The organism is Catenulispora sp. MAP12-49 (genome assembly GCF_041262705.1).
Taxonomy (GTDB): Bacteria; Actinomycetota; Actinomycetes; order Streptomycetales; family Catenulisporaceae; genus Catenulispora.
The window spans coordinates 1-56733 of the sequence record NZ_JBGCCP010000042.1 but is presented as its reverse complement, the minus strand read 5'-3'; the positions used below and the strand labels follow the sequence as shown (position 1 = coordinate 56733).

Sequence of the window (56733 nt, the reverse complement as noted above, 5' to 3'; positions counted from 1 at the left end):
GCGCCGACATCTCGGCGATGTTGCGGAAGATCCGCCCGAGGTGGTGCTCGTCGGGGAACAGGTCCTGCTGCATCGGCAGGAACACCCCGCCGGAGTCGACCAGGTAGATCGAGGGCAGCCCGTTCTCCCGCGCGATGTCCTGGGCCCGCAGGTGTTTGCGGACGGTGAGAGGGAAGTAGGTGCCGCCCTTGACCGTGGCGTCGTTGGCCACGACCATCGCCGGCCGGCCGGCGACCACGCCGATGCCGGCCACCAGGGCGGCCGAGGGCACCGGCTGCTCGTAGACGCCGTGTCCGGCCAGTTGCCCGATCTCCTGGAACGGCGTGCCGGCGTCCAGCAGGCCGGCCACCCGCCGGCGGGCGGTGAGTTTGCCGCGGTCGGCGTGCCGCTGCCGGGACCGGGCGTCGCCGCCGGCGATCGCGGAGGCCCGGGCGTCGGCCACCACGCGGCGCTTGGCGTCGAAGTCCTGGACGTTGCGCAAGTAGCCTTCGGAGCGCGGGTCGAGGCGGGAGCGCAGGATGGTGGTCACCGGCGGTCGGCTCTGGCCGTGACTCCGGCCACGTCCCCGGCCGCGTCCCCAGCACCGGCACCGGCACCGGCCGGGACGAGCTCGTCGCGCAGCTCCTTCAGCAGCCCGGCGAAGGTCTCGATCTCGGTGCGGGTCATGTTCGCGCGCAGCATCAGGCGCAGACCGGCCCGGCCGCGGCCGATGATCGGGAAGAAGATCGGGGAGGCGTAGAAGCCCTGCTCCAGCAGGCGCTGAGCCAGCTGGACCGTCGCGTCCTCCTTGCCGACCTCGACGAACCGGATCGGCAGCCCGTCGTGGCTCTGCCCGGTCTGGACCAGGCCGTCGAACAGGTCGATGTTGTCCTGGAGCCGCTTTTGCAGCCCGGCGAACTCCTCGGTCGCGTGCAGCGCCACCGAGGCCTTGATCGCCCCGAGCCCGGCGGTGTTGACCCGCTGGGACCACATCAGCGGGCCGTTGCGCAGCGCCAGGTTCTTGCGTTCGTCAGAGCCCTGCGGTCCCAGGAATATCGCGCCGCCGGAGGCGCCGAAGCCCTTGTTGAGCGAGGCGATGATGATGGTGCGGTCGGTGATCCGGCCGCCGAGCTCCTCCAGGACCAGGCCCCGGCCCTGCTGTCCGAGCGTGGAGATGCCGTGCGCCTCGTCGAAGTACAGGAACAGGCCGTACTTCTCCTGCAGCCGCAGCAGTTCCTTGACCGGGGCCTGGCCGCCGGTGCTGTAGACCCCGTCGGCGACGTAGGCGACCTTGGGGTGCTCCTTGCACAGCTGCTCCAGTGCCTCCAGGTCGTTGTGCGCGATGGTGACGATCTGTGCCTCGTCGGCGGCGGCGGCCTTCAGCGCGTTGAGGCAGAAGTGCGCGTTCTTGTCGAAGACCATCACCGGCGGGACGTCCTCGGTGAACAGGCCGGAGGCCAGCAGCGGCAGGCTGGCCCAGGCCGCGACCGCGCACGAGGCGGTGGTCACCGCTTCCACGTCGAAGTGCTCTGACAGCGCCCGTTCGGCGTCCTCTAAGGCGGCGAAGCGTATTCGCATCCGGGAGGTGGAGGTGTTCAGCGATCCCTCGGACAGCACCGCGTCGGCGGCGGCCTGGACCAGCCGGGGATCGGTGTCCAGGCCGAGGTAGGAGTAGGAGGACATGTTCACGAACTCGTGGCCGTCGTCGGCGCGGCGGTGCCGGCCGTCCCCCAGGCCCGCGACGACGAGCCCGAACAGGCCGGCCCGGTCGGTGACGTCCCAGAAGTCCCCGCTGATGCTCGCGAGCTTCTTGATGTTCATATACGTATGCATGGGAAGCAGTCCTCAGAGGTAGGAGTGGAAGCCGCGCCCGGATTTGCGGCCGAGGATGCCCGACTCGACCATCCGGGACAGCAGCGGCGGCGGGGCGTGCAGCGGCTGGCGGGACTCGGCGTGCAGGGCCTCGGCGATGGCGGCGACCACGTCCAGGCCGATGAAGTCGGCGAGCTTGAGCGGGCCCATGGGGTGCGCGCAGCCCGACACCATGGCCTGGTCGACCGCCTCGGCCGAGGAGTACCCGGACTCGACCATCCGGATCGCGGCCAGCAGATAGGGGATCAGCAGGGCGTTGACGACGAAGCCGCTGCGGTCGGCGACGGTCACCGGCTTCTTGCCCAGCCCGGTGACGAAGTCCTCGACGCGCTCGCGCACGGCCTCGGCGGTCAGCAGGGTCGGGACCAGCTCGACCAGCTCCATCACCGCCACCGGGTTGAAGAAGTGCACGCCCAGCACCCGCTCGGGATGCTCCACCACCCCGGCCAGCCGGGTGACGGACAACGCCGAGGTGGTCGAGGCCAGGACCGCGTCGGGGTCGAGCACCTTGTCCAGGGTGGAGAAGACGTTCTGTTTGACGCCCTCGTCCTCGGCCACGGCCTCCACCACGAACTCGCGGTCGGCCAGCGCGCCGAGGTCGGCGGTGACGGCGATGGCGGCCAGCGCCGCGTCGCGCTCGTCCGGCGTGAGTCTGCCCTTGGCCACCCGGCGGTCCAGGGAAGCGGCTATGCGCACCGGCGCCGCGGTCAGCGAGGACGGCCGGGAGACCGCCAGCCGGACGTCCAGACCGTGCAGGGCGAACAGCTCGGCGATGCCGGCGCCCATGGTGCCGGAGCCGACGACACCGACCTGGAATATCCCCGCGCTCACCGGGTCACCTCGAGCTGCCGCTCCGACGTGTCCTGATCCTGGCTCGCGCTCGCGGCCGCGTGTTCGGCCCGCCGCTCGGTTTCCCGTTTGGCCTCTTGCTCGGCCTCTTGCTCGGCCGCACGAGCGGCGTCGCGCTTGGCGACCTCCTCGCGCACGATCGGGATGACGTACCGCCCGAAGTCGATCGCGTCGCCGAGCAGGTCGTAGCCGCGGGCCGAGAGGATCTCCACGCCGAGGTCGTAGTAGTCCAGCAGCGCCTGGGCGACCGTCTCGGGGGTGCCGACCAGCGCGTTGGAGTTGCCCGCTCCCCCGGTGACGGCGGCGGTGCGGGTCCACAGCGCGCGGTCGAAGCGCTCGCCGCGCCCGGCGATCTCGATCAGCCGCTGCGACCCGGTGTTCTGCGGCGCCTGGCCGCGCAGCCGCCGGCGCTTCAGCTGGTCCGGCCCGCCGGCGGCCTTGCGCTGCTCGATGCGCTCGACCACACGGTGCGCCTTCTCCCAGGCCAGTTCCTCGGTCGGCGCGATGATCGGCCGGAAGGCGGCCTGGATCCGGGGCACGTCGGTCCGCCCGGCCGCGGCCGCCGCGGCCTTCACCGCCGCGATCTGCTCGGCGGTCTGCTCCAGCGGCTCGCCCCACAGGCAGTAGATGTCGGCCTCGGCCCCGCCGGCCTGGTAGGCGGCCGGCGACGAGCCGCCGAAGGACACGGCCGGACGCGGTTGCTGGACCGGGAACACGTCGCTGACGAAGTCGGCGAAGTCGTAGTGCGCGCCCTGGTGGCTGAACGGCTCGTGCGAGGTCCAGGCCTGCTTCACGATGCCGATGTACTCCCGGGTGCGGGCGTAGCGCTCGTCCTTGGTCAGGAAGTCGCCCTCCCGGCCCTGCTCGGCGTCGTTGCCCCCGGTGATGAAGTGCACGGCGACGCGGCCGCCGCTGATCTGGTCGATGGTCGCGAAGACCTTGGCCGCGTACGTCGGGTACGACAAGTTCGGACGGTGTGCCAGCAGCAGCTGCAGGGTGTCCGTGCGGGCGGCGATGTAGGCGGCGCCGGCGGCCGGGTCGGGACTGCCGGAATGGTAGGCGAACAGCACCCGGTCCCAGCCCCACTCCTCGTGGGCGCGGGCCAGCCGCAGGGTGAAGTCCTTGTCGAAACTCGGGCCGGACCGCGAACGGGTCTCGGAGGAATCGCTGGTCGCGGCGATCCCGAGGAATTCCACGGGCATGACGGAAGCCCTTTCAAAGATATTGTCGCGGGGGAGCCTTAGGAGTTGGTCACCGGCAGGCCGGGCGGGTTCACCTGCGAGGTCTGCACCGCCTCGTTGCCGAGGTTCCAGGCCGCCAGCCACTTGGCGTAGTCGCCGTTCTGGATCAGATAGTTGACGGCGTCGGCGATCGGCTTGGCCAAGCCGCTGTCCTTCTTCGTGGTCGCGGCGATCAGGCCCTGCAACGAGGCGCCGGCGCCGGAATACTCCCCGGCAATGCGCGTGGGCGTCGGCGACTTCGCAGTCTGGGTCACCTGGTAGGCCACGCCCGGGTTGGCGCCGAGGAAGATGTCTATCTTCCCGGAGGTCAGCGCGAGCAGCGTCGAGTTGGCGTCCGGGTAGTACTTGACGGTCAGGTCCTTGCCCTCGGCGCGCAGCTTGGTCTGCCACTCCAGCAGGATCTTCTCCTGGTTGGTGCCCGAACCCACGGCGATCGTCTTGCCGGCCAGGGCGTGGTAGTCGCCGGTGAAGGACCAGGGGTTGCTCTTGAGGACCTCGAAGCCGAGGTTGTCCTCGCGGTAGCTGGCGAAGTCGTACTTCTCTTTGCGCTTCTCGGTGTCGGTGATGTTGGCGAACCCGACGGCGTCCTTGCCGCTGTCGATGGCCACGAACATGTTGTCCCAGGTGGCGTTGTCGAACGTGGGCTTGAGCCCGAGCACCCCGGCGACCAGCCGGGCCAGGTCCGGCTCGGAGCCGGTGAGGGTCTTCTGGTCGCTGCCGACGAAGAACAGCGGCGGCGTCCCGGCGGGCAGATCGCCGATGGCCACCCGCAACTGGCCGCCGTCCCGGATCGACGCCGGAAGCTCAGCACGGATCTGATCCTGCTGCACGACGCTCAGATCGACCGGGGTCGCGGCCCCGTTGGACAGCGAGCCGACGGGGACCACACTGGAGCCGGCGGCGGCCGGGGCGGCGGCGGGATGGTTCGAGGCGCTGCTGGCGCAGGCCGACAGCGACAGCCCGAGGGCGGCCGCGATCGCGGGCGCGAGCGGGCGGAGCGGTTTCTCGGACATTTTCACTGGCACGGTCCTCTCCTTGCGGAAGTCGCGGGGACGGTCGCGATGCTCAAATCGCGGCAATCCCCATGGGGTTCATAGAGTTTTTGACTGTTACGATCCACGCGTGCACATCTCAGCCAAAGCGGACTACGCCGTGCGCGTCATGCTGGAAATCGCCGCGCACGGCCCGGACCTGGTGAAGTCCACCGTCGCCATCGGGCACCAGGACCTGCCCCGCAAGTTCGTCGAGTCGATCCTGGTCGAACTGCGCCACGCCGAGCTGGTCCGCAGCCACCGCGGCGCCGAGGGCGGCTACACCCTGGGCCGCCCCGCCGCCGCGATCTCGATCGGCGAGATCGTCCGCGCCGTGGACGGCCCGCTGGCCGAGGTCCGCGGCATCCGCCCGCACGAGTGCGAGTACACCAACGCCGCCGAGAACCTGGCAGAGGTCTGGGTCGCCGCCCGCGCCGCGCTGCGCACCGTGCTCGACGAGACCAGCCTGGCCCACGTGCTGGCCGGCCGGCTGCCGGCCCACGTGCGGCGGATGACCGAGTCCCCCGGGGCGTGGCTGCCGCGCTGAGCGCGGCACACCGCCGCCTGCGATCCGGTCGCCGGCGCGCGACCGGCGGAACACCCGATGGTCCTCACAGGGATTCCTTTCGGAGTCGGCGGCCGAGCGCGGACAGCACTGAGCGCACCGAGAGCCGCCGGCCGGGGCGGCGCGAGGACCCGCCGGGCCCGGCCGCCTCGCGGTCGCTGGAAGCATCACGTTCGCCGGAAGCGTCGTGGTCGCCGGCAGGCGCGGGAGAGGGCAGCGCCAGCGGCGCCGGCACCTCGGGGACATCAGTCATGGCGATGCGCTTTCGATCGGGTCGGGCACACGGTGATCCGCGCCGCCCGTCGGGGAGCGTCGCGGATTCGCTGATCAGCTGGCCGGTGCGGGCGCCGGACACAGGGCGCTGTTGACCCGGAGCAGGTCGACGTGACGGCGCAGGATCCGCGGCTGGGAGTAGCCGGTCCGCATCGTGTCACCTCCCCTTCTCGCATCTGGGCACTATCTCCAAGTTAGACACTATCCCTATGGGGACAGTGGGTTTTGGTCCCAGGACTCAGCATGGCTCATAAGACCCCTGATCCGATATCCCTGTCTCACGTCTCGGACAGCACAGTCGGGCAGATCTGGGACGCGGACCTGACAGGCCGCCTCCGTCGCCGCATGACGAGAGGGCCCGCAAAATGGCACAGCGGCCACCAGACCCGACTGGCCGACCCGCACGGATTCCTGGCCGTGACCAGCCTGCACTGGCTGTCCGAGCAGCCGCAGCGGTCCGCCGCCTACACCGACCTGGCGACCTGGCGACCTGCCTGAGCTGTAAGGAGTCACGTCGGCTGTTCGAACACTTCCGCCAGCTCCCCACGAGCATGTGAACGCACCGAGAGGTGGCTACTCTCGAGACTGTGACTCTCGAGGAGCTTGAGGAACAGATCGCCCGGTTCGACGCCCTGCTGCGGCCGATCGCCCAGCGCCCGATCGATATGACAGATCCGGACTGGTCGACAAAGCTTCAGTCGGCACCGCCTCCGCTGGAGGAAGCGGGAATCCGGGACGAAGCACTGGCGACGGCACGGGCCGCGCTGCGAGAGTATGCGCGAGCCGACGACCAGCTCCGCGTCGCACTACGGGCGCTGTATGAGCGGTACCAGTCTTTCCGCTGGGCGGCGTTCGTGCCAACCGACGCCACAGAACAGGGCTTTCGCACGGCCCTGGTGCAGCTGTCGTTGCGGGATCAGGGCAGCGACACCCGTGATGAGCTTCTTGCCCTGTGGGAGGAGTGCCGGATCGCCCGCGAGGCCGGCATCGATGTCGGGCAGGCCCTCCGCGAGGTCGCGGCGATGTCCAGCGACATCGACAAGTACGGCATGGGTTCGATGCGTACCATCCTGCTGAAGACCGCCCAGGATAACTGATCCGGCACTTCTTCCCGCGTCAAGATGAAGATTTTTCCACGATTGGCGGGGAGATCCTGCAGGGCAATGGTTCGCCTGCAAGGCAGGGTGGATCAGGGTTATGATTCAGCCTCTAGCACCGCCCCTCTAGCGAAGATGTACCCCGACTCCGCAGTACGACAGCCTGCCACCCTTACTGCGTCCGCTTTCCGGCTCTACGAGGTGAACCAGGAATGCGCGCCGACGTTCATATTCATTGGCAGCAACGCACGCCCGACGGAACGGCTGTGAACAATCGTCCGCAAGCCGTGAGGGCATGCGATCCATCTCAAAGTCTTGTTCAAGGCTTATCCCGGTTGAGCAGCTCTCGGGCCTGATTACCCGCCGCGTAAATGCTTGCCTACTGATCAGTGCCTTTCGAGCGGATGCTCGCTGCGCCCGTGATCCGGATGCGGCACGTCACCGTGCCCCTGGCTCACGCTGTCGTCGTAGGGGGAAAACATGACTGAATCGAACCAACCTCATAGAAGCCGCCGTGTGGTCGGCGGTCGGTTTCTTCTGCGCCGGCTTCTCGGCACCGGCGGCATGGGACAAGTCTGGCTCGCCCACGACGAGGCATCGGGCACCGACGTCGCCCTCAAGGAGATGCGCCTGGACACGGTGAGATGCGAGGCCGACAGAAGATCGCATTTGAGCAGGGCGTGGCTGGAGGCGCTGCACGGACTGTCGGTGGCCAAGAGCTCGAACATCGTCAAGATCCTGGACGTCTTCGAGGAGGACGGCCGCCCGTGGATCGTCATGGAACTCGTCATCGGGAAGACGCTGGCGCAGGGGGTGGCCCAGTACGGACCGCTTCCACCGGTCCAGGTCGCGCACATCGGCGAGAAGGTTCTCCTGGCATTGACCGCCTGCCACGTGAAGGAGATCGTCCACCGGGACGTCAAACCCTCCAACATCCTGCTCGCCGACGACGGCCGGGTGTTGCTCACCGACTTCGGCATCGCTGCCGGCGGGGCCCACGACGTCATGATGGGAACCCTGACACCGAGCGGGATCGCACTCGGCACTCCGGAATTCATGGCACCCGAGCGGTTGAAGGGGCGTCCGGCGACCGCGGCCTCCGACCTGTTCTCCCTCGGAGCGACCTTGTACTTCGCGGTCGAGGGCCGCTCGCCGTTCCGACGTGACAGCTTCGCGGCGAGTTCAGCGGCAGTGCTGTTCGCCCCCGCCGGTGAACTCCAGCGCGGCCGCGCATTCGAACAGCTGCTGTCCGGCCTGCTGGAGAAAGACCCGGCCGACAGGACACAGACCGCGGATGCCTATGACCAGTTGATGCGCATCATCGCCTACAACGGGGCGATCCCCTTCGACGAAGGCGTACCACCGGCCTCCGGTCCGGCGGGAGTGGCGGCCCCTGTTCACCCGCCCCGCAGCACCGACCCACAGCCCGCCGAGCCGACACCCGGCCACCCTCCTTCCACCGGTGCACACCGGTCACGACCCACCAGGACGTGGCGCGCCCCCGCCGCCGCGGTGGCGGCAGCACGTACGGGTCCAGCCGTGGTGAAGCGCAAAGGGCGGGCCGGAGTCCATTCGAGACTGGTGTGGGACCCGGCCGGGCAGGACCGCAAGCTCGCCAGCACCACCCAGGAGCTGCGCGTCGGCCGCTACACGCTGGCCGGCGAGCTGCTGGCCGACCGGCAGGTCCCCGAGGACGTGCGCGACTACCGCTACCTGGTCCTGGCCCAGATCGCCGCCTCCAACGGCGTGGACACCGCCTGGCTGGCCGAGCAGCCCGACAGCCCCGAGGGGGCGCTGCTGCGGCTGCGCGCCAACGTCATCAGGGCCCTGAAAGCGCACCGCGCGAACCATCCCCGCACCGACGAGCTGATCGGACTGGCCAAGACGCTGTGCGTCCAGACCGCCGAGCGCTTCCCGCAGGACCCGCTGCCGTGGATCGCCCTGCTCCACCTGGCCCCGGCCGCACCGGACAACGTCCCAGGCTCGCCAGGGCTGCCGATCGACGGCCCGTGGCGGACGATGAACCAGCTGTGGCGGCGTGATCCGTGGAACCGCGAGGCCCACCACCGCCTGCTGGCCGCGGTCGGACCCAAGGGCGGCGGCTCGGTGGCCTCGGTGTCCGCGGTCGCACACTGGATCGCCAGCCAGGCACCGGCCGGGTCGGCACTGCTGGTCCTGCGGCTGGTGGCCTTCATCGAGGCGTTCCGCCAGCAACTGGAGCGCGACAGCCTCAACAAGATCCTGCTGAAGTACCGGAACTGGTCGACCGCGTACGCGGAACAGGAGATAGAACGCTGCTACACGCAGTGGTTCGCCCCGACCGGTGGGAACGGGGCGCTGCTGCCCGACCTGCACTACCTGGCGCACGCGTTGTGGGCCGGATTGCAGTGGCAGCCGGCCACCCACGTCTTCGACGCCATCGGCCCCTACGCGCTGACCACGCCGTGGTCTCTGCACGGCAACCCGGAGCAGGCACTCGTCATGGCCCGACAACAATGTATGTCGGAACTCTGAGCGGGGAGTCGCCCCCGACCTTGGCCGGGACGGATCAGCGGCCGGTCCGGGCCGGACATGCCGCCGCCGGACCGGCCGGCACCGCACCACCGCCGCACCGCCACCGCTCCACCGCCGCGTCCGCCCGAGGGGCATCCGACCCGCACCACCGCCTTGCCCCGGCTCCCGCCGGCGGCCTCGACGTCGGTCATCAACCTGCCCCCTCAGCTCAGCGGCTTGGATCCCGACACGACGAAGGAGTCGGCGGTCGCGTGGGTGAGGACGTACTTCTCGTAGCGGATGAGGAAGTCGTTGAAGCGGGGGTCCAGGAACACGTCTCCCAGCTGGCCCAGTCCCATCGCCGCCGGGACGTTGTATCCGTCCACGATGTACTTCCCGTCCTCCTCCGAGTAGGAGCCGCTGGTCGGCTTGGTGGACAGCGGGATGGGGATCGGTGAGGTGCTGATCAGGTAGCGGCCGTAGTCGTGGTTCACGACGCTGTAGGACAGCGTGCTGTCAGTGTCGTCCAGCGTGAGCGCGCCATAGAACTGCTGAGCCGGTCGGGTCTGGACGCAGTACTGGTCGTGTCCCGCGTTCTGGTCGCGCATCGGGACCGGGGTGTTGTCGGGTCCGGGCGCGAGGGTCTGCGTCGGGTTGTGCAGGGGGTTCGGCTGGCACTGGTCGAAGGGGCCGTAGTGCTTCTTCTCGTACGCGCTGTCGGGCCACAGGTATCTGATGCCGAGCTGCGTCTTTCCGGCGGACGTCGCCACGACCCACTGCTCTCCGGGGCCGTCCGCCATGGAGACGTTCGGCGCGTCCGCCAGCGTCACTGTCGCCGTCGGCATCAGCGTCATGAGCGTCTCGCCGGTCATGACGCACATGTCGACGGCCTGCTGCTGGGTGGTGGGCATCATGTTCGTACTCAGCGGTGCGAGGGACTTGGACCAGTCCTTGTCGCACTGGCGGACGGCCTCCTGGTGAGCCGCCGGGGTCGCGTTCAGCGGCTTGTCCTCGGCCACCCTGGGGAATGGAGGATGCGTGTACGTGGACGTGGGCTGCGTCGAAGCCGGAACGTTCTCGCGGCCGGCCGAGGAGCCGAAGCCGGGCAGGATGGCGTACGCCCCGACGCCGACGACGACCAGGGCCAGCGGCGAGACCGCCACGGCGATCCGGTCGCGGCGCCGCTTACGGCGCTTGAGCCGCGCGCCCTCGACCGCGCCGGTCACGATGTCGACCAACGGTGGTTCGTCACGCAGGGTGGTTTCGAAGATCGCGCGAATGGGCTCGGTCATCTCTCGTCATCCCTTCTCGGCAGCCGGCCGAACCGACGCGACAGCTTTCAGGTCGGCCTCCATCAGAGAAGGGCCAAGGATTTCCCGTAGCCGGGCCAAGGCCCGCGACGTCTGGCTCTTGACGTTGCCGGTCGAGCATCCGAGCGCGCGGGCCGTCGCCTCCACACTCAGGTCCTCCCAGAACCGCAGCACCAGCACGGCACGGCCGCCCGGAGCAAGCTGGTCCAGGGCGGACAACAACGTCATCCGCAGGTCCGGTTGCTCCGGCGGCCGTGAGGACGCATCGCGCTCGGCGTTCACGGTGAAGTCTCTGGCCCGCGCCCTATCCCGCTCGTACTTCTTGCGATCGCTGAGGTAGGCATGGATCAGCACTTTGTGGGCGTACGCATCTATCTCGTCAGCACGGCGTACGCGCTTCCAGTGCAGGCACAGGTTGAGCAGCGCGGTCTGCGCGAGGTCCTGTGCGTCGTTCCAGTCCCCACACAGCAGGAAGGCCAGACGCCGTAGACGGCCCTGCTGTGCCTGCGCAAAGGCTGTGAACTCATCCATTCCATCCATCCGCGTCCCGCAACTCCCGCTCAGTCGGCCCGACCCGGCGCACCCGATCGCGCCCCTGCCTGAGAATGTGACTGAGCCGACGGGTTCCAGGTTGCATCGGGTGGGCAAAACCGCGGATCTGCGACAGCCGTCCCCGGACGGCACGCCGTCATGCGACGATCCCGGCCTCGATCTCCGGAATCGGCATCTCTTCGAGCACTGTGATGGTGCAGGAATCGGCCCACTGCAGGTGATGGTGATCGCGGACCATCGCGAGCGCGTCGTCCATGGTGTCGGCCTGCAGGATCGTCATTCCGATGATGTCCGTCGGCGCCGCGGTGATGCCGGAGCCGGTGACGGTCCTGGCGTTGCCGAGCGGTCGGCCCGGGTCGACCACTGCCGGACCGAGCTTTCCGAACCATTCCCCCCACAGGAGCATGCCGGCCTGGGCCTCCTCGGGTGTGGCGGTTGCGAACCGTTCGGCGACTTCTTGCGGAGCCCGGTACAAAACGATGAAGCGTGCCATGCGATTGCCCCTATCGGTTACGGTTCCTGGTCTTCGTTGCTCAAGCTCGATGCGATGACTCGTGAGACCTCGGTGAGCGAGGCCGTCAGCTCACGCAGCCCGGCTTCGCTCAGGCGCGGCGCGATATCGCCGAACCAGGCCTGCTGCCGCTCATAGATCTGGCCGAGCACCTCCAGGCCGCGGGGTGTGAGCTCGACGAGTTTGGTGCGGCGGTCGGTGGGGTGCGGCCGGTAGGCGACAAGCCCTTCGCGCTCGAGGACGTCGGCCACCCGCTGGACGCTCTGCCGCGCGTGGCCCATCTCGGTCGCCATCTGAGCCACCGTCTGCGGCTGGAAGGCACGCCCGAGCACGTGCCAGCGCGCGGCGCTCTGGCCCAAGGGTTCCGCGATGCTCTCGCCGGCCCGATTTATCAACCCGTTGATGTGAAATACGGCCATGGCGAACCCGCTCCACGCGTCCTCCGGCCCGTCCCGATCGTCCACTCGGCGAGTGTGGCGCAATTGACAGCATGCTGTCAATTGCATCGATACCCGGGTTCGACATGGCGGCGATGGACGGGTATGCCGTGTCCGGATCCGGGCCGTGGTCGGTGGTCGGGGCGGCTCGCCCGGGCCGGCCGTGGTCCGGCGATCGGGTGGAGGCCGGCTGTGCAGTGGAGATCTCCACCGGGTCGGTTGTTCCGGCTGGGGTGTGGGCGGTGCTGCCCGCGGAGTCGGCGGTCCGGGACGGCGTCCGTCTGACGGGCCCGGATCTTCCGCGCGGCAAGCACATCCGGTACGCCGGGGAGGACGCCCCTGCCGAGGCTGTCCGGCCTTCGACCGATCACGGTGACCGGTGTCGGCCGGTCCCGCTCGGACGCGGCCTCGCGAGCTTCACCGCGATTCCGCGTCCGAGCGGGGACCTCGTCTCATCGTCCGTCGAGGAGCGGCTGCGCGGGATCCCACTTCGGGCCGCCGGCCGCGTCGGCGCGGCGGCGGGCGATCGCCGACAGCGCCTCCAGCACCACCCGGTTGCCCAGGGCCGCGGTGATGTCGGCGTGGTCGTACGGCGGCGACACCTCCACGATCTCCAGGCCCAGCACCGGCAGCTCGTAACAGATCCGCCGCACCGCGTCGAGCAGGTCTCGGCCGGACAGCCCGCCCGGCTCCGGGGTGCCGGTGCCGGGCGCGTGTCCGGGGTCTGCGACGTCGATGTCGACCGAGAGGTAGACACCGTCGCAGTCGTCGGTCGCGATGGCGAACGCCTCGGTCAGGCACTCCGGCAGGCCGCGCGTGACGATCTCCGTCATCTCGTACGACCGCATCCGCTGCTCCGCCATCCACGACAGCGTCTCCGGCTCAGGCCAGTAGCCGCGCAGCCCCACTTGGAGGAACCGGTCGCCGCGGATCGCCCCGGACTCGATGAGCCGGCGCATCGGCTGCCCGTGGCCGTGCAGGTGGCCGAACTCGATGTCGCCGGTGTCCGCGTGGGCGTCGAAGTGGATCATCGAGACCCGGCCGAAGCCGTGGTGCCGGGCCACGCCGGTGGCGTTCGGCAGCGCGACGGTGTGGTCCCCGCCGAGCACCACCGGGATCGCCCCGGACGCGGCGATGGTGTGGACCGCGGCCTCGATCGCCGAGATCGAGGCCTCGATGTCGCCGGCGTACATCTCGACGTCGCCGGCGTCCACGACGCGCAGGTCGCGCAGGCCGTCCACGCGCAGCGCGAGGCTGGGCCGCGAGCCGTCGTGGGGCAGGTAGCAGGCCTGGCGGATGGCCTGCGGGCCGAAGCGGGTGCCGGGCCGGTGGGTGGTGCCGCCGTCGAAGGGGGCGCCGACGATGACGACGTCCGCGCCCGCCATCGACCCCGGTTCCCCCAGGTCGCAGCGGTCGACGCCGAGGAAGGTGATGTCCGGTCCGAACATCGCGCCGTATCTGGCCATGGTGCTCCTAGCCGCAGGGACATTTCCTGTATCGGAAACCTGTACAGCCATACGGTATGTGGTTACAGTTCCGGGCACCAGCCCGGATGTGCCGGGCGTCACGCCGTCGAGTCGCGGTCGGGTCGTCGTCGAGTACGTCACCGAGTACGCCGCCGAGTCGTCCAGGAGCCCAGCAGATGCAGGAGACCAGCAGATGACCACAGCGCCCCACGCCGAGCCCGCCGACCCGCCCGCGCCGGGACACGCCGCCGCCGGTCCGGCGGCTCACCCCGCACCGGATCGGCCCGCGTCCACCACCCTGGACAAGGGCCTGCGCGCCGGCGCCCTGGGCCTGCTGTCGAGCATCGTCATCGCGGTGTCCTCCACCGCCCCGGCCTACAGCATCGCCGCCATCCTGGGCCTGATCGTGGCGATCAGCGGCACCCACACGCCCGGGATGTTCATCGTCGCCTTCATCCCGATGCTGTTCATCGCCGTCGCCTTCCGCGAGCTGAACAGGATCGACCCGGACTGCGGCACCACCTTCGTCTGGGTCCGCCGTGCCTTCGGGCCCGGCGCCGGCTGGATGGGCGGCTGGGGCATCATCGCCGCGGACATCATCGTGATGGCCAGCCTGGCCCAGGTCGTCGGACGCTACGCGCTGCTGCTGGTCGGCGCGGACGGCCTGGCCACCCAGACCGCGCCGGTGGTCGTCGTGGGCGTCGTCTTCATCGCGGCGCTGACCTACGTCTGCCACCGGGGCATCGAGATCTCGGCCCGGCTCCAACTGGTGCTGCTCGGCATCGAGATCGCAGGTCTGGCCGCGCTGTGCGTGGTCGCCTTCGTCAAGGTCGGCACCGGGCACGCGATGGCCGGCCACGGGCACCTGTCCGCGTCCTGGCTGAACCCCTTCACCGGCTCCTTCACCGACGTCTCGAACGCGTTCCTGCTGGCCGTGTTCGTCTACTGGGGCTGGGACGCCGCGGTGAGCGTCAACGAGGAGACCGAGGACGCCGAGCGCATCCCGGGCCGCTCGGCCGTCACCTCGACGCTCATGCTGGTCGGGATCTTCTTCGTGGTGGCGGTCGCGACCCTCGCTTACGCCGGCCCGGCCTTCCTGACCGCGAACAGCGGCGACGTCCTGGGCGCCATGGCCGACTCGGTGTTCGGCAGCACCTTGGGCAAGATCATGATCCTGTGCGTGCTGTCCTCCACCGCCGCCTCCACGCAGACCACGATCATGCCGACCGCCCGGGCCGTCCTGTCGATGGCCGCGCACGGCGCCCTGCCCACGCGCCTGGGCCGCGTCCATCCGCGATACCTCACACCCAGCGTGGCGACCATCACGATGGGCGTGGTCTCCGCCGTGTTCTACGTGCTGCTGGCCATGGCCTCCAGCAACATCCTGGCCGATTCGGCGTCCGCGACCGGACTGCTGATCGCGTTCTACTACGGCCTGACCGGCCTGGCCTGTGTCTGGGTCTTCCGCAAGGACCTACGGCGCGGCCCGCGCGATCTGCTGGCCAAGGGCGTGCTGCCGCTGCTCGGCGGCCTGGCCCTGTTCGGGGCGTTCGCTCTGTCGATCAAGTCTTACCTGCCCGCCTCCAGCAGCGCGACGCACTTCGCCGGGATCGGCGGGATCTTCCTGATCGGCGCCGGAGCGCTGGTCCTCGGCCTGCTGCTGATGCTCACCGCGCGGCTGCGCTACCCCGGATACTTCCGCCGGAGCCGTCCCGCGGCCACCGAGCAGGGATGACACGCGAGAGGCCGCCGGCGGTCCCGGACTCCCGAGCGGCCTCACCCGAGATCTATAGACTCCTGGCATGACCACGCCGCCGACCCCCCGCGCAGGCCGCCGGGCCGGCCGCCGCAAGACCGAGGTCCTGCGAGCCGCGGTACAGGTCCTGGCCGAGCGAGGCGCCGAGGGCACCCGCTTCCAGGACGTCTCGGCGGCCAGCGGAGTGCCGGTCAGCACGCTTCAGTACTACTTCGGCTCCCGCGAAGACCTGCTGGTCGCGGCATTCAGGCACGCCTCCGAGACCGAGACCGCGCTCCTGCACGAAGAACTCACCGACGTCCCGGACCCCTGGAACCGCCTGGTCCGGATCATCGACACGGTGCTGCAAGGCGTGCGTCCGGAGGCACCGGAAAGCGGCCGGGTGTGGATCGAATCCTGGCGCTACGGCATGCGCGACGAGGAGATGCGCCAAGACGTGCTCCGCGACTACGAGGCCTGGCGCACCCTCATCGCCGACGCGATCCGCACCGGACTGGACACCGGCGCGTTCGCGGCCGGCGATCCGGAACCGGACGCGATCGTGATCCTGTCGCTGCTGGACGGGATCGGGCTGCCCACCGCGATCGGAGACCCGGCGGTATCTCCCGACCGGGCACGCGAGCTGATGCTCAGCACCCTGACGAGGCTGCTGCAACCCTCGCGGTGAGCTGTGGGCCGCATGACGGTCGATCGCCGGGCGCCTGACGCCGCGGGACCACCCGGCCTGCCCCACCCATGGGGTGTAGCGCGCTACACCCCGAAGACGGGACCGCGCCCCGTGTTCGCGGTGGAGATCGAAAACTAGCGTCTACGACGTGAACAACGACACCCGAACCACGATCGACAGCGACGCGGCGATCCTGGCCGGCGCATTCCACCGCGTATAAAACCCTGCATCCACCAAGCACCGTTCACAGCGCCTTCGCGGCGTCATGAGGCATGCCTCGAACCGGTGCCCGAACCGATATCGGAGAGTTTTGATGACCGCCCTCGCCCGCTGGTGCCACCGGCACCGGCTGCTGACCTTGTTCGCCTGGCTCGCGCTCATCGTCGGCCTCGGAGTGCTGTCCGGAGCGGCGAAGCCGCAGTATGACAACAAGCTGTCGATCCCGGCCTCGGAGTCGAGCCGTGCCGTGGACCTGCTGAAGACGGTACAGCCCGCCGCTGACGGGGACAGCGACAGCGTGGTCTGGCACACGGTGCGGGGCCGGGTCACCGATGCCGCGGTGCAGGAGCGGATGACGCAGGCGTTGGACCGGATCGCGAAGGCGCCGGGGATCGCGTCCGTCGCCGGTCCCTACGGCCCGCAGGGGAAATCGCAGATCAGCCCGGACGGTACGACCGCCTATGCGACGCTGACGTTCACCCAGGAGGCGGGCAAGATCCCCGTCGACCAAGCGAAGGCCGTCGTGGCGCTGGCTGAGGGGGCCCGGACCGACGGGCTGCAGGTCGAGCTCGGCGGAGCCGCGGTCTCCATAGCCACCGACAACGGCGGCGGTTCGCAGGAACTGGTCGGCATCCTCGCCGCGCTGGTGGTCCTGGGCCTGGTGTTCCGTTCGGTCGGTGCGGCCGTACTGCCGATCCTCACCGGTGTCGCCGGGGTGTCCACCGGGGTGCTGGTCGTCGGTCTGCTGTCCCACAGCATGGCGCTGCCGTCGTCCACGCCCATCCTGGCGACGCTGGTCGGCCTGGGCGTCGGCATCGACTACGCGCTGTTCATCGTCAACCGGCATCGCAAGGGTCTGATGGCCGGGCTCTCGGTGGAGGAGGCGATGGCCAAGGCGCTGGACACCTCCGGCCGTGCGGTGCTGTTCGCCGGCGGGTCCGTGGTCATCGCACTGCTCGGGATGTTCGCCCTCGGCTTGGACTTCCTGAACGGGATGGCTCTCGGTGCCGCGCTGACCGTCGCGATGACCGTGCTCGCCGCGGTCACGCTGCTGCCCGCGCTGCTCGGCCTGATGAAGACCATGGTTCTGAGCCGCCGACAGCGCAAGGCGCTGAAGGCCTGGCGGGCCTCCGGCACCGACCGGATCTCGGTGCGGGTGCCGCGGCGGTCGGGGCCGGCCCAGGCGCAGAACGTGTTCACCCGGTGGGCCGGGCGCGTTGAGCGACGGCCGTTCGGCAAGGCGGTGCTGGCGCTCGCCGTTATGGCGGTGATCGCCCTGCCGGTGCTGTCGCTGCGGATGGGTTCCTCGGACGCCGGGAACGACCCGAAGGCGTCCACCACGCGGCAGGCCTACGACCTGCTGGCCAAGGGCTTCGGGCCCGGGTTCAACGGACCGCTTCTGCTCGTCGCCGAGGTCCCGGCCGCCGCGGACGGACCGGCGCTGGACCGGCTGGTGCAGCAGCTGCGTACCACTCCGGGTGTGGCCGCCGCGGAAGCCGCGCCGCTGCCGCCGGGGCAGAAGGTGGCGGTGGTCCAGGTGGTGCCCACCACGGCGCCGCAGGACAAGGGCACGTCCGATCTGATCCACCGGCTGCGGACCGACGTGGTCCCGGCAGCCGAGCGGGGCACGACGCTGCACGTGCTGGTCGGCGGCCAGACCGCGATGTCCGACGACTTCGACTCCGCGCTGAACCACAAGCTGCCGGCGTTCGTCGGGATCATCGTCGGACTGGGCTGCCTGCTGATGATGCTCGCCTTCCGCAGTCTGCTGGTGCCCCTGATCGGCGTGGGGATGAACCTGCTCACCATGGGCGCCGCCTTCGGGGCGCTGGTCGCGGTGTTCCAGTGGGGCTGGGGCTCGGAGGCGCTGGGCGTCGGCGGGGCCGGGCCGGTGGACTCCTTCGTGCCGGTGATGGTCATCGGCATCCTGTTCGGGCTGTCGATGGACTACCAGGTGTTCCTGATCAGCCGCATGCACGAGGAGTGGACGAAGACCGGCGACAACCACCGCGCCGTACGGGTCGGCCACGGCGAGACCGGGCAGGTGATCTGCGCCGCCGCGGTGATCATGGCGTGCGTCTTCGGGTCCTTCATCGTCGGCGGGCAGCGGATGATCGCCGAGTTCGGCGTGGCGCTGGCGGTGTCGATCCTGCTCGACGTCCTGTTGCTGCGGATGATCCTGGTCCCGGCGCTGATGCACGGCTTCGGCCGCGGGAACTGGTGGCTGCCGCGGATCCTGGACCGGCTGCTCCCCCGGTTGTCCGTGGAGGGTGCGCCGGAATCCGAACCGCCGGTCGAGCCGACAGGTTGGGAGCCCGAGCCGGAGCCGGAGATCTCGTGGCAGTCCGCCTACCACGACAACCCGCATAGCAGGGCTCGGTAACACAAAACGAAACCGCGAAAAGGGGCCGAGTCGATGACTCGGCCCCTTTTCGCGTCACCCGACTGTCACGACCTCACACTGAGCGACCGCAAAGACTCCACCGCAAGGGCCGCGGCCTGCCCGATCACCCGGTCCGCCGAAGGGTTCCGGAAGTCCGGGCGCTCGCAGCGGGTGAACACCGCCACCGCGTAGCGGCCCCCGTCCGCGTGCTCGACCACGCCGGCCTCGTTCCGCCAGCCAGGCAGCGTGCCGGTCTTCGCACCGACCCGCCAGCTGTCGTCGAAGCCCGAGCTGAGCCGGTGCGGCCAGATCTGGCGGCCCATGATCGTGCGGACCTCCTGGCAGGCCTCGGCCGGGCCGGCCTCGTCCCGCCAGATCTGGGCCAGCAGCTCGGCGGTGTCCCGGGCCGTGCTGCGGGTGGTGCGCAGCGGCGTGCAGATGTCCAGCTCCATCAGCGTCCCGGCGGCTACGCGCGCCGCCAGCGCCGCTTCCAGATCCTCGTCGGTGCTGGTGTCGGCACCGACGAGCTGCCGGCGCATCGAACCGAGCAACTCCAGGCAGCCGCCGATCAGGTGCGTCCGGGTCCGCCCCAGCTCGGCCAGCAGCCCGTTGACCCGGTCCAGCCCGACCCGGGCCAGCACCACGTCGGTGGCGGCGTTGTCGCTCATCGACATCATCATCAGCGCCAGGTCGCGCAGGCTCAGCTCCACCGGATCGGCGAATCCGGAGGTCCCGATGCCGCCGTCACGAAACCGCTGCTCCACCTCCAGCCGCTCGGTCCGGGAGAGCGTGCCGGCCTGCGCCTCGACCGCGTAGCCCAGGCACACCGCGATCTTGAAGACCGAGGCCAGGCAGACCGGGTCGTCCGGGGACACGCCGACGGCCGCGGGGCCGTCGATGTCCCGCGCGTACAGGAATCCGCGGACGCCGGCCTCGGCGAACATCGCGGACAGCTCGTGTTCGACGTCGGTCACAGCGCGATCCATTCCTTAGTCCCGGTCACGGCGTCCAGCAGCTCCGGGATGGGCGTGCGCCCCAGCCCCGGTTCGCGCGGCACCTCCAGATGTCCGTCCTTCAGCACGAACGGCTCGGTGATGTCGGTGCGGTAGTAGCGGTCCGAGGCAGAGGTGTCGCCGGGCAGGGTGAACCCCGGCAGCGCGGCCAGTGCCACATTGGCGGCCCGGCCCAGGCCCGTCTCCAGCATTCCGCCACACCAGACCGGCACGCCGTTGGCGACGCAGACGTCGTGGATGCGCCGGGATTCCAGGTAGCCGCCGACCCGGCCGGGCTTGATGTTCACCACCGCGCACGCGCCCAGGGCGATGGCGTCGGCGGCGGACCGGGCCGAGACGATCGACTCGTCCAGACAGACCGGGGTCTTGATGCGCTTGGCCAGCTCGGCATGGCCCCGGATGTCCTCCTCCTCCAGCGGCTGTTCGATCAGCAGCAGGTCGAAGGGATCAAGGCGGGCGAGCAGGGGCGCGTCGGCCAGGGTGTAGGCGGTGTTGGCATCGACTTGCAGGAGGACGCCGTCGCCGAAGCGCTCCCGGACGGCACGGACGGGCGCCACGTCCCAGCCGGGCTCGATCTTCAGCTTGATCCGCAGGTAGCCCTCATCGAGATAGCCGCCGACGGCGTCCAGGAGCTCCGGGATCGAGTCCATGATGCCGACCGAGACGCCGGCGGGGACCTTGTCCCGGGTGGCGCCGAGCCACTCGGCCATGGACAGGGAGCGCTCGCGGAGCCAGGCGTCCAGGACCGCCGTCTCCAGCGCGGCCTTGGCCATGCGGTGGCCCTTGATCGGCGCGAGAGCCGGTGCCACGGCCCACGGGTCGAGCCCGGTCTTCGCGGCGGCCTGCGCGAGCATGGGGATGAGATGGTCGCGCAGGACCGCCAGGGCGCCGTCGGTGTACTCGGCCGAGTACACCGGGGCGGCCATGGTGACGAGTTCGCCGTAGCCGTCGGTCTGCTCGGTGCGGACGCGGAGCAGGCCGAGTTCGCGGGTGTGCTGGGTCCCGAACGAGGTCCGGAACGGTGAGACCAGCGGGATCGCGACCCGCCGCAGTTCGATTCCGGTCAGCTTCATACGTGGTCCTTTGGTTCGGGTGCTGAGTCGGTCCCGGGCCGCGGCCCGGCGGGCTCGAGGACGTATCGGCCCTCGCGGGTGAAGCCGGTGACGCGGCCGCCGTGCGCCATCAGGGGGCTCAGGACGTCGCGCAACGCCGTTCGCCACGCGGCGGCCAGGCCGGGGTCGGCGATGCGCAGCGCCTCGGCGTCCTGAGGGATCCCGATCAGCAACCGCCGCGCGCCTTGGGGGCCCAGGGCTGGGCGGCCGTCGGGGCCCGCGCCGAGCGCGACGACGGCGCCGTCGACCGCCGGGACGGCCGTGCCGCCTTCCAGGGTGCGGCCGACGTGGGTGCTTGCCAGGTCCCACCGCACGAGAATGCGGTCACTCGGGCTTCCGGCGTTGACCCCGTCGGTCATGGCGCCGTAGTAGTCGGTGAGGTACTCGGCCGCCACCGCACCGAGCTTGGCGATGTTGAAGTAGGCATTGCGGCTGATCAGCGGGTCATAGGTCCAGGTGACGGTGCCGATGCCCCGGCGCAGCGCCCAGGCCCGCTGGTCCAGCTTGATCGCCCGGCCCAGACCCGCTCCGCGCAGCGGGTCCTCGACGGCGGCGATGTGCGAGTGCAGCCCGAGCTCGGAAAGCAGCCCGACACAGAATCCGACCATCCGGCCGCCGCGGAACCCTCCGACGACGTAACCGCCGGACCGCGAAAGGACCTTGAGGAAGGACGGCGGAAGCATGGTCGCACCGTTGTCCGGACGCCACACGCGATCCATGAGCGAGGCGGCCTGGGTCATCTCGGACATCGTGTGCAGTTCGGCGAACGTGACACCGGCCGCGCGCGCCGCCGCCGCGGCGACGGCCTCGGCCCGCGCCCGCAGCCCCGGCTCGGCCGCGCCCGGCACCGGACCGGGCCGGGGCGGCGCGGCGACGGCGCCGCCGCTCGCCGCGTTCGCGGAACTCTCAGTACTCGCGCTCACTCATCCTTCTTCCACAAGCTCTGCGACCGGTCTGCTGCGAGCACCGCGCTCACCCCACCTTCGGGGTGGCCCGGGCGCCGTGGTGGATGTACCGCGTGCCGTCGGGGAGTTCGTAGAAGACCACGGTGAGCCAGGCGTCGAGTTCCGGGCGCTTGGTGAGGAACACGCCGGGCCGGAAGGTCCGCAGCGGCATCTCGATCGGGTCGCCGCCGGCCACGGTGGCGATGATCCCGCTGAGCGTGACGGTCATGACAAGGCCGCCGTCGCGCTCGGTGATGTCCAGCCGCGTCGAGGCCCGGTCGTAGGTGCCCACGTAGTCCGCCGGGTCGAACTCCAGCGGCTCGGCGGACGGCTCCAGCGCCGGCCGCATCCGCACCCCCGCGAACTCCTCGGCGATCTCGTCGAACACCGCGCGGTAGAGCGCGAACGTGTCGCCGCCGTTGGTCAGCAGGCAGATCGCCAGATCGTGCTCGGGAAGGATCCGCAGGAACGCCGACTGGCCGATGGTGCCGCCGTCGTGGCCGTAGACCTTGGCGCCGTCCCACTGGTCCAGGAACCAGCCCAGGCCCCAGTGCGTGGCCAGGAACCAGTTGTCCGGCACCTCGATCTGCGGCTCCTGCATCGCCTCGACCGACTGCTGCGACAGAACTCGCGTGCCGTCCGGCGCGAGGCCTCCGTCCAGGTGCAGCTTGGCGAAGGCCAGCACTTCACGCGGCGTGGAGTGGATCAGCCCGGCCGGTCCCGCGCTGCGCATCAGGCCCCAGACCGGCGCCGGGGCCGGCGGCGTGCCGATGTGGCCGAGGGCGGCGCGGTGCAGCAGCGCCTCCTCCGGCAGGGTGCCGGTCTGCTTCAGACCCAGCGGCTGGAACAGCCGCTGCCGCATCAGCTCGTCCCACTGGACACCGGTGACCCGCTCCAGGATGCGACCCAGCAGAGTGAACCCGGCGTTGCAGTAGGACATCGTCGCGCCGAGCGGGTGGGTGACGGCCACCTCGGCGAGCTGTGCCACGTACTTCTCCAGGTTGTCCTCGCCGCGGCCGGTGTCGGAGAAGAAGTCGCCGTCGATGCCGCTGCTGTGGGTGAGCAGGTGCCGCAGCGTGACCTGGGCGGCCACGGCGTCGTCGACCAGCCGCAGCTCCGGCAGTACGTCCACCACCGGTGCGTCCAGATCCAGCAGGCCCTCGTCGACCAGAGCCATGGCCACCGTGGCGGTCCACACCTTGGAGATCGAACCGATCTGGAACACCGTGTCGGTGGTGGCCTCGATGCCCGCGCCCTGGTGGGCCCAGCCGGCGGCGGCCTCGAACAGCACCTCGCCGCGGTGCATGACCGCCAGGCTCGCGCCGACGCCGTGGGCCGCGACCAGCTCGGCCAGCCGGGCCTGCCAGCGGACGGTCAGCGCGGGGTCCAGGGAGCTCTGCGCCTCGAGTATCTCAGTGGGCTGTGTCATTGCCTGACTCCAATCAGAAAGAGGTGTCGCCGATGCCGGAGGTGGCATCAGGACGCGGTGTGGGTGAGGACCCAGTCGACGACCCGCCGGCAGTAGTCGGCGCGGTGTGAGGGACGGCCGTTGAGGATGAACAGGTGCGAGCCGCCGGGGTAGAGGACCAGCCGGGTCTGGACGCCGCGGGTCTTCAACGCCTGGAACCACTCCTCGGCCTGGCCGGGCGGGCAGCGGTCGTCGGCGGCGCCGTGCAGGATCAGCGTGGGCGCGCGGACCGCGTCCACATATGTCAGCGGCGACAGACGCTCCAGCATCGGCCCCCCGCCGATCTCCAGGGCGGTGATCAACTGGCCCTCGTCGGACGTGCCCGCCATGCTGCGCAGGTCGGTGACCACGCCGCCGGGCACCACGGCCGCGAAGACCTCGCTGCGCGCCGACAGCCAGCAGGACATGAAGCCGCCGTAGCTGTAGCCGGTCAGGGCGATCCGGGCCGGGTCCGCCAGGCCCTCCTGGACCAGCGTCGCCACCGGCTCCAGCACGTCCCGCTCGTCGGCCTCGCCCCAGCCGCCGACCACCGCCTGGTAGTAGTCCTCGCCGTACCCGTCGCTGCCGCGGATGTTGAGCACGAGGATCGTCCAGCCCTGGGCCACCAGCTCGTGGTGGTACAGGTGGACGGCGTCGGCCTGCGGGCTCCAGGCATTGTGCGGACCGCCGTGCACATCCACCAGCAACGGACCGCCGGTCGGCGCGGCCGGATCGCGGATCACCCAGCCGGACACCACTTGGCCGTCGGAGACGGTGAACGCGCGGTCCTGGTAGACCGGCAGCCGGACGTCGGGCAGCGCCGTGTCCATATGCCCGGTGAGCCGGCGGAACTTGCCGGAGTCCAGGTCGACCACGCCGATCTCGCCGAACGTGGACTCGTCGGAGTACACGAACGCCACGGTCCCCGCGGCCTGCGACACCTTCGCGCCGTTGACACTGAGCCGCTGTGGCAGGTCGAGGTAACGCGCCCGATCGGAATCGGCCGGCAGGACACAGAGCCGGGAGGAGCCGCGGTCGCGGACCGCGAACACGATGTCCTGGCCGTGGAACTGCGCGAGCGCCCCGGGGTAGCCGGGCCCGCCCGGCATGACGTTGCGATCCAGGTCGGCGGCCAGGACGGTCGGGGCCGCGCCGTCCAGTGGTTGGCGCAGCAGGTTGAGATGCCCGACGGAGACAGTGGTGCGGCCGGTGACCAGCAGCGCCGAGCCGTCCGGGTACCAGCGCAGCGGGCCGGTCAGCGCGATGCCCGTTCCGCACCGCCGCGGCGGTGCGGGAGGCCGGCCGGGCTCGACGTCCGCGGGGACGTCGATCACGTAGGGCGCCGATGTGCTCAGGCGCTCCGGCCCCGGACCCCTCTCACCGATGAAGGCCAGCCGGGTGCCGTCCGGCGACCACACTGGCGCCGCGCAATCGTCGGTCCCCTCGGTCAGCTGCTCGATCAGGCCGGAGGCGACGTCGACCACGAAGATCTGGGTCCGCGCCCGACCGGTCACGCCGACACCGTCCACCTTCCAGTGCAGTTCGTCGACGACCGACGGCGCGAAGCGGTCGTCGTGGGCGTCGAGCGCGCTGAACGCGATCCGCGTGCCGTCCGGCGACCAGGCCGCCGGTCCGGCGCCGGACGGGCGGGACTTCTCGGTGGTCAGCTGCCGGGCCTCGCCGCCGTCGACCCGGATGAGGTGCAGCTGGCCGGACCGCAGGAACGCCAGCGCGGTGCCGTCCGGCGACCAGCGCGGCGCGGCGTCGGCCGGGCCGTTGGTCAGTGTGCGCGGCGCGCCGCCGGTCACGTCGACCAGGTGGATCGCCGAGGCCGCGCCGTCCAGGTCTTCGTCCTGTCCGGTCAGCACATAGGCGACGCGGGAGCCGTCCGGGGAGAGGTCCGGGTCGCCGGGGATCTCGAAGCGGAAGAGGTCGTCGATCCTCAGCGGCCGGGTCATGGCGCCTCCGTTACGGTTCTCGCGGGCAGGGCGGGGATGCAGGACAGCAGCGTCCTGGTGGTCTCGTGAGCCGGGCGGGCCATCACCTCGGCGGCCGGGCCGCACTCGACCAGCCGGCCGGACTCCAGGACCGCGACCTGGTCGCAGAGGTACCGGACCACGGCGAGGTCGTGCGAGATGAACAGCAGCGCGAAGCCGAGGTCGCGCTGGAGCCGGCGCAGCAGATTCAGCACCGCGCCCTGGACCGAGACGTCGAGCGCCGAGGTGACCTCGTCGGCGATCAGCACCCCGGGCCGGGCGGCGAGCGCGCGGGCCAGCGCGACGCGCTGGCGCTGTCCGCCGGACAGGGCTGCGGGGAGCTGGGCGGCGCGCGCCGGATCGATGCCGACCAGACCGAGGAGGCGGGCCACCTCGGCGGCCCGCTCAGCGCGGGTCCAGCGGCCGGCGGCCGACGAGCCGGAGTTGTCGGGGTCGAGCCGTGTCCTGGGCAAGGCCTCCGCCACCGCCGCGCCGATGCTCAGCCGCGGGTCGAGCGAGGCGTACGGGTTCTGGAATACGAGCTGCACAGGGGTACGCCCGGGGCGCCGGGGCTGGCCCACGCCGTCGACCAGGATCCGGCCGGCGGTCAGCGGCGCCAGGCCGACGACGGCCTTGCCGACGGTGGACTTGCCGGAGCCGGAGCCGCCGACCAGGCCGGTGACGCTGCCGTCGGGGACGGTGAGGTCCACGCCCTCGACGGCGGTGAACCGGCCGTAGCGCACCCCTACGCCGCGCAGTTCCAGGGAGCTCATTGCACCACCTCCGTCTTGGCGCGGGCCGTGTCATCGCGGGTTGTGTCGCTGCCGACTGCTCGCGGGTACCAGCACGCCACCCGGTGCCCGGCGCCGCCCGCGGCCGGCTCCAGCACGGGCAGTTCGCCGCGGCACCGGTCCTGCGCGAAGGCACACCGCGTCGCGAACGCGCAGCCCGTGACCTGCTCCCCCGGCTCCGGCGGCCGGCCCGGGATGGTGGCCAGCTCGCGGTCCAGGTCGGTGGCCATCGTCGGGATCGCGCCGACCAGGGCCCGGGTGTAGGGGTGCGCGGCGGCCTGGAACAACCGGGCCACCGGCAGCTCCTCCACGACCCGGCCGGCGTACATGACCAGGACCCGGTCGCAGACCTCGGCCACGACGCCCAGATCGTGCGAGATCAGCAGCAGCGCCGCGCCGGAGTTGGCCCGGATCCGGCCGAGCAGCTCCAGCACCTGCTTCTGCACGGTCACGTCCAGCGCCGTGGTCGGCTCGTCGGCGATGATCAGCCGGGGCTCGGCCATCAGCCCCATGCCGATGAACGCGCGCTGCCGCATGCCGCCGGAGTACTCGTGCGGACGTTGCCGGGCGCGGCGTTCCGGGTCCGGGATGCCGACGGCGGCCAGCCGGTCCACGGCCCGGGCCAGCGCGGCCTTCCGGGACCGGCCGAGGTGGACCTCGGCGACCTCGGCCAGCTGACGGCCCACCCGCAGCGCCGGGTTGAGCGAGGTCATCGGGTCCTGGAACACCATGGCCAGCTCGGCCCCGAGCCGCCGGCCCGAGCGCGGGTCCGCGAGCAGGTCGTGTCCGTCGAAGCGCACGGTGCCCTGGACGTGGCCGGGGTGGGGCACCAGCTGGGCCAGTGCCAGCGCGGTCAGGCTCTTGCCGGACCCGGACTCGCCGACCAGACCGACGGCCTCCCCGGCCGCGACGGACAGGGAGACGTCGCGGACGGCGGTCCGCCCGCCGGGGAAGGAGACCCGCAGATGGGTGGCCTGGATCAGGGCTGAACTGTCGACGTCCGCCTGAGTCTGCGGGAGCGCCCCATCGGTATCCGTGGCGGCGGGGACATGCGCGGCCGGTACCGCGCGCGCCGCCGTGCGCCGCCCGGCGGTCTGCGCGAGCGCCTCCCCGAGCAGCCCGAACACCAACCCGGCCAGCACCACCGCGACGCCCGGGGCCAACGCCGAGGCCGGGTTCACGTAGATCCTGCTCAGCCCCTCGTTGAGCAGCCGGCCCCAGTCGTAGTCCGGGCTCTGCACGCCCAGGCCCAGGAACGACAGCCCGGCGAAGGCGATGAGCGACCCGGTGGCGGCCTGCGCCGCGAACAGCACGACCGGCTCCACGATGTTCGGCAGCACGTGCCGGACGACGATCCGGAACCGGCCGACGCCCAGGATCCGCGCCGCCGCCACGTAGTCCGAGCCGGCGACGGTCGTCGCCAGGTTCTGGATCAACCGGGCCAGCGGCGGCACCAGCGCCAGTCCGATGGCCAGCACCGCGCCGGTGCTCCCGATGCCGAAGATGGTGGCCAGGAAGAGCACGAACAGCAGTCCCGGGAAGGCGACCAGCACGCCGACCACGCCGGTCACCGCCCGGCCCCCGCGCCGGCCCAGCACGCTCGGCGCCAGGCCCAGCACCAGCCCGCCGAGCAGGCCGATCGCCGTCGCGGACAGCCCGAGCCGCAGGGTGAGCCGGGTGGCGACGATCACCCGGGCCGCGATGTCCCGGCCCAGGCTGTCGGTGCCGAGCAGGTGCGCCCCGCTGACGCCCTGGTTCATCGCCGCGGTGTCGATCCTCGAGGCCTGATCGCCGAACACCACCGGCCCGGCCACCGCCAGCGCGGCCAGCAGCAGCACGGCGGCCAGCGCCGCGGCACCGAGCGGGGTGCGGACGCTCTGGCGGGCCCGGCGGGCGAAGGACTCCGGCGGGTCGGCGCAGATGTCGTCCGGCTCTGTGGTCGCGGTCATCGTGGTCGCGGTCATCAGGTCCCCCGTACCGTCGAGCGCGGGTCGATGACGGCGACCGCCACGTCCACCGCGAACGTGATCAGCAGCGCGGCGGCTCCGTAGACCAACACCACGCCCTGCACCAGCGGATAGTCCTTGGTCGTGATGGCCTGCACGATCGTCGAGCCCAGACCCGGCCAGGCGAACACGTTCTCCACCAGCACCGTGCCGGCCAGCAGCGAGGTGAACAGCAGGCCGCCGATGGTCAGCGACGAGGTCAGCAGGTTCGGCAGCGCGTGCCGCAGGTAGACGAGCCGGGCCGGGAGACGCTTGGCCCGCGCCGTGCGCATGTAGTCCTCGGTCAGGACGCGCAGAGCCTCGACCCGGACCACCCGGGACAGCGACGCCGCCGGGACCACGGTCAGGGACAGGACCGGCAGCACGTACGAGGACAGATCCGACTGCCCGGCCACCGGGAGCACCTGCCACCACACCGCGAACACCGCGACCAGCCCGACCGCCAGCAGGAACTCCGGCAGCGCGGCCAGGATCCCGGTGGTCGCGGCGAAGGCCAGCTCGCCCCGCCGGCGGCGGCCGTCCTTGGTCAGGACGGCCGCCAGCATGCCGATCGGGATGCCGACCAGCAGGATGAGCACGACAGCGGGGATCACCAGCTGCAATGTCGAGGGGAGCCGGTCGGAGATGATCTGCGAGACCGGCATCTGGGAGACGATCGAGTCGCCGAGCCGGCCGTGGAACAGGTTCGCCAGGAAGGCGCCGTACTGCTCGGGCAGCGACCGGTCCAGACCCAGGTCGTGGCGCCGGGCCGCGACCTGGGTCGGGTCGGCGGACAGGCCGAGGGCGGCGCGGACCGGGTCGCCGGGGATCAGGTGGATCATCGCGAAGGACGCGGTCACCACCACGGCCAGCGAGACCAGCAGCCGGCCGGTGCGCCGGGCCAGGAAGCCGAGCCAGGTGTCGCCGGTCAGCGCGGCGGCGGCACGGCGGAGCGCCGGGACCGCGCCGACCGGGGCCGTCCGGCCGGCGCCGCCTCCCGGGGCGGCCGGCCCGCCGGGATTTGCGCCGGCGTTCGCGATCTGGACCCGGGCCATCAGCTGCCCGCCCGCAGGCTGCTCGGGACGGGCCCCGCGCCGTCGACGTCGTAGCTGACGCCCTTGCCGTACCAGCCGATCAGACTGTCGACGATCGGGACCACGTCCACCCGCTTGACCAGCGCGGCGTCAGCCTTCTGCCACAGCGCGCAGCCGTCCTTGCCGGCCACCGCCATCGCCTGCTTGCTCACCGCGGTGTAGTCCGGGTTCGCGATCGCGCCGAAGTTGGTGCCGTTCGGCGGGGTCGGGCCGTCGTAGAACCGGGTGAGCTGGTCCGGCAGCGGGACGCTGACCGGGATCCAGGACACGTCGTAGCCGCCGGAGGACAGGGTGGTCACCGTCGTGGTCGCGTCGACGACCTTGTCCTGGACCTTCACGCCGAAGTCGGTCCACTGCTTGGCGGCCAGCTCATAGGAGGCGGCCGCGTCCGGGCCCAGCTGCGAGGAGTGGAGCTGGGTGACGGTCAGCTGCTTGCCGCCCTTGGTCCAGCCCCCGCCGCCCTTCGTCCAGCCGGCCGCGGTCAGGTCGGCGGCGGCCTTGGCCGCGTCGTGCGCCGGGAGGTTGCCGGTGACGCTGTCTCCGGTGCACGGGGTCGGGGCCACTTCGCCGATCGAGGTGGACGGCTTCCCGGTGCCGCCGGTGGCCACCGAGCCGATCTGCTTCAGGTCCAGCGCCTCGACCAGCGCCGTGCGGACCGCGGGGTCGGCGGTGTCGTGCCCGGCGGCCTCGTTGAAGGTGAGGAAGCCGAACGGCGTCAGGGTGCTCTTCTTGCCGACGCGGGCCCCGTCCAGGCGCTGGGTGTCGGGGCCGTTGATCTCTGCGATGTTCACCTGGCCGGACAGCAGCATGTTCGCCGCCGTCGACGGGTTCGCCACCACCTTGAAGATCACGGTGGCCGGCATATCGGCGTCGGTGGCGCCGCCGGGACCCCAGCTGTAACCCGCGCGCTTGGTGTACGTGTAGTGGTCGCCGGGCACGGCCTGGGTCAGCTGGTAGGGGCCGCTGGCGTTGGTGGTCTTGGCCAGCGCCGCCGGATCGGCCAGGTTCTTCTGGCACACCAGCGGCAGCAGCTGGGTCATCTCGACGATGAACGGCGCCGGGACCTGCGTGGTGACGGACACGGTGCGCGCGGCGGCGTCGGCCGTGGCCTTCGCGGTCGCCGGGACCACGACACCGAGCAACGGCGAGGCGTTCTTGGGGTCGGCGATGTAGTTGTACTCGGCCGCGACGTCGGCCGCGGTCAGCGGCGTGCCGTCCTGGCAGGTGACCCCGGCCCGGATGGTGAACGTCGCGGAGGTCGAGGTCGCGGTCCACTTCTCGGCCACACCCGGGGTGACCTTGCCGTCGGCGGAGATGTGGATCAGCCGGTCGTACGCGTACCCGATCATCAGGACCGCGGTCCCGGCCAGCGCCGTCGTCGGACTCAGCGTCCCGGGATCCGAGCCGATGCCGATGGTGATCGTCGCGCCGCCGTCGGCCTTGCCGCCGCCGGCCCCGGCGGAGGACCCGCCGCACGCCGCCACCGACACCCCCACCGACGCGGCGACCGTCACCCCCAGCAACCGGCGAAAGTGCGCCGCCCTTCTCGCCCCGAAGTCCGCTCTGCTGCTCATCAGCCCTGCTCCTTCTGCCGCCACGCCTACGAGTGGATGAACTGTAGGCAGCGGGCAGAGGGGCCGCCGTCGTCGTGGCGGACGAAAAAGCAGTGCGGCAGTAGTGCGATCGGCCGAAGACGGCCAATACCCGGAGCACGAAACTGGTCTCCGCGGGCGGCGCAGACGATCAGGTCACGCGGGCCGCTCTTCGATCTGTGTCTGTCTCTCCGATCTGTGTCTGTATCTCCGGATCCCGCGTGCGGGCACGGTCCCACGCGGCCATGACGATGAGCGTCTTGGTCCCGGCGACGATCCCGGTACTCCGGATCGCGTTCACCACACGCTGCAAGTGGTCGACGTTGCGCACCCGGAACCGCACCAGGGCATCCGGGTCCCCGGCGATCGTGTAGTACTGCTGGACCTCGGGAACCCGGCGCGCGATCTCCTCGATCTCGCGCGTGTCGGTCCCGCCGGTGAGCCGGATCTCGGTGAACGCGTCGAGCTCGCCGATCGCCGCGTCGTCCACGATCGCCACGTATCCCAGGATGACGCCGTCGGCCTCCAGGCGCTCGATCCGCCGCGCCACCGGGGCGCCGGACAGCCCGACGCGGCGGGCGATCTCGCTCGTCGGCATCCGGGCGTTCACCCTCAGGAGCGCCACGATCTTCCGGTCGATGTCGTCCATGCCGACCCCCAAAGGTGGATTCTTTCGCCACACGAACACATCAGGCGCCGATCAGCGCCCTGTTCGCACATCACGCGCATCCTACGCACGTTTCACGCGTGACTCTTGCCCGGCGGCGAACCGGGTCGCGACGATTCCAGCTCACCTCCGGAATCAGGGAGCGCCATGACCACTGCACCGCCTGCGAACGACCCGTGGCAGGTGCTCGACACCGCGGGCAACCTGCGCGACGCCCCGGGCCTGCCGCCCGCCGCCGATGCCCTGGACCTGCGGGCGGCCTACCGCGACATGGTGCTCGCGCGGCGCGTCGACATCGAGGCCGTCGCGCTGCAGCGGCAGGGCGAGCTGGGACTGTGGCCCTCGATGCTGGGTCAGGAGGGCGCCCAGGTCGGCGCGGGCCGGGCGCTAAAGGCGCGCGACGTGGTCTTCCCGACGTATCGCGAGCACGCCGTGGCCTGGTGTTCCGGCGTCGATCCGGTGCGGCTGCTGGGCCTGTTCCGTGGCACGACGTTGGGCGGCTGGGACCCGCGCGAGCGCAACTTCCACCTGTACACGCTGGTGATCGGCGCGCAGACGCTGCACGCCGTGGGCTACGCGATGGCCGTCGTGCGCGACGGCGATGTCGGCACCGGCCAGGCCGACCGCGATCGCGCCGTGCTGGTGTTCCTGGGTGATGGCGCGCTCAGCGAGGGCGAGACCAACGAGGCGTTCGTCTGGGCCGCGGCGCAGCACCTGCCGGTCGTGTTCTTCTGTCAGAACAACCAGTGGGCGATCTCCGCCCCGTTCTCCGTGCAGAGCCGGATACCGGCCGCCGACCGCGCCCGGGGCTTCGGCTTCCCCGGCGTCCGCGTCGACGGCAACGACGTGGTCGCCTGCCACGCCGCCACCCGCACCGCGCTGGCGAACGCCCGCGCCGGCGGCGGCCCCACCCTGATCGAGGCGGTCACCTACCGCCGGAACCCGCACACCACCTCCGACGACGACCTGCGCTACCGCACCGCCTCGGAGAACGACGCGTGGGCCGAGCGCGACCCGATCGAGCGTCTGCGCATCCTGCTCACGCGGTCTGACGCCGGCGCCCCGGCACGGGCCGACGAGGCCTTCCTGGCCGAGCTCGCACGGGAGGAGGAGGCCCTGGCCGAGCGGCTGCGGGCCGGCTGCCGGGCGCTGCCCGACCCGGAACCGGGCGATCCGTTCCTGCACACGCTTGAGCGCATGCCGGACGACCTCGCGCGCCAACGCCGGGAACACCTGGCCTTCGTGGCCGCGGCCGAAGGGGATCACCGGTGAGCACCGCGATGGCCCACGCGCTGAACGCCGGCTTGCGCGCCGCGATGGAGGCCGACGACAAGGTCCTGCTGATCGGCGAGGACATCGGCCCGCTCGGCGGCGTGTTCCGGGTCACCGACGGCCTGCACGAGGACTTCGGCGCCGATCGCGTCGTGGTCTCGCCGCTGGGCGAGGCCGGCATCGTCGGCAGCGCGATCGGCCTGGCCCTGGCCGGCTACCGGCCGGTGTGCGAGATCCAGTTCGACGGCTTCGTCTTCCCGGCGATGAACCAGATCGTCACCCAGCTCGCGAAGTACCGCCACCGCTCGGAGGGGCGCCTCGGGCTGCCGGTCGTGATCCGCATCCCGGTCGGCGGCGGGATCGGCGCGATCGAGCACCACAGCGAGTCCCCCGAGGCCTACTTCGCCCACACGCCCGGCCTGCGGGTGCTGTGCCCGTCGGACTCCCAGGACGCGTACGACCTGCTGGGCCAGGCGATCCGCTGCGACGACCCGGTGATCTTCCTGGAGCCGAAACGGTCCTACTGGTCCAAGGGGACGGTCGATCCCCAGGCGCCGCCGGTGGACATGGAACTGGCCCGCGTGGTGCGCCCCGGCGGGGATCTGACGCTGGTCACGTATGGCGCGCTCGTGCCCAAGGCGGTCGAAGCCGCCGAGGTCCTGGCGGAGGAGGGCCGGGACGTCGAGGTCATCGACCTGCGTTCCCTCTCGCCCTTGGACGACGCGAGCGTCGTGGCGTCGGTGCGCCGCACCGGCCGGCTGGTCATCGCGCACGAAGCCTCCCGGAGCGGCGGGATCGGGGCCGAGCTGACCGCCCGGGTGCAGGCGCAGGCGTTCTACGAACTGGAGGCACCCATCCTGCGCGTGACCGGCTACGACACGCCCTACCCGGCAAGCCGGCTCGAAGAGGACTGGCTGCCGAACGTCGATCGGATCCTCGATGCCTGCGATCTCGCCTTCTCGCACTGAGCTGGCACTGAGCTGTCACTGAGCTGGCACTGAGCTGGTCCACCCCCTTCCCTCCCTCTTCCTCCCCCTTCCACAGGAGCTTGCCGTGACCACCGCGACCGTGCAGACCTTCCGGCTTCCCGACGTCGGCGAAGGCCTGACGGAAGCAGAGATCATCGCCTGGCACGTCCGGGTCGGCGACACCGTCGGCGTCAACCAGGTCCTCGTCGAGATCGAGACCGCGAAGTCGGCCGTCGAGCTGCCCTCGCCGTACGCGGGCGAGGTCGTGGAGCTCTTCGCTTCCGAGGGGCACACCGTCGACGTGGGTTCGCCGATCATCGCCATCCGAACCGCCGCCGCCACGGCCGAAACCGAAGAGCAGGAGCCCAAGCTCTTGGTGGGCTACGGGGCCAAGGCCTCGGGCTCCAGGCGGCGACGCCTGCCGACCACCGGGCCGGCCGGCAACAAGCCGGCGAGCAACAAGCCGCGCGCAAAGCCGCCGGTGCGCAAGCTCGCCAAAACCCTCGGCGTCGATCTGGCCCTGGTCGAGGCATCCGGGCCGGACGGGACGGTCGTGCGCGCCGACGTGATCCGCGCCTCGGAAACACCTGTGCCTGTACCTGCGACTTCGCCCTCTCCCTCGCCTTCACCCAGCGGCGCCGAGGTCCGGATCCCGGTGAAGGGCATCCGCAAACACACCGCGGCGGCCATGGTGGCTTCGGCGTTCTCGGCTCCCCACGTGACCGAGTTCGTCACCGTCGACGTCACCAAGACGCTCGAACTCCGGCAGGCAGCGCGGCGTCGCCGCGAGTTCCACGATGTCAAGCTCACGCCGCTGGCGTTCGTGGCGCGCGCCTATCTGCTCGCGCTCGCCCGCACGCCGATGGCCACCGCGCGGTGGGACGAGGCCGCACAGGAGATCGTCGTGCCGGCCGCGATCAACCTGGGCATCGCCGCGGCCACACCGCGCGGCCTGGTGGTGCCGAACATCAAGGACGCGCAAGGACTCGGTCTTCTCGAACTGGCCGTCGCCATCAACGATCTGGCCGCGACGGCGCGCGCCGGCAAGACCGCCTCGGAGGCGATGGCGGGTGGTACGACGACGATCACGAACATCGGCGTGTTCGGTGTCGACACCGGCACCCCCATCCTCAACCCGGGCGAGACCGCGATCCTCGCCGTGGGCGCCATCGGCCGCCGGCCCTGGGTCGTGGAGGAAGCCGCGGGCGAGACCATCGCCATCCGCTCCGTTCTGCAACTCGCGCTCTCCTTCGACCACCGCGTCATCGACGGTCAAGAAGGCTCTCAACTGCTCGCCGACACCGCCGCGCTGCTCGCCGAGCCAGGACTGGCGATGCTCTGACGACCGATTCGCGCTGTCCCCGTACTCCCAGTCCCAGTCCCAGTCCCAGTCCCAGTCCCAGCCACGATCTGGCCGTCGACACAACCAGGAGAACCGCCATGCCGGCCCGCCGCACCTTCCGCTCAGCAGAGCACGCCGAACTGATCGAACTGGTCCGCTCCATCGCGGCGAAGGACCTCGCGCCGCGCGCCGCCGGTGCCGAGGCGGAAGAAGCATTCCCGCGCGACGTCTTCCACCTGCTGGGCGAGGTCGGGATCCTCGGCCTGCCCTACCCCGAGGACATCGGCGGCGCGGGCGTCCCGTACGAGGTCTATGTCCAGGTCTTGGAGGAGATCGGCGCGGTCTGGGCATCGGTCGCGGTCGGCGTGTCAGTGCACGCACTGTCCTGCTTCGCGCTGGCGACCCGGGGAACTCCGGAGCAGCTGAGCCGGCTCCCGGAGATGCTCGGCGGTGAATTGCTCGGCGCCTACAGCCTCTCCGAACCGCACGCCGGTTCCGACCCCGCCGCGATGGCCACGACGGCGCGCCGCGACGGAGACGACTACGTGCTCAACGGATGCAAGGCATGGGTCACGCACGGCGGCACCGCGGACTACTACACGATCATGGCGCGCACGAGCGGCACAGCCGGCGACCGCGACGGGATCTCATGCTTCCTGGTCCCCGCCGGCACCCCCGGCCTGATCGCCGACCCGCCCGAGAAGAAGATGGGCCTGACCGGATCGACGACCGCCGCGCTGAGACTCGACGACGCGCGCGTATCAGCCGAGCGCCGTCTGGGCGCCGAGGGCGACGGCCTGAAGATCGCCCTCGCCGCCCTCGACGCCGGCCGCCTGGGCATCGCCTCGGTCGCCACCGGCCTGGCCCAAGGCGCCCTCGACACCGCAGTGTCCTACGCACAGGAACGCCACACCTTCGGCCGCCGAATCATCGACCACCAGGGCCTGTCCTTCATGCTCGCCGACATGGAGGCCGCCGTGGTCGCCGCCCGAGCGACCACACTGCACGCGGCGCGACTCAAGGACGCCGGCCTGCCGTACAGCCGGGAAGCATCCATCGCCAAACTCGTGGCCACCGACAACGCCATGAAGGTGACCACGGACGCCGTCCAGGTCCTCGGCGGCGCCGGCTACACCAAGGACTTCCCGGTCGAGCGATACATGAGAGAGGCCAAGGTGATGCAGATCTTCGAGGGCACCAACCAGATCCAGCGCCTCATCATCGGCCGCCACCTCGACCGCGACAACCGGGGTTCGATCGCCACGATCGGCTAGGCGGAGCGGTCCCACTTCCTGCCCCGGCGGCAAACAGGGCAGCGCGGGCCGGATTCGAAGCCCGTCCGCGCCGCCCCTGCCGCCGCTGTCGTTGCCGCTGCCGCCGCCACTGTCGTTGCCGAACTGGGAGCTACCCGGCCAGCCCGGCCAGCGCCATCGCAGTGTCCGGGTACCGCGTCACGATCTCCAGACCGCCCTGTCCGGCCTGCCCTCCGACCTCCCACTCCCCTTCGCAGCCGAGCAGACCCGCCACCGCGTCGCAGGTCGCCGGATGCTGCGCGAGCAGCGCGCCGAGCGGCCCGCCCGGATCGCGACCGGCCGGGTGCCGCCGCGAGAGGGCCGCTGTCGGATCGGCGGTCTCGCCCTTCCACGGCGCGACCCACTCGTCCAGGACGTCGAGTCGGGCCGGGAAGACCCGTCCGGCCTCCCGCACGAGCAGCGAAGCCAGGTCCGCGCCGCTCTTGCGCAGTGCCATGATCAAGGTCGGCAGCCACGGCAGCAGGAGCGGGTCCGGGAGCCGTCCGAAGGCGTTGGACACTGCCTCGACGACGAAGTCCACCAGACCCGGTACCGGCTCCAGTGCGTGGACCAGGCCGCTGATGTAGCGCGGGTAGGCCGGCAGGACCAGCGGGTTGTCCAGCAACTCGTCGCATCTGTCCCGCAGATCGCTGCGCGACAGGGTTCCGAGGTGCACTCGCGCCGCCCACAGCAGGGCGATCTTCTCCGGCTCCTCCGGGTGGGCCTGGGCGACGGCGAGTTCCAGCTGCGAGCGGTCGCAGCCCAGGGACAGCGCCAGGCTCTCCATGCTGAAGAGGAAGCCGAGCATGGCCGCCACCTGGCGTACGCCGGCGTCCTCGGAGGTGAAGGCCGTGGGCAGCAGCGTGCAGTAGTGCGCGTAGCCGGTCTTGGCGAACGTCTCGATCCATCCGGGCAGCGCCGGTTCGGTGGTCCGGTAGAACGCCAGCAGCCGCCGGGTCCGCCGGAGCACCTCCGGGGCGTCGTCGACCGAGCGCTCGGCCGACAGGACCTGGAGCGCGCGGGTGCCGAGTTCGTCCGCGAGGCGGTGGCTGCCGAGGTAGAGCAAGGCGTCCTCGACGGCTTCCAGCGCCACGGCGGCGGTGGCCTGGGGGCCGTTGGCCTTGCGCCGGAGCCGTTGCTCCAGCACCTGTTCGATGCTCACGCCCTCGTAGCCGAGCTCGATCAGGGCCCGCTGATGGGTGCCGATGGCCAGGTCCCAGGACTCCTGGAGGGACCGTTCGCCCAGCTTGCGCTCGCCCATGATCGGGCGGGCCGCGCCGTCAGGGAGGAGTCGGCGCAGCATCCACAGCACGTCCGAGCACGCGGCCAGCTCCGGCCGGCCCGCGATGTCGAGCAGCGCCCGCTGCACGCCGCGCTGGTCCAGGCGCAGGTTCAGCGGGGCGAGCCGGTCGTGCACGTCGCGGGCCAGCGGTGGGAGCGCGTCGTAGCCGACCTGGCCGACGCGGTCGCCGCCCATCATCGCCTCGACCAGCCGGCGCACGTCCCGGCGCCCGGGGACCGAGTCCTTCTCGATGCAGGTGACGGCCGCGTCCTGGAAGTCGTACGGCGTGGGCTTGGCCCGGTCGCGCATGCCGGCGAGCAGGATCGAGGTCTCGAACACCGCGATCGCGTCGGCCGTGGAAGCGAGATAGCCGTTACGCCGCGCGGCCCGGACGATGTCGACGGACCAGCCGAGCAGTTCGGCCTCGTCGAGCCCGTCCAGAACCGGGGGCCGCCGCAGGAAGCCGGACAACTGGTCGGAAGGGGCCGACGCGGGAGCCGGAACTGGGACTGCCACTGGAGCCGAGCCGACGGCGGGAGCCGCGGCCTTCTTCGCCTTGGCGGCCGACTTCTTCGTCCCGGCCTGTCCCTCAAGACGGAACGGCTTGACGCCGGTCCTCTTGAGGTTCGTCCCCCAGGTCGTCGCGGCTATCGACACCGACCCGGGGGCCAGCCCGAACTGGGCCTCGATCGCCGCGTGGCTGGACGGGATCAAGCCGTGGCGCCACTTGGTGGCCGAGCTCGGGGTGATCTCGAAGGTGTCGGTGCCCTCGACCCCGAACTCCGCGACCCGGCTGGCGGCGTGGAAGGCCCCGCAGACGTACAGACCGTCCGCCGGGTCGGTCCCGGTGGCCGTCAGGTGCTCGCGGATACGGGTCCACATGTAGCGCTCGCGGTCCTCGTCGACGCGGACGCGGTGCGGGTCCCCGGGCGCCAGCCGCCGGAACAGGCTGCCGATCAAGAGCATGACCTGCCGGTAGGTGTCGTGGCCGGAGTCGCCGAGCGGCGTCTCGACGTACTGGTGCCACCACTCCGACCAGTGCCGGACCCGGCCGTGCCGCAGCAGGTGCTCCTCCAGTTCGGCGAAGCGCGGCCGCAGGTCGCCGATCTCGACGCCGACGGCGTCGCCGTGCAGGGCGGCCTCCTCCAAGGGCTCGGCAGCCGGTTCGGTGGGCAGTTCGGCGGCCGGTTCGGTCGGCAGTTCGGTTGGCGGTTCGGAGCTTCGCGGATCCCACTGGAAGACATGGTCGGAGGACCAGTCCACCAGCACGATCTCCACGCCCGGGGTTTCGAGCGCGTACGCGATGGCCTGATACTCCGCCGACGCCTCCGTGATCGGCGCGACCACAGACAGCGGCGCCCAGTCCAGCGGGAAGCCGTCGACCTCGCTCGCGAACGACTGCACCGCGACCGGGAGCTTGCAGTTGCGCAGCTCCGGCAGCAGCGGGGCCATGTCCTCGCAGAGCTCCAGGTAGATCGTCTTCGGCTGCTTCTCCCTCAGGCGCCGCGCCATGGCGATGGCGGAGGCCGGCGAGTGGTGGCAGACCGGGAAGATCTCCAGCGGCTCGCGCACGGCGCGGTCGACGTCGTCGACGATGCCGAGCAGGATGCCCTCCAGCGCGTCCGGGCCGTCGGCGAAGCGGGTCGCGGCCTCCTGCAACTGGCTGCGCAGCGCGTCGAAGGGCGCTGCGACGCTATCGCCCCTGGCACTCACAGTGCCCACAGTGCTCTCAGAACTCTCACTGCTCACAGCGCTCACGACAGCACGGCGATCGCGTCGCGACCGCCCTCCAGGAACTCCGGCCACTCGCCGCCGTCCTTCTTGCTGCGCGGCTCGACGACGCCGTGCAGGTACTTGTTCATGATGGCCAGGTCCTCCGGATCGCGCCGGGCCAGCGATCCGACCAGCGAGGAGGCCAATGTCCGGGCACTGAGATCCTGCGCCCCGAAGAAGTTGCCGTGCAGGATCGCGTCCTCCAGCACGCCGATCTGCTCGGCCGTGGACAGCGCCGACTCCAGCTTCTCGTCGTCGCTGCCGGCGCTCGCGGCGGCGGCGCGCAGGTCGGCGAAGCTCTGCAACAGCACGTCCAGCAGCGACGGCGGGACGTCGAGCTCGATCTGGTGCCGGCGCAGCAGTTCCTCGGTGCGGAACCGGACGATCTCCGCCTCGCTCTTCTTGTTGGTCACCACCGGGATGCGCACGAAGTTGAAGCGCCGCTTCAGCGCCGAGGACAGGTCGTTGACCCCGCGGTCCCGGCTGTTGGCGGTGGCGATGACCGAGAAGCCGGGCTTGGCAAAGACGATGCCGTCCTCGTCCAGCTCGGGCACCGAGATGTACTTCTCGGACAGGATCGAGATCAGCGCGTCCTGCACGTCGGAGGTGGACCGGGTCAGCTCCTCGAACCGGCCGATCACCCCGCCCTCCATCGCGGTCATGATCGGCGAGGGGATCATCGAGTCCCGGGACTGGCCCTTGGCGATCACCATCGAGACGTTCCACGAGTACTTGATGTGGTCCTCGGTGGTGCCGGCGGTGCCCTGCACGACCAGCGTCGAGTTCCGGCTGATCGCCGCGGCCAACAGCTCGGCCAGCCAGCTCTTGCCGGTGCCCGGGTCGCCGATCAGCAGCAGGCCGCGGTCGGAGGCCAGGGTGACGATGGCCCGCTCGACGATCGAGCGCTCGCCGAACCACTTCTGCGGGATCTCCCGCGCCAGACCGTCGGAGCGCTCCGAGCCCAGGACGAACAGCCTGATCATCTTCGGGGACAGCCGCCAGTTGAACGGCTTGGGGCCCTCGTCGACGGACTCCAGCCAGTCCAGCTCCTCGGCGTACTTCAGCTCGGCGGGGGCGCGCAGCAGATCGGACATATCAGGGTTCTCCTAAGCCAGGAAGGTCTTGAGTTCGTGGACGAGCTTGCGGATGTGGCCGGAGATCACCGGCGTGCCGAGGTCTTTGAACCGTTCGCGGAACCAGGGATTGACCTCCTGGCGGCCCGAGGAGGTCACCGAGCCGACCGGGATGAACTTCACGCCGGAGCGGTGCACCTCCCTGATCCCGTCGAGCAGCGGCTGGGACCGGTCGAACTCGTAGAAGTCGGAGATCCACACCAGGCAGGTCTGCCGGGGCTCGGCGATCTTCGGGCGGGCCATCGCCATCGCGACCGGTCCGTCGTTGCCGCCGCCGAGGTTGGTGCGCAGCAGCATCTCGAACGGGTCGCTCACCCAGGGCGTGAGGTCGATCGCCCGGGTGTCGTAGGCGATCAGGTGCACGTCCACCTTCGGCAGCCCGGCGAAGATCGACGCCAGGATGGTGCAGTTCACCATGGAGTCGGTCATCGACCCGGACTGGTCCACCACGACGATCAGCCGCTGCGGCGTCGTCCTGCGCGCGGTGTGCCGGTAGTAGAGGCGGTCGACGTAGAGCCGCTCCTCCTCCGGGCTCCAGTTGGTCAGGTTCTTCCAGATGGTGCGGTCCAGGTCGAGGTTCCGGAACACGCGCTTGGGCGGCACCGACCGGTCCAGCGCGCCGGTCGAACTCTTCTCCACCTCCGTCCGCAGCACCTCGGCGACCTCGTCGACGTACCGGCGGATCAGGGCCTTGGCGTTCGCCAGCGCCAGGCCCGACAGGTTGCCCTTGTCCCGCAGCAGCTGTTCGACCAGCGACATGCTCGGTGTCAGCCGCGCGGCCAGGTGCGGATCGGCCAGGACCTCGCGCAGGCGCATGCGGCTGACCAGGTCGGCTTCCAGGGAGCCGAGCTCGGAGCCGATCGCCGGGAGGAGGTTCGACAGGTCGGGGGTGCCGGTGCCGGCGCCGGCGCCGTCGCGGTCGCCGCCGCGGCCGCGTCCCGAGCGCAGGCCACCGGGCTCGCAGCCGAGCCCGCGCTCCAGCCAGCCGGCGTCGGACTGCCACCGCGAGAGTTGTTCCGCGGAAACCGATCCGGCTCCCGTGGCGAACACGTTGAGCAGGATCTTCGACACGAGGGCAGCCCGACGGACTTCCTGCGCGCGGTCTCTTTCGCCGTCTTCGCCATGGGGTTCCGGCACCATCAGGCCGTCGAACTCGGCGGCCAGCTCGGGGTGGCGCTGAACGATCGAGTCCACGCTGGTCCGCGGGTCCTGCAGCTCGTGCGGCAGGCCGATGTCCTTCACGACGGCGACGCCGGCCGACTCGAGCGCGGCCTGCTCCTCGCGGTCGAAGAGCTGGGCCAGCAGGCGCCAGTAGAGAACTTGGCGGCGGTTCTCCTGGGAGTCGGCCTGGGTCGGCTGCCCAATCATCGGCCCGGCCGCCGGTTCGTTTGTCGGCTCGGTGATCGGCTCGGTGATCGGCTCAGTCATCGGCTCGGTGATCGGCTCAGTCATTTGCGCAGCAGCCTTCCGGCTCGCTCGCGCAGGACCGTGACCGCCTCGGCCGCGGCCTTCTCGGCCCGGACGCCGTCCTTGTCCGCGGTGCCGCCGGCCCAGGCTCCGGCGTGGACCGCGGTGGCCTTCTTCTTGACCGGCGCTTCCACGGCCAGCGGCTGAAGGGTGAACGTCCCGGCGTCCCAGCGCACCAGTCCGATGCAGGAGGTCGAAGCCCGGACGAGATCCGGGGTCAGCGGGCCCGCCGAGGGGATGCGATCGGTGTCCAGGGCGAGGCGTCCGCCGGGAAGCTCGAACTCGCCGTCGGCGACCTTGTAGCCCTCAAGGAACACGAGCTCTGCGATGCGCGCCGGGTGGCGGTCGAGCGGCGCCGTCGGCGCGGCGGTGGCGGTCGACAGCAGGAGGCGGGCCGTGGCGAAGGGATCGGCCGGTCCGCCGGTGCGGGCCTTGTCGTCGGACCAGCGGAGGTCGCCCTCGGCGGTGACCGCCATGTCCGCGACGTCCATGGCCCGGCCTTCGCTGAACGCTGCGATGAGCGACAGGTGCGTGCGCAGCAGCTGCCAGACGCCCATGCCGACGACGGTGTCCGGCTTGGGCGCCGAGACGCTGGCCCGGACCAGGCGCGGGGTGCCGCCGTCGGCCGGTTCGAGGACGGCGTGGATCTGGGCTTGGACGGCGGTCGCGTGTTCGTGCAGGTCGATGCCCAGCGGGAGCAGACGGCCGGTGACGGTGGCGGCCGTACCCGCACCGGTCGCGGTGCCCAACCCCGCAGCAGGGCCCGAGCCCGCCGCGCCGGGCTGCGTCAGCAGCATCGCGCGGGACCACAGGTCGGCCCAGCGGCGTACCGGGACCCGCTCCAGCGTCGCGCCGGGGCAGGAGGCCGCGAGCTCGGCCGCGAAGCCGTCGAGCAGCGTCGCCAACCGGCGCAGGCCGATGTCCGGGAGCATGGCGCTCACCACCGGCGCCGCGCCGGAGACCAGGTCGTGGTCCATCCCGCGCCATCCGGCCCGCGCCAGGTCGGCCAGCCACGACCGGGCCGCGGAGAGCAGGTTCGCAGGCTGCTGCGGCACCTCCCCCTCGCCCTCGCCCTCGCCCGCGCCCGGCCACGGCTCGCGCGTCCGCCCGGTCGCCTCGTCGAGGCGCGCCGTCAGCGCGTCGTGGACCGAGCCGAGAATCGCGACCCGCGCGCCCGCCAAGGCGACGAGATGGTCCTCCCCCGCCGCCCCGGCCCCCGCCTTCTCCGCCGCCTCGGCCACCAACACGCCCAGCGGCGTGCCCCCGACCGCGTCGGCGAGGGCGGCCAGCGCGGCCCCCGCCCCGACCCGCGGCCGCAGCAGTCCGTCGGCCAGCGCCCGGTCGAAGCCGTGCACCACGGCCAGGGCCTCCTCGCACCCGGCGACGGGATCGCCCAGAAGATCGGCGCGCATCATGCCGCCGCCCGCGACGGTGCGAACCAGTGCATCTCCGCAAGCGGCTCCGTGGTCGGCTCCAGTTCCAGGTAGGCCAGATGACGCAGGAACCGGCTGAACACCTGGGCCGCCGGCTTCGCGGCCGACGCCGAAGGCCGCGCGTCATACATCAGGGAGCTGATGGTGGCCGCGTCCGGCGCCGCCGTGCCGACGTCGATGCGCAGGTAGCGGGCGACCCGCCGGCCCCCGTACTGCACCACCGCCTCACCGACCATCGCGGCGATGTGGTTGCAGAACGACCCCCGCGCACCACCGCACGGCCGGTTGTTGTTGGTGCTGCACGCGAACGCGAAATCCCCCGCCTCGATCGAGGACACATACACCCGCTCGATGTCCGAACCACTGGAGACCACGCCCTGCAACCGCCCATCGGCCAGTTCCACGAACGGCACCTTCGCCAGCTTCCGCGGCCGCGCAGGCGGCAGCACCCGCATGCCGCTGAGCTCTTCCCACTCTGACAAAGCCCGCATCTCCTCACGTGCAAAGGGGGGTGTTCCGCCAAGAAGTGCGGCGGTGCGAGTGAACCTACTAGCGGGCGGTGACAGGTGTGCCGGCGAGGTGGAGAAGGGGACGCCTGTCGCCGGTCAGCGGTCCAGACCGAGCAGGTCGCGACCCATGCGGACCAACGTCGCGCGGACCTGCTCGGGGTCGTCGAGTTCGGCTGCGGACAGGGCTCCGTCGTGCAGCAGGACCATGGCGCGGCCGGCGTACTCGGGGTCTGGGTGTCCGGTGCGTTCGGCAAGTTTGGTGACGGTGTCCTGGAACCAGGCGCGGTGCTCGGCGACGGCGGTCCGGACCTGGTGGTCCGGGTCGGGATACTCGGCCGAGGCGTTGATGAAGTGACAGCCGCGGAAGCCGGTGCCGCACACGACGTCGCCGATGAAATCCAGCAGTGCGGCGGCACCTGCCTCCGAGGTCGGCTCCTGCTCCAGGAGGGCGTCCACGGCGTCGCGCAGATCCGCGTCGGTGGCCCGCAGGTAGGCCTCGACGAGGTCTTCCTTGGCCGGGTAGTGGCGGTAGAAGGTCGCCCTGGTCACGCTCGCCTCGGTGACCAGGCGGTCCACGGGCACGGTGTGGATGCCCTCGGTGTAGAAGAGCCGGCGGGCTGTCTCCAGGAGACGGTCCTTCGGGCTCGAAGCCATGCTCGACATGGGCACATTCTACAAGAAGGAACGTTCTGTTGACCCGGGGGCGCAGGGCGGCCTAGAGTCGGCCGCATGAGCAGAACGAACGTTACTTCTGGCCGTTCCACCGTGTCCGTCGTCCTGGTGCACGGTGCGCTCACGGACGCCTCGGTGTGGCACGGCGTGGCCCGGCGCCTGCAAGCCGCCGTCCACTCCGTCCACTCCGTCCATGCCGTCCATGCCCCGGCCCTGCCGATGCGCAGCCTGGACCAGGACGCCGCCTACCTCGCCGGGTTCCTCAGCCGCCTGAGCGGCCCGGTGGTGCTCGCGGGCCATTCCTGGGCCGGCTCGGTCATCTCCCACCCGGACATCGCAGGGGTGGGAAACGTCGCCGCCCTGGTGTACGTCGCCGCCTTCCAGCCGGACACCGCAGAGAGCGCCGGCGAGCTGAACAGCCTGTTCCCCGGCAGCGGGCTCACTCCCGAAAACCTCGCGGTCGCGCCGAACCCCCTCGGGGGCGACGATCTGACCCTGCTGCCGGAGCGCTTCGCCGAGGTCTACGCCGCCGACCTGGAGCCCGCGGACGCGGAGGTGTTGGCCTTCAGCCAGCGTCCGATCGATCCCGCAGCCCTGAGTCAGACGTTCTCCGGGCAGCCGGCGTGGCGCTCGATCCCTTCGTTCGCCGTGGTCTCCACCAACGACCGTTCGCTGCCGCCGGCAGCCCTGCGCCATATGGCCGAACGCGCGGGCTCGCAGATCGTCGAGGTCCCGTCCTCGCACGCCGTGCCGCTGGCCCAACCCGGGGCCGTCACCGACCTGATCCTGAAAGCTGCGCGCGCCGTCGTCACCAGCGGTGCCGCCTTCTCGTCCTGAAAGGAAACCCCACCATGACCGACTCGAACTTCAGCACCTACCTGCACCGCAACCAGCAGTTCGCGGAGACCGGCGCCAAGGACAAGGTTCCCGCGATCCCGTTCATCCCCTTCAACCAGCTGTATCTGATCACCTGTATCGACCCCCGGGTCGAGCCGGCGGCGATCGTCGGCGCACAGCTGGGCGAGGCGATCATCTCCCGCAACATCGGGGGCCGCGTCACCCCCTCCGTGATCCGCGACATGGCCTGGATCTGCCACCTGCACGAGACCAAGACCCCGGACGCCGACTGGTTCGAAGTGGCGATCATCCACCACACCGACTGCGGATCCGCCCTGTTCGCCGATCCCGAGCTTCGCCGCGGCAACGCGGCACGCGGCGGCTACGACGAGCAGACCGCGGCGGACATGGCCGTCCTCGACCCGCACGCCACCGTCCAGGAGGACGTCAAGCGCCTGCGCCAAGCCCCGGAACTGGCCGGCGGCATCGACCGCTTCAAGGTCGGCGGCTACGCCTACGACCTGCGGACCGGCCTGATCACCACCGTCGTCCCGGCCGCCTGAGGCGACCGAACGCACTGACTCGATCGGGGTCTTGCCGCGCTAGCCGCCGACCCCCTGCTCCAGCGCTCGGCCATCCGCAGCACCAGCGGATGGACGCCGAGCGCCTGGCCGGCCAGGACATAGGGAGTCGGGTCATCCGCGGGAGTTGTTGATCAGGAGCAGCTGCTGGCCGTTGGTACCGGCGTGCGCGGGACCCACGGCGACGGCAGTGGCGGTGAGTGCGAAAACCCCGGCGAGGACAAGGCCGCCGAGCCGCTTACGTATGTTCACACTGTCGATCATGTCAGAGTTGATCATCAGTGTTCTCCTTCGATCCCCGCCAAGCGAGATGCTTGACCAGCCGTCAAACCGACGCTTGCGGCACACACGCGGCAAAACATGGCCGGCGCCCATCACGGTGCACAGCAGATCGTGGCCCTCGGCCCGGCCATGGACGGTGGCATGCCGGCCTCCCGAGGGTGTCGACCGGGGGAGGTCGGCATTGGCGTTCTTGCCGCGCCGTGAAGTCGGTCCTGCTCGGCCCTACTCGGTCCGCAGCGCGGTGGCGGTCCGGGTCTTCGCCGCCCAGCCGGCCGGCAGCAGTGCCCCGAGCAGGGCGATCACGATCCCGCCGGCCAGCAGGGGGATGAGCTGCCCGGCGGTGTAGGTGTGGGTGACGCTCGGGGGCAGGTGCCGGCCGATCGCGTTCCCCATCGGGGTGAGCGTCGCCTTCTCCACCGCGACCCCGAGCGGGACCCCGATCAGCCCGGCGATCAGGCCGGTGAGTGTCACCGAGGCCAGAACCATCGTGATGGTCTGCTTCGGTGTCATCCCGAGGGCCTTGAAGATCCCCAGATCATGGACCCGCTCCCGGGTGTCCTGCACCACCATGCTGAGCACCCCGAGCGCGGCGACCGCCACCATCATCAAGGTGAGCGTGGCCACCAGGGCGCCCATGGTGATCATCACGATGTTCTTGCCCCCGTCCGAGTTCGGCTGGACCGAGGCGTCCAGCGGGGTCAGCGCGGCGGCGGCCGAGGTGGTCCAGTCCGGTCCGCTGACGTTCGGGGCCAGCTGGACGTTGAACTGCTCGATGTGCGGGGCCAGACCGGCGGCGGTGAAGGTGGCCGCATCCGTCATGACCGTGTAGTCGCCCACGTTGGTGTCGAAGTTGATGCCGACGACCTTCAGCGGCAGTTGCTTGTTCTGCTGCGCCACGGTGACGGTGTCACCGACGTGGATCCCCACCGTCGTGGCCAGCTTGTCGCCGACCACGGCCTCGCCGGGCGCCGAGAACCAGCGGCCGGACACCAGCTCCATGTTCGTCCAGGAGAAGTCGCCCGCGACCGTGAACACCTTCGGCGGTTCGCCGCCGGGCGGGGCGCCGACGATGGTCGCGCCGCTCTCGCCCCAGCCGAACGCGGCCTTCGTGCCCGGGATCCCCTCGAGCGCGGCGGCAACCTCGGCGGCATCCAGGTGCGGCCTGCGCGGGTCGTTGGGGCCGTAGAAGCCCCAGGCCACGCCGACGTCGGCGGTGGGTTCCACGAACTCCGACGCGACGTTGAAGCCGGCGGTGCTGGTGTCCAGGTACCTGTTGAACCCGCTCTCCAGCCCCACCGCGAACGTGGCACTCACCACGCCGAACAGCACCGCAGCACCGACCAGCACGGCTCGGGCCGGCCGGGCGAACGGCTGGGCCAGCCCCAACGACAGGGCCCGGGGCAGCGGCAGCCGCGAGGCCAGACGCTGCGCCCTCTGACCGCCCCCGGGCTTGGGGGCGCGGCCGACCACCAGGGCCCGCACCGTCGGCATCCGGCCGGCCCGCAGCGCCGGGATCAAAGCCGTGACGCCGACGATCAGCAGGGCGCCCAGCGGCACCACGACACTGACCCACAACGGAATCGTGGCACTGGCCGCACTGGCCGCACCGAGCTGCTTGGTGGCCCCGCCCAGGATCGGCACGGCCAGGAGGTTGCCGAAAGCCGTGCCGAGCACCAGGCCGAGTGTCGCCGGGATCATGGCCTGCGCGGTGTAGGCGCGGGCCACCTGCGAAGGGGTGAAGCCCAACGACTTCAGAATCCCGATACGCCGGATCCCCGAGGCCACAGCCCCGCCGACCACGATCGAGATGATCAGCACCGCAATGAACAGCCCGAGGATCCCGAAGCCGATCAGGAACGGCACATAGGCCCTGGCGTTGCCGCCGGCCTGCTGCTTCGCGGTCAGGTACGACTGTCCGCTCTCGACCGCGCCGGCCGGCGCGGCGGCGGCCACCGCCTGCTTGTCGGTGGCGATGTCGGCGTCGGTCCCGGCCTTGGCGAACCGGTAAAGCATCTGCTCGTCGGACTTGGCGCCGGCAGCGGTGAGCCGTGCGAAACCGTCGGCGGTGGCGAAGGCGGTCGCACTGTTGGTCACCGAATTGGCGAAGCCGACGACCTTGAACGACGGCTTGCCCGGCAGGGAGGAGAACACGACCGAACTGCCGAAGCAGGCGGTGGCATAGTGCTGCCACGGCAGGGCGATCTCGCCCGGGCCGGCCGGCCAGCGCCCCTGGGTCAGCGCCAGCTGGTCCATCCCGGAGGTGCTGCCCAGGTCGGGCCGGGTGGTGACGGTGATCGGATGGTTGTCCTGACCGGCCCAATCCTTCTGGGGGCAGTCCGTGCCGATCGTCGTGTCCAGGGCGGCGGCGATCGGGTACGGTCCGGCCGCCTCGGTGACGCCGGCGGCGTGCGCGGTGGCGGCGGCCTGCGCGGCCGTGACCTTCGAACTGTCGAACTGGACCGCCAGGTGCGCGCCGTTCCGAGAGCTGAAGGCGTGGTCGAACGGGGCCTGCACGACGGCCAGCAGGCCGAGGGAGAGGACTGAGGACGTCACCGCGGCGAACGTCGTCAGGGCCATGACGAGGGACTGCAAGCGGCGCCGGCCCACGCCGGAGCGTACGACCTTGCCCAGGGCGCTCACCGGCTCACCGCCAGCAGCAGGCGGGCCACGGCCCGGAAACCGGCCTCGAAGACGCGCCGGAGCATCGGCGGCTTGCGCAGTGTCATCGGACCTCTCCCGCCGGACGGGTCAGCGGCGTGCGGGCGGCCAGGCCGGCCAGGCCGGTCACGCCGGCCACGCCGCCGTCGTTGACGACGTCCCGCTCGACCGCACCGTCCACCAACTCGATCGTGCGGCGCGCGGTGCTCGCGGCCAGCTGCACGTCGTGGGTGACCAGCAGGATGGTCTGGCCCTCGCGGTTCAGGTCCAGCAGCAGCCGGCGCACGTCCTGCGCCGAACCCGAGTCCAGAGCGCCGGTCGGCTCGTCGGCCAGCAGCAGCGCCGGCCGGTTCATCAGCGCCCGCGCCACCGCCACCCGCTGCCGCTGACCGCCGGACAGCCGCTGCGGATATGCCTTGGCGTGCCGGTCGATGCCCAGCGAGCCGAGCAGCTCGGCGGCCCGCCGCTTCGCTTCTTCCTTGCCCATCCCGGCCAGCCGCGCCGGAACCATGACGTTGTCCACCACGGTCAGGTCGTCGAGCAGGTTGAAGAACTGGAAGATCATGCCGATCGAGGCCCGGCGGTACCTCGCCGAACCCGCCTCGCCGAGCTGGTCGACGCGGGTGCCGTCGACGGTCACGGTGCCGCTGGAAGGCTTGTCCAGGCCGGCGATCAGATTCAGCAGCGTGGACTTCCCGCTGCCGGAATGGCCCAGGACCGCCACGCACTCGCCGGACGCCACGGACAAGGTCACCCCGGCCAGCGCGGGCGGGCCGTCGTCATATTTCTTCGTCGCGTCCTGGAGAGCGATCATTGGTGCATTCGTCATGGCCACGAACCTAGAAACGGACCATGATCCCCGGCGTCGGCCGGCGGATGTCACCTTCCCGCAGGCCATCGCCCCGGGGGTGTACCGATGTACATCCCCGGGGCGACGCACAGAACCGACGCCACTGAATACGATCTCCGTATGGAAGAGCTTCTCCAGCGTCTCTCGACATCGAAGCGCGTGACCTGGCTGATGTCACAGGCCGCGGTGCTGACCGTCGCCTGCTTCTACGCGCTCATGCTCGTCGTGACGACGCCGAGCCCGGTCGACGGCGTGTTCCGGTTCCCCCACCTCGGGCACTTCCCGACCATGGGTCTGTGCGTCGTGCTCGCCCTTCCGGTCCTGCTGGTGCGCCGTCTGCCGACGGCCGTCTTCGCGGCGGTCCTGGGCGAATCAGCCCTCGGCGACCTTTTCGGCGCGCGGGCCTTGATCATGCTCATCCTGCTCGTCGCCTTGAGCGGGTACATCGCCGCCCGGCGGCCGAAGGCTGCCGCCGTCGGCGCCGTCGCGGGCGTCGCGGACGCGTTCGTCAGCGACATCCACGTCCACGGGCAGTCCGTCGGCGGCGCGGCCCAGTGGGCCGGGTGGGTCGCGTTGTGGTTCGCGCTCGCGTGGGTCTTCGGGGGTGTGTATCGCAAACGCAGTGAATACCTCGAAGCCCTCCAGGAGCAGACCGAGGCCCGCGTCGTCATGGCCGAGCGGCTGCGGATCGCCCGCGAGCTGCACGACAGCGTCGCGCACAGCATCGGGATCATCACGGTGCTGTCGGGAGCGGCGGCGCGGGTCGTGGAGACCAAGCCCGAGCAGACGCGGCAGGCGCTGGCCGGCATCGAGACCACCAGCCGGGAGACACTGCTGGAGCTGCAGCGCATGCTCGGGGCGCTGCGCCGCGCCGAGCCGGACGACGCCATGCCGCAGGCCGCTCCGCTGGCGCCGGCCGGCAGCCTGGCCGACGTCCCGCAGCTCGCCGAACGCACGGCCGCCGCCGGGCTGCGGGTCCAGGTGGCCTGGCAGGGCGAGCGGCGTCCACTGCCGCCGGAGATCGAACTGTCGGCGTTCCGGATCATCCAGGAGTCGGTGACTAACGTGGTGCGGCATTCCGGGGCGCGGACCTGCCGGGTCGCGGTCGGTTACGAGCCGACCGCAGTGCGGATCGAAGTGGTGGACGACGGCGACGACGGTCTGGGCGGGCCGAGCCGCCCGAGGTTCGCGGCCGGGGCCGGCGGGAGCGGCTTCGGCCTGCTCGGCATGCGCGAGCGGGTGACGCTGCTGTCCGGCCAGTTCAGCGCCGGCCAGCGTCCGGAGGGCGGATTCCGGGTGACGGCGAGCCTCCCGGCATGAGCGTGCGGGTCCTGCTGGTCGACGACCAGCCGCTGATGCTGGTCGGCCTCGCGATCCTGATCGGCGACACCGACGACCTGGAGGTGGCCGGCCAGGCCGGCGACGGCCACGAGGCGGTGCGCCTGGCGCGTGAACTGCGGCCGGACGTCGTGGTGATGGACATCCGGATGCCCGGCATGGACGGGATCGAGGCCACCCGCCAGGCGACCGCCGAACCCGACCCGCCCAAGGTGCTGGTGCTGACGACCTTCGACGACGACGAGTACGTCTACGGCGCACTGCGCGCCGGGGCCAGCGGATTCCTGCTCAAGAGCATGGCCCTGGACGCGATCCTGGACGCGATCCGCGTGGTGGCGGCCGGCGACGCGCTGATCGCGCCGAGCGTGACCCGGCGGCTGATCGCGGACTTCGCCGGAACGTCCGGCCCCGCGGGCCCCGCGGCCCCCGAACCGGACGCCGAGCCCGCCGCGGACTGGAGTCCCATCGCGGGCATCACCGACCGGGAGCGCGAGGTGCTGGGTCTGGTCGGACAGGGACTGTCGAACGCCGAGATCGCCGAGCGGCTGGTGATCAGCGCGGCGACGGCGAAGACGCACGTCGCGCGCCTGTTCGCCAAGCTCGAAGCGCGGGACCGCGTCCACCTGGCGATCATCGCCTTCGAGACCGGACTCGTGCCGCGCAGACGCTAGGGCAGGATCAGGAGAACGCCCACCCGGGCTGCCGCCACGGCACACCGGCCTGCGGGGGCATCGAGCCGGATGTCATGATTTCCGCGTGACGCGTGTGCTGCTGGTCGAGGACGACGAGGTGATCCGGATAGCCGTGGGCCGGGCTCTGGAGCGTTACGGCTTCTCGGTGGCGACGGCGCCGGACGGGCTGACGGGCCTGGAGCGCTTCCGCGAGGCGGCGCCGGATCTGCTGTTGCTGGACGTGATGCTGCCCGGACTCGACGGCATCGGATTGTGCCGGCGCGTCCGCGAGAGCAGCCAAGTGCCGATCCTGATGATGTCGGCGCGCGGCGATTCGCTGGACGTGGTCGGCGGGCTGGAGGCCGGGGCGGACGACTACGTGGTCAAGCCGGTGGACACCTCGGTGCTGGTGGCGCGGATCCGGGCGGTGATGCGCCGGACCGCCGTGGATCCCGACAGCGAGCCGCCCGCCGTGCTCGCCTTCGGCGACGTCCGGATCGATCCCGGCGGCATGGAGGTCACCCGCGGCGGCGAGCCGGTCGCCCTGACGCCGACCGAGCTGCGGCTGCTGCTGACGCTGGCCGCCCATCCCGGCGTCGTGCTGGAGCGCCACCGGTTGCTGCGTGACGTGTGGGACTACCGCTGGCAGGGCGGCGACTCCCGGGTCGTCGACCTCTGTGTCGCGCGGCTGCGGACGAAGATCGGCGCGGAGCGCATCGAGACGGTCCGCGGCTTCGGCTACAAGCTGCGCCGATGAGGAACCCGCTGCGTTCCCTGAGCCTGCGGATGGCCGTGCTGTCCGCCGTGGCCGTGACGGTCGCGTCCGGTTCGATCGGGCTGCGCATCCACCAGACCACGAAGTCGGGTCAGCTCTTCTACGGCCGGGCGAGCGCGGAGTCGGACCTGGCGCAGACGATCTCGGCCGGCCTGCAATCGGATCAGGCGGGACCGGCTCCCGACGTGCCAGCCCAGTTGGTCGCCCAGGCCCAAGCCTCGACTATATCAGTGACCTTCTATGACACCAGCGGCCCTTCGCCGGTGATGTGGGCGGCCGAGTCCTTCCACGGAACGATCGTGACCGCGCAGTATCCGATGGCCTCCGAACAGCGCGACCTCGCAGCGCTGGATCGGCGCACCTTCTACGCGGCCGCCGGCACGGTCGCGGTGCTGGTTCCGCTGGCTGCCCTCGGCGCGGAGTTCGCCGGGCGGCGGCTGCGTCGCGCAGCGCGCATCGCGCACCGGATCGCGGCCGGCGATCTCGAGGCCCGCATCGGCCCGCGGGGCCGAGCCGGCGACGAGGTCCACGACATCTCGGCGGCCGTCGATTCGATGGCCGACTCGCTCCAGCGGCGGTTGCGGGCCGAGCAGCGCTTCACCGCCGACGTCGCCCACGAGCTGCGCACCCCGCTGGCCGGACTGGTCGCGGCCACGGAGCTGCTGCCGGACGGCGAGGCGACGGAACTGGTCCGGGACCGAGTCCGTGCCCTGCGAAGCCTGACCGAGAACCTGCTGGAGGTCTCCCGCCTGGACGCACAGGTCGAGACGGCGGACTTCGTCGCGGTGCCGCTGCGCGAGTTCATCATCGAGACCGTCGAAGACACCAGCGCGACCGTACAGCTCAGTACCGTACAGCTCGGTTTCGTCGACGATCCCGTGGTGCGAACCGATCCCCGTCGCCTCGACCGGATACTGACCAACCTGCTCCTCAACGCCCACCGGCACGGTGCCGCGCCGATCGAGCTCACCGTCGACGGCCAGACCCTGACCGTGCGGGACCACGGTCCCGGCTTCCCGCCGGACATCCTCGCCGCGGGGCCGTCCCGCTTCCGAACCGGCGCGCCCGAACGGGGACGCGGCCAGGGCCTCGGCCTGACCATCGCCCTCGGCCAGGCCCGGGTCATCGGCGCTCGTCTGGAGTTGGCCAACGCCTCCGACGGCGGCGCCGTCGCCAGGCTCACGCTCCCCCACGCTTCGCAGATACCAGACTGATACAGAGCCCAGGCCCGATCGACACACCGTTACGGTCGCCCCGATACGGGGCCGGGAGATCGTCGGAGCGTGAACGAGTCCCGCCACCTCCGCGCCCGCGTGGCCATCCCGGTCCTCGCCGTCGTCGGCCTGATCACGTCCGCCGCCGCGGTCGCCTTCGCTCACAGCGGTGACGACCACTCCGTGCCCCAAGGCATGTTTGCGGCCGCATCCGGGTCCACCGCCACAACCGAGTCCTCACCCGAACTCGCGTCGGGATCCACGCCCGGAAATGCGCCCGCGCCGACACCTTCGCCGGTATCGCCGAATGTCGGCTCCACCCTGCCATGGCCGTCCCAAGGCCAGGCGGCGGTCGAGGTGGAGGGCATCGGCAGCCTCGGCACGAAGGGCGATCAGAGGCCGGTCCCGATAGCCAGCGTCACCAAGGTGATGACCGCCCTGGTCGTCCTGAACGACCACCCGCTCGACGGCGACGATCCCGGCCCGATGATCGGTGTCGACGGCCGGGCCGCCGCCGAAGCGTCCGACCCGCAGCAGTCGACCGTACGAGTCACCCAGGGGCAGACCTTCAGCGAACACGACCTGCTGGAGATGATGCTGATCCCGTCCGGCAACAACATCGCACGGCTGCTCGCCCGCTGGGACGCCGGATCCGAGAACGCCTTCGTCACCAAGATGAACGCCGCCGCGCGCAGCCTCGGCATGACCGCGACCACCTACACCGGGGCCAGCGGGTACGAGGAGTCGACCCGGAGCACCGCCGCCGACCAGCTCAAGCTGGCCGAGAAGGTCGTCGGCAACGACGTCTTCGACCAGATCGTCGCCATGCCCACCGCCACGGTCCCGGGCCTGCGCGACCGGCTCGTCAACACCAACACCCTCCTCGGCGAGAACGGGGTGATCGGCATGAAGACCGGCTCCACCACCCCGGCCGGCGGCGCGCTGATGTGGGCGGCCCGCCAGCCCGACGCCTCCGGCAAGACCCGGCTGGTCCTCGGCGTCGTCCTGGACCAGCATCAGGGCCCGACCTCCAACGACGACCTGCGCGCCGCGCTGGCCGCCAGCAGCACCCTGATCAGCGGCGTGGCCCGCGCGCTATCCGCCGGCTCCGTCTGACCAACGCCTCCCGCGCGCACGGCGGGCATGGCGGGCACGGAGATATTCGGTCACGAGCACGCGCAGCGCGGCGGGTTTTCCCGGGGAGGCCGAACGGCGCAGCAGTGCGGGGATGTCGCGGCGGGCGGCGGCCACGGTGAGTTCGTCCAGGCGAATCATGCAGCGGAACATGGCGCGATGAGCGGGCGGAACGAGGTCCAGCACGGCCCCGGAACCGCCGAGTCCCTGCTCGACCCGGTCGAGCTGGTCGGAGATCAGGGCGTATACGGTCCTCAGGCCCCGAGCTTGTTCGAGATCGGCGCGCGTGACGCCGTGCTGCTTGAGGGTCTCCTCCGGGATGGTCAGACGGCCGTCCGCCAGGTCCTGAGCGAGGTCGTTGACGAAGTCGAGCCGTTGGATGGCCTCGATGTACACGCGGCAGGCGGCGCGATAGGCCTCCTGGTCCCGGTCGGGCCCGAGCAGGGTCGCGACGAGCATGAAGGCCGGGAGTGAATATCCGTCGACGTATTCCTGATAGTCGGCGTCGGTGGCGAAACCGGTGAAGTGCAGGTCTTTGTCCGCCGAGGCCAGGTAGCCCCGGACCCGGTCCCCCACTACCGGATACGCGGCGACGGTGTGCAGCAGCGGGCGCAGCTGCGGGTTGGCGCTCTCCCCGTCGGCCAGGGCATCGAGCACCTCGTCGTCCCAGCGCTTGTACGCGTCTTGGCGTCCCTCGACGGGACCGCTGTCGATCAGGTCGTCGGTACGGTGCATGAAGGCGATGGCAGCCAACGTATGCGGAACGATCCTGGCCGGAAGCAGCAGATCGGCGGCGATGACGATCTCCCGCTTGAATGCTCGGGCCTGCTCGCGCTGACGGCTGTAGTCCTCGCGCAGTCCGGCCTCGTCGATTCCGGCCGCGTCCAACGCACGATTCCACCCGGCCATCAAGAACCGCCGGACTCAGGGGCGGCGATGGCGGCGAGGAGTTTGTCGGCAAGGCGGTCGAGGTAGTCGGGGGCGGTGGGGGTGCGGACCACGGCCAGGCGCCAGTACAGGGGGCCGGCGAGGAAGTCGAGGGCCAGCTCGAGGTCGGTGGCGGCGGGCAGCTCACCGCGTTGGATGGCGTGTTCCAGCATGCGGGTGGCTTTGCCGCGGCGGGTGTCGCGGACGGCCGTGAACAGTGCCTGCTGGAGTTCGGGGTTGCGGGCACCCTCGGCGAGAAGGTCGGGGATGATCCTGGAGGCCAGTGGCGTGCGCAGTGCCTCGGCGGCCTCGGTGAGGAATGCAAGGACGTCACCGCGCAGGGTTCCCGTGTCGGCGGACGCGGGGGCGTCCACAGCGACGGCGGTGGCCAGGGCCACGGTCATGTCGAGCTTGGACGGCCAGCGCCGGTAGATGGCGGCCTTGCCCGCTCCGGCACGTTTGGCGACCGCCTCCAGGGAGAGCCGCGCGTAGCCCGTCGAAGCCAGTTCCTCGAAGAAGGCGGCTTCGATCGCCTCGGTGACCGAGTCCTGCAGGACGGGCCCTCCGGGGGGCCGGCGCTGGGGGTCGGGGGTCGGAGCGTCAGCGGTGGGCATGCCCTCAACCTACTACGAGACGGACCGGTTGCGTCTCGTCTAGCCCGGGACTACTGTCCTCCGTAGACGAGACGCCACCGCTTCGTCTCGGCAGGTCTGTTGATCCCTCAGAGCCGAGGCCGCACGCCGCACAGGCGCCGCCGGAGGCCCCCTTGACTGTGGCCTTTGGCTGTCGCTCTTGATCTTGATCTTGACTATCGCAGTAGACAGCACCACCTACCCAGACCATCAGCAGCCAACGCGCCCCGACCACCGCCCCACGACCGCGCCACCCTACGGATCCCGTAAACCGTGCGCGAGTCGGGTCGCCCCGGGCGTCTCAGCCCGGGGCTCCCACAGAACCGTGCGTAACAGTCTCCCGTTACACGGCTCTTGTCGTTCTGGTCA

The 56733-nt window shown here is 71.0% G+C and carries 50 protein-coding genes and 1 pseudogene (1 of these 51 only partly in view); 19 read left to right on the top strand and 32 right to left on the bottom strand.

Features of this window, described 5'->3' with window-relative positions; all coding sequences use genetic code 11:
• The 5 genes in view from ABIA35_RS42740 to ABIA35_RS42720 are tightly spaced (at most 38 nt apart) and all read right to left on the bottom strand, a layout consistent with a single transcriptional unit that may run on beyond the window.
• Nucleotides 1–529, bottom strand: partial view of a carboxyl transferase domain-containing protein gene (locus tag ABIA35_RS42740; protein ID WP_370361811.1) — the 5' portion only. It extends 1079 nt beyond the left edge of the window; the window shows 529 of its 1608 coding nt (coding positions 1–529); the start codon lies at nt 527–529; its stop codon lies beyond the left edge, outside the window.
• Entirely contained in the window at nt 526–1812 is a 1287-nt protein-coding gene (locus tag ABIA35_RS42735; RefSeq protein WP_370361810.1) for an aminotransferase class I/II-fold pyridoxal phosphate-dependent enzyme, read from the bottom strand. The genes ABIA35_RS42740 and ABIA35_RS42735 overlap by 4 nt, the downstream gene beginning before the upstream one ends.
• Nucleotides 1813–1824: 12 nt before the next feature.
• Nucleotides 1825–2682: a 3-hydroxybutyryl-CoA dehydrogenase gene (locus ABIA35_RS42730; protein ID WP_370361809.1), complete on the bottom strand. Its 858-nt coding sequence runs from the start codon at nt 2680–2682 to the stop codon at nt 1825–1827.
• The gene (locus tag ABIA35_RS42725) at nt 2679–3902 is read right to left on the bottom strand and encodes an LLM class flavin-dependent oxidoreductase (RefSeq protein ID WP_370361807.1); all 1224 of its coding nucleotides are present in this window, start codon (nt 3900–3902) and stop codon (nt 2679–2681) included. Before ABIA35_RS42725 ends, ABIA35_RS42730 begins: the two co-directional genes overlap by 4 nt.
• 38 nt (nt 3903–3940) lie before the next feature.
• Complete coding sequence (locus ABIA35_RS42720) at nt 3941–4954, bottom strand: ABC transporter substrate-binding protein (RefSeq protein ID WP_370361833.1); 1014 nt, start codon at nt 4952–4954, stop codon at nt 3941–3943.
• Between the two features lie 109 nt (nt 4955–5063).
• Between ABIA35_RS42720 and ABIA35_RS42715 the strand changes: the two genes are divergently transcribed.
• Nucleotides 5064–5519, top strand: a complete 456-nt coding sequence (locus ABIA35_RS42715) for an Rrf2 family transcriptional regulator (RefSeq protein WP_370361806.1) — start codon at nt 5064–5066, stop codon at nt 5517–5519.
• 64 nt (nt 5520–5583) lie between these two features.
• On the opposite strand, the gene ABIA35_RS42710 is transcribed toward ABIA35_RS42715, so the two are convergent.
• Nucleotides 5584–5790 carry a hypothetical protein gene (locus ABIA35_RS42710; RefSeq protein WP_370361805.1) on the bottom strand — a complete coding sequence of 69 codons (207 nt, stop codon included), beginning with the start codon at nt 5788–5790 and terminating at the stop codon, nt 5584–5586.
• A 365-nt stretch (nt 5791–6155) separates the two neighbouring features.
• Between ABIA35_RS42710 and ABIA35_RS42705 the strand changes: the two genes are divergently transcribed.
• The 3 genes from ABIA35_RS42705 (at nt 6156) to ABIA35_RS42695 (ending at nt 9421) form a co-directional block, all read left to right on the top strand.
• Nucleotides 6156–6308, top strand: a complete 153-nt coding sequence (locus ABIA35_RS42705) for a hypothetical protein (RefSeq protein WP_370361804.1) — start codon at nt 6156–6158, stop codon at nt 6306–6308.
• A gap of 89 nt (nt 6309–6397) precedes the next feature.
• The gene (locus ABIA35_RS42700; protein ID WP_370361803.1) at nt 6398–6907 is read left to right on the top strand and encodes a hypothetical protein; all 510 of its coding nucleotides are present in this window, start codon (nt 6398–6400) and stop codon (nt 6905–6907) included.
• A gap of 480 nt (nt 6908–7387) precedes the next feature.
• Nucleotides 7388–9421 (top strand): serine/threonine-protein kinase, encoded by a 2034-nt coding sequence (locus ABIA35_RS42695; protein ID WP_370361802.1) that lies wholly within the window; start codon nt 7388–7390, stop codon nt 9419–9421.
• Between the two features lie 203 nt (nt 9422–9624).
• On the opposite strand, the gene ABIA35_RS42690 is transcribed toward ABIA35_RS42695, so the two are convergent.
• From ABIA35_RS42690 to ABIA35_RS42675, 4 genes are all read right to left on the bottom strand, one after another.
• Entirely contained in the window at nt 9625–10692 is a 1068-nt protein-coding gene (locus ABIA35_RS42690) for a hypothetical protein (protein ID WP_370361801.1), read from the bottom strand.
• A gap of 6 nt (nt 10693–10698) precedes the next feature.
• Nucleotides 10699–11241: a SigE family RNA polymerase sigma factor gene (locus tag ABIA35_RS42685; protein ID WP_370361800.1), complete on the bottom strand. Its 543-nt coding sequence runs from the start codon at nt 11239–11241 to the stop codon at nt 10699–10701.
• Nucleotides 11242–11398: 157 nt separating this feature from the next.
• On the bottom strand, nt 11399–11755 hold the full coding sequence (locus tag ABIA35_RS42680; RefSeq protein WP_370361799.1) for a hypothetical protein: 357 nt from the start codon (nt 11753–11755) through the stop codon (nt 11399–11401).
• Between the two features lie 17 nt (nt 11756–11772).
• Nucleotides 11773–12237, bottom strand: coding sequence for a MarR family winged helix-turn-helix transcriptional regulator (locus tag ABIA35_RS42675; protein ID WP_370361798.1), 465 nt, complete (start codon nt 12235–12237; stop codon nt 11773–11775).
• Between the two features lie 26 nt (nt 12238–12263).
• On the opposite strand from ABIA35_RS42675, the pseudogene ABIA35_RS42670 reads away from it, so the two are divergent.
• A pseudogene (locus ABIA35_RS42670) lies at nt 12264–12548 on the top strand (molybdopterin molybdenumtransferase MoeA); the annotation flags it as partial.
• A 114-nt stretch (nt 12549–12662) separates the two neighbouring features.
• On the opposite strand, the gene speB reads toward ABIA35_RS42670, so the two are convergent.
• Nucleotides 12663–13676 carry an agmatinase gene (speB, locus tag ABIA35_RS42665; RefSeq protein WP_370361796.1) on the bottom strand — a complete coding sequence of 338 codons (1014 nt, stop codon included), beginning with the start codon at nt 13674–13676 and terminating at the stop codon, nt 12663–12665.
• A 193-nt stretch (nt 13677–13869) separates the two neighbouring features.
• Between speB and ABIA35_RS42660 the strand changes: the two genes are divergently transcribed.
• The 3 genes from ABIA35_RS42660 to ABIA35_RS42650 all read left to right on the top strand — a co-directional run bounded on the left by ABIA35_RS42660 (nt 13870) and on the right by ABIA35_RS42650 (nt 18701).
• Nucleotides 13870–15411: an APC family permease gene (locus ABIA35_RS42660; protein WP_370361795.1), complete on the top strand. Its 1542-nt coding sequence runs from the start codon at nt 13870–13872 to the stop codon at nt 15409–15411.
• Between the two features lie 67 nt (nt 15412–15478).
• A complete protein-coding gene (locus ABIA35_RS42655; protein ID WP_370361794.1) occupies nt 15479–16099 on the top strand; it encodes a TetR/AcrR family transcriptional regulator in 621 nt (206 codons plus the stop codon).
• Nucleotides 16100–16412: 313 nt separating this feature from the next.
• Nucleotides 16413–18701: an MMPL family transporter gene (locus ABIA35_RS42650; protein WP_370361793.1), complete on the top strand. Its 2289-nt coding sequence runs from the start codon at nt 16413–16415 to the stop codon at nt 18699–18701.
• A gap of 65 nt (nt 18702–18766) precedes the next feature.
• Here the strand turns inward: ABIA35_RS42650 and ABIA35_RS42645 are convergent, their stop codons facing one another.
• The 10 genes from ABIA35_RS42645 to ABIA35_RS42600 all read right to left on the bottom strand — a co-directional run bounded on the left by ABIA35_RS42645 (nt 18767) and on the right by ABIA35_RS42600 (nt 31304).
• On the bottom strand, nt 18767–19675 hold the full coding sequence (locus ABIA35_RS42645; RefSeq protein WP_370361791.1) for a serine hydrolase: 909 nt from the start codon (nt 19673–19675) through the stop codon (nt 18767–18769).
• On the bottom strand, nt 19672–20787 hold the full coding sequence (menC, locus tag ABIA35_RS42640) for an o-succinylbenzoate synthase (RefSeq protein WP_370361790.1): 1116 nt from the start codon (nt 20785–20787) through the stop codon (nt 19672–19674). Before menC ends, ABIA35_RS42645 begins: the two co-directional genes overlap by 4 nt.
• Nucleotides 20784–21749, bottom strand: a complete 966-nt coding sequence (locus ABIA35_RS42635; protein ID WP_370361789.1) for a GNAT family N-acetyltransferase — start codon at nt 21747–21749, stop codon at nt 20784–20786. The genes menC and ABIA35_RS42635 overlap by 4 nt, the downstream gene beginning before the upstream one ends.
• Before the next feature lie 49 nt (nt 21750–21798).
• Nucleotides 21799–23199 carry a serine hydrolase domain-containing protein gene (locus ABIA35_RS42630; protein WP_370361788.1) on the bottom strand — a complete coding sequence of 467 codons (1401 nt, stop codon included), beginning with the start codon at nt 23197–23199 and terminating at the stop codon, nt 21799–21801.
• Between the two features lie 47 nt (nt 23200–23246).
• Nucleotides 23247–25175: a prolyl oligopeptidase family serine peptidase gene (locus ABIA35_RS42625; RefSeq protein WP_370361787.1), complete on the bottom strand. Its 1929-nt coding sequence runs from the start codon at nt 25173–25175 to the stop codon at nt 23247–23249.
• A complete protein-coding gene (locus ABIA35_RS42620) occupies nt 25172–25966 on the bottom strand; it encodes an ABC transporter ATP-binding protein (RefSeq protein ID WP_370361786.1) in 795 nt (264 codons plus the stop codon). Before ABIA35_RS42620 ends, ABIA35_RS42625 begins: the two co-directional genes overlap by 4 nt.
• The gene (locus ABIA35_RS42615) at nt 25963–27948 is read right to left on the bottom strand and encodes a dipeptide/oligopeptide/nickel ABC transporter permease/ATP-binding protein (protein ID WP_370361784.1); all 1986 of its coding nucleotides are present in this window, start codon (nt 27946–27948) and stop codon (nt 25963–25965) included. The genes ABIA35_RS42620 and ABIA35_RS42615 overlap by 4 nt, the downstream gene beginning before the upstream one ends.
• Nucleotides 27948–29024, bottom strand: coding sequence for an ABC transporter permease (locus tag ABIA35_RS42610; protein ID WP_370361783.1), 1077 nt, complete (start codon nt 29022–29024; stop codon nt 27948–27950). Before ABIA35_RS42610 ends, ABIA35_RS42615 begins: the two co-directional genes overlap by 1 nt.
• Nucleotides 29024–30637: an ABC transporter substrate-binding protein gene (locus ABIA35_RS42605; protein ID WP_370361782.1), complete on the bottom strand. Its 1614-nt coding sequence runs from the start codon at nt 30635–30637 to the stop codon at nt 29024–29026. The genes ABIA35_RS42610 and ABIA35_RS42605 overlap by 1 nt, the downstream gene beginning before the upstream one ends.
• Before the next feature lie 169 nt (nt 30638–30806).
• Nucleotides 30807–31304 (bottom strand): Lrp/AsnC family transcriptional regulator, encoded by a 498-nt coding sequence (locus ABIA35_RS42600; protein ID WP_370361781.1) that lies wholly within the window; start codon nt 31302–31304, stop codon nt 30807–30809.
• A gap of 165 nt (nt 31305–31469) precedes the next feature.
• On the opposite strand from ABIA35_RS42600, the gene ABIA35_RS42595 reads away from it, so the two are divergent.
• The 4 genes from ABIA35_RS42595 to ABIA35_RS42580 all read left to right on the top strand — a co-directional run bounded on the left by ABIA35_RS42595 (nt 31470) and on the right by ABIA35_RS42580 (nt 36178).
• Nucleotides 31470–32594 carry a thiamine pyrophosphate-dependent enzyme gene (locus ABIA35_RS42595; RefSeq protein WP_370361780.1) on the top strand — a complete coding sequence of 375 codons (1125 nt, stop codon included), beginning with the start codon at nt 31470–31472 and terminating at the stop codon, nt 32592–32594.
• Nucleotides 32591–33562: an alpha-ketoacid dehydrogenase subunit beta gene (locus ABIA35_RS42590; protein ID WP_370361779.1), complete on the top strand. Its 972-nt coding sequence runs from the start codon at nt 32591–32593 to the stop codon at nt 33560–33562. Before ABIA35_RS42595 ends, ABIA35_RS42590 begins: the two co-directional genes overlap by 4 nt.
• An 85-nt stretch (nt 33563–33647) precedes the next feature.
• The gene (locus tag ABIA35_RS42585; protein ID WP_370361778.1) at nt 33648–34904 is read left to right on the top strand and encodes a dihydrolipoamide acetyltransferase family protein; all 1257 of its coding nucleotides are present in this window, start codon (nt 33648–33650) and stop codon (nt 34902–34904) included.
• A 98-nt stretch (nt 34905–35002) separates the two neighbouring features.
• Nucleotides 35003–36178: an acyl-CoA dehydrogenase family protein gene (locus ABIA35_RS42580; RefSeq protein WP_370361777.1), complete on the top strand. Its 1176-nt coding sequence runs from the start codon at nt 35003–35005 to the stop codon at nt 36176–36178.
• 130 nt (nt 36179–36308) lie between these two features.
• Here ABIA35_RS42580 and ABIA35_RS42575 read toward each other — a convergent pair whose 3' ends face one another.
• The 6 genes from ABIA35_RS42575 to ABIA35_RS42550 form a co-directional block, all read right to left on the bottom strand.
• A complete protein-coding gene (locus ABIA35_RS42575; protein WP_370361776.1) occupies nt 36309–39191 on the bottom strand; it encodes a hypothetical protein in 2883 nt (960 codons plus the stop codon).
• A gap of 41 nt (nt 39192–39232) precedes the next feature.
• Nucleotides 39233–40345 carry an AAA family ATPase gene (locus ABIA35_RS42570; protein WP_370361775.1) on the bottom strand — a complete coding sequence of 371 codons (1113 nt, stop codon included), beginning with the start codon at nt 40343–40345 and terminating at the stop codon, nt 39233–39235.
• Nucleotides 40346–40357: 12 nt separating this feature from the next.
• Nucleotides 40358–41812 carry a VWA domain-containing protein gene (locus ABIA35_RS42565; protein WP_370361832.1) on the bottom strand — a complete coding sequence of 485 codons (1455 nt, stop codon included), beginning with the start codon at nt 41810–41812 and terminating at the stop codon, nt 40358–40360.
• A gap of 20 nt (nt 41813–41832) precedes the next feature.
• A complete protein-coding gene (locus tag ABIA35_RS42560; protein ID WP_370361831.1) occupies nt 41833–43263 on the bottom strand; it encodes a hypothetical protein in 1431 nt (476 codons plus the stop codon).
• The gene (locus ABIA35_RS42555) at nt 43263–43775 is read right to left on the bottom strand and encodes a hypothetical protein (protein WP_370361774.1); all 513 of its coding nucleotides are present in this window, start codon (nt 43773–43775) and stop codon (nt 43263–43265) included. Before ABIA35_RS42555 ends, ABIA35_RS42560 begins: the two co-directional genes overlap by 1 nt.
• A 114-nt stretch (nt 43776–43889) precedes the next feature.
• Nucleotides 43890–44456, bottom strand: a complete 567-nt coding sequence (locus tag ABIA35_RS42550; protein WP_370361773.1) for a TetR/AcrR family transcriptional regulator — start codon at nt 44454–44456, stop codon at nt 43890–43892.
• Nucleotides 44457–44522: 66 nt separating this feature from the next.
• Here ABIA35_RS42550 and ABIA35_RS42545 point away from each other — a divergent pair, with 66 nt between their 5' ends.
• Both ABIA35_RS42545 and ABIA35_RS42540 read left to right on the top strand, forming a co-directional pair.
• Complete coding sequence (locus tag ABIA35_RS42545; RefSeq protein WP_370361772.1) at nt 44523–45302, top strand: alpha/beta fold hydrolase; 780 nt, start codon at nt 44523–44525, stop codon at nt 45300–45302.
• A 14-nt stretch (nt 45303–45316) separates the two neighbouring features.
• Nucleotides 45317–45865 (top strand): carbonic anhydrase, encoded by a 549-nt coding sequence (locus ABIA35_RS42540; RefSeq protein ID WP_370361770.1) that lies wholly within the window; start codon nt 45317–45319, stop codon nt 45863–45865.
• 132 nt (nt 45866–45997) lie between these two features.
• On the opposite strand, the gene ABIA35_RS42535 is transcribed toward ABIA35_RS42540, so the two are convergent.
• The 3 genes from ABIA35_RS42535 to ABIA35_RS42525 form a co-directional block, all read right to left on the bottom strand.
• Complete coding sequence (locus ABIA35_RS42535; protein WP_370361769.1) at nt 45998–46162, bottom strand: hypothetical protein; 165 nt, start codon at nt 46160–46162, stop codon at nt 45998–46000.
• 225 nt (nt 46163–46387) lie between these two features.
• The gene (locus tag ABIA35_RS42530) at nt 46388–48805 is read right to left on the bottom strand and encodes an ABC transporter permease (RefSeq protein WP_370361768.1); all 2418 of its coding nucleotides are present in this window, start codon (nt 48803–48805) and stop codon (nt 46388–46390) included.
• Nucleotides 48806–48887: 82 nt separating this feature from the next.
• Complete coding sequence (locus ABIA35_RS42525; protein WP_370361767.1) at nt 48888–49652, bottom strand: ABC transporter ATP-binding protein; 765 nt, start codon at nt 49650–49652, stop codon at nt 48888–48890.
• Nucleotides 49653–49793: 141 nt separating this feature from the next.
• On the opposite strand from ABIA35_RS42525, the gene ABIA35_RS42520 reads away from it, so the two are divergent.
• From ABIA35_RS42520 to ABIA35_RS42500, 5 genes are all read left to right on the top strand, one after another.
• Complete coding sequence (locus ABIA35_RS42520; protein WP_370361766.1) at nt 49794–50993, top strand: sensor histidine kinase; 1200 nt, start codon at nt 49794–49796, stop codon at nt 50991–50993.
• On the top strand, nt 50990–51682 hold the full coding sequence (locus ABIA35_RS42515) for a response regulator (RefSeq protein WP_370361765.1): 693 nt from the start codon (nt 50990–50992) through the stop codon (nt 51680–51682). The genes ABIA35_RS42520 and ABIA35_RS42515 overlap by 4 nt, the downstream gene beginning before the upstream one ends.
• Before the next feature lie 85 nt (nt 51683–51767).
• On the top strand, nt 51768–52439 hold the full coding sequence (gene cseB / locus ABIA35_RS42510) for a two-component system response regulator CseB (RefSeq protein ID WP_370361764.1): 672 nt from the start codon (nt 51768–51770) through the stop codon (nt 52437–52439).
• Nucleotides 52436–53671 carry an ATP-binding protein gene (locus ABIA35_RS42505; protein ID WP_370361762.1) on the top strand — a complete coding sequence of 412 codons (1236 nt, stop codon included), beginning with the start codon at nt 52436–52438 and terminating at the stop codon, nt 53669–53671. The genes cseB and ABIA35_RS42505 overlap by 4 nt, the downstream gene beginning before the upstream one ends.
• Before the next feature lie 69 nt (nt 53672–53740).
• Nucleotides 53741–54787, top strand: a complete 1047-nt coding sequence (locus tag ABIA35_RS42500) for a D-alanyl-D-alanine carboxypeptidase family protein (protein ID WP_370361761.1) — start codon at nt 53741–53743, stop codon at nt 54785–54787.
• On the opposite strand, the gene ABIA35_RS42495 is transcribed toward ABIA35_RS42500, so the two are convergent.
• Both ABIA35_RS42495 and ABIA35_RS42490 read right to left on the bottom strand, forming a co-directional pair.
• Nucleotides 54767–55693, bottom strand: coding sequence for a phytoene/squalene synthase family protein (locus ABIA35_RS42495; protein ID WP_370361760.1), 927 nt, complete (start codon nt 55691–55693; stop codon nt 54767–54769). The genes ABIA35_RS42500 and ABIA35_RS42495 overlap by 21 nt on opposite strands.
• A 20-nt stretch (nt 55694–55713) precedes the next feature.
• The gene (locus ABIA35_RS42490) at nt 55714–56346 is read right to left on the bottom strand and encodes a TetR-like C-terminal domain-containing protein (RefSeq protein ID WP_370361759.1); all 633 of its coding nucleotides are present in this window, start codon (nt 56344–56346) and stop codon (nt 55714–55716) included.
• Nucleotides 56347–56733: the final 387 nt, after the last annotated feature.

What these genes read in the sequence shown, in the direction of transcription:
- ABIA35_RS42735 (WP_370361810.1), bottom strand. Translation starts at nt 1,812, where the DNA reads ATGCATACGTATATGAACATCAAGAAGCTCGCGAGCATCAGCGGGGAC.
- ABIA35_RS42725 (WP_370361807.1), bottom strand. Translation starts at nt 3,902, where the DNA reads ATGCCCGTGGAATTCCTCGGGATCGCCGCGACCAGCGATTCCTCCGAG.
- ABIA35_RS42720 (WP_370361833.1), bottom strand. Translation starts at nt 4,954, where the DNA reads ATGTCCGAGAAACCGCTCCGCCCGCTCGCGCCCGCGATCGCGGCCGCC.
- ABIA35_RS42710 (WP_370361805.1), bottom strand. Translation starts at nt 5,790, where the DNA reads ATGACTGATGTCCCCGAGGTGCCGGCGCCGCTGGCGCTGCCCTCTCCC.
- ABIA35_RS42705 (WP_370361804.1), top strand. Translation starts at nt 6,156, where the DNA reads ATGACGAGAGGGCCCGCAAAATGGCACAGCGGCCACCAGACCCGACTG.
- ABIA35_RS42695 (WP_370361802.1), top strand. Translation starts at nt 7,388, where the DNA reads ATGACTGAATCGAACCAACCTCATAGAAGCCGCCGTGTGGTCGGCGGT.
- ABIA35_RS42690 (WP_370361801.1), bottom strand. Translation starts at nt 10,692, where the DNA reads ATGACCGAGCCCATTCGCGCGATCTTCGAAACCACCCTGCGTGACGAA.
- ABIA35_RS42685 (WP_370361800.1), bottom strand. Translation starts at nt 11,241, where the DNA reads ATGGATGAGTTCACAGCCTTTGCGCAGGCACAGCAGGGCCGTCTACGG.
- ABIA35_RS42680 (WP_370361799.1), bottom strand. Translation starts at nt 11,755, where the DNA reads ATGGCACGCTTCATCGTTTTGTACCGGGCTCCGCAAGAAGTCGCCGAA.
- speB (WP_370361796.1), bottom strand. Translation starts at nt 13,676, where the DNA reads ATGGCCAGATACGGCGCGATGTTCGGACCGGACATCACCTTCCTCGGC.
- ABIA35_RS42660 (WP_370361795.1), top strand. Translation starts at nt 13,870, where the DNA reads ATGACCACAGCGCCCCACGCCGAGCCCGCCGACCCGCCCGCGCCGGGA.
- ABIA35_RS42655 (WP_370361794.1), top strand. Translation starts at nt 15,479, where the DNA reads ATGACCACGCCGCCGACCCCCCGCGCAGGCCGCCGGGCCGGCCGCCGC.
- ABIA35_RS42650 (WP_370361793.1), top strand. Translation starts at nt 16,413, where the DNA reads ATGACCGCCCTCGCCCGCTGGTGCCACCGGCACCGGCTGCTGACCTTG.
- menC (WP_370361790.1), bottom strand. Translation starts at nt 20,787, where the DNA reads ATGAAGCTGACCGGAATCGAACTGCGGCGGGTCGCGATCCCGCTGGTC.
- ABIA35_RS42630 (WP_370361788.1), bottom strand. Translation starts at nt 23,199, where the DNA reads ATGACACAGCCCACTGAGATACTCGAGGCGCAGAGCTCCCTGGACCCC.
- ABIA35_RS42625 (WP_370361787.1), bottom strand. Translation starts at nt 25,175, where the DNA reads ATGACCCGGCCGCTGAGGATCGACGACCTCTTCCGCTTCGAGATCCCC.
- ABIA35_RS42620 (WP_370361786.1), bottom strand. Translation starts at nt 25,966, where the DNA reads ATGAGCTCCCTGGAACTGCGCGGCGTAGGGGTGCGCTACGGCCGGTTC.
- ABIA35_RS42615 (WP_370361784.1), bottom strand. Translation starts at nt 27,948, where the DNA reads ATGACCGCGACCACGATGACCGCGACCACAGAGCCGGACGACATCTGC.
- ABIA35_RS42610 (WP_370361783.1), bottom strand. Translation starts at nt 29,024, where the DNA reads ATGGCCCGGGTCCAGATCGCGAACGCCGGCGCAAATCCCGGCGGGCCG.
- ABIA35_RS42605 (WP_370361782.1), bottom strand. Translation starts at nt 30,637, where the DNA reads ATGAGCAGCAGAGCGGACTTCGGGGCGAGAAGGGCGGCGCACTTTCGC.
- ABIA35_RS42600 (WP_370361781.1), bottom strand. Translation starts at nt 31,304, where the DNA reads ATGGACGACATCGACCGGAAGATCGTGGCGCTCCTGAGGGTGAACGCC.
- ABIA35_RS42595 (WP_370361780.1), top strand. Translation starts at nt 31,470, where the DNA reads ATGACCACTGCACCGCCTGCGAACGACCCGTGGCAGGTGCTCGACACC.
- ABIA35_RS42580 (WP_370361777.1), top strand. Translation starts at nt 35,003, where the DNA reads ATGCCGGCCCGCCGCACCTTCCGCTCAGCAGAGCACGCCGAACTGATC.
- ABIA35_RS42570 (WP_370361775.1), bottom strand. Translation starts at nt 40,345, where the DNA reads ATGTCCGATCTGCTGCGCGCCCCCGCCGAGCTGAAGTACGCCGAGGAG.
- ABIA35_RS42565 (WP_370361832.1), bottom strand. Translation starts at nt 41,812, where the DNA reads ATGACTGAGCCGATCACCGAGCCGATCACCGAGCCGACAAACGAACCG.
- ABIA35_RS42560 (WP_370361831.1), bottom strand. Translation starts at nt 43,263, where the DNA reads ATGCGCGCCGATCTTCTGGGCGATCCCGTCGCCGGGTGCGAGGAGGCC.
- ABIA35_RS42555 (WP_370361774.1), bottom strand. Translation starts at nt 43,775, where the DNA reads ATGCGGGCTTTGTCAGAGTGGGAAGAGCTCAGCGGCATGCGGGTGCTG.
- ABIA35_RS42550 (WP_370361773.1), bottom strand. Translation starts at nt 44,456, where the DNA reads ATGTCGAGCATGGCTTCGAGCCCGAAGGACCGTCTCCTGGAGACAGCC.
- ABIA35_RS42545 (WP_370361772.1), top strand. Translation starts at nt 44,523, where the DNA reads ATGAGCAGAACGAACGTTACTTCTGGCCGTTCCACCGTGTCCGTCGTC.
- ABIA35_RS42540 (WP_370361770.1), top strand. Translation starts at nt 45,317, where the DNA reads ATGACCGACTCGAACTTCAGCACCTACCTGCACCGCAACCAGCAGTTC.
- ABIA35_RS42535 (WP_370361769.1), bottom strand. Translation starts at nt 46,162, where the DNA reads ATGATCAACTCTGACATGATCGACAGTGTGAACATACGTAAGCGGCTC.
- ABIA35_RS42525 (WP_370361767.1), bottom strand. Translation starts at nt 49,652, where the DNA reads ATGACGAATGCACCAATGATCGCTCTCCAGGACGCGACGAAGAAATAT.
- ABIA35_RS42520 (WP_370361766.1), top strand. Translation starts at nt 49,794, where the DNA reads ATGGAAGAGCTTCTCCAGCGTCTCTCGACATCGAAGCGCGTGACCTGG.
- ABIA35_RS42515 (WP_370361765.1), top strand. Translation starts at nt 50,990, where the DNA reads ATGAGCGTGCGGGTCCTGCTGGTCGACGACCAGCCGCTGATGCTGGTC.
- ABIA35_RS42505 (WP_370361762.1), top strand. Translation starts at nt 52,436, where the DNA reads ATGAGGAACCCGCTGCGTTCCCTGAGCCTGCGGATGGCCGTGCTGTCC.
- ABIA35_RS42490 (WP_370361759.1), bottom strand. Translation starts at nt 56,346, where the DNA reads ATGCCCACCGCTGACGCTCCGACCCCCGACCCCCAGCGCCGGCCCCCC.